At 42.1% G+C, this 57,671-nt stretch carries 38 protein-coding genes (2 of these 38 cut by a window edge); 24 read left to right on the top strand and 14 right to left on the bottom strand.

The window, feature by feature from the left end; all coding sequences use genetic code 11:
* The 11 genes from QQL36_RS31595 to QQL36_RS31645 all read left to right on the top strand — a co-directional run.
* Positions 1 to 393, top strand: partial view of a DUF2231 domain-containing protein gene (locus QQL36_RS31595; protein ID WP_321568019.1) — the 3' portion only. Its footprint begins 75 nt before the window's first position; only the last 393 of its 468 coding nucleotides appear in the window; its start codon lies off the left edge, out of view; it ends in the stop codon at positions 391 to 393.
* 34 nt (positions 394 to 427) lie between these two features.
* Positions 428 to 1,102: a response regulator transcription factor gene (locus QQL36_RS31600; protein ID WP_083730396.1), complete on the top strand. Its 675-nt coding sequence runs from the start codon at positions 428 to 430 to the stop codon at positions 1,100 to 1,102.
* A complete protein-coding gene (locus QQL36_RS31605; RefSeq protein ID WP_321568020.1) occupies positions 1,102 to 2,469 on the top strand; it encodes a sensor histidine kinase in 1,368 nt (455 codons plus the stop codon). The genes QQL36_RS31600 and QQL36_RS31605 overlap by 1 nt, the downstream gene beginning before the upstream one ends.
* 91 nt (positions 2,470 to 2,560) lie before the next feature.
* On the top strand, positions 2,561 to 3,346 hold the full coding sequence (locus QQL36_RS31610) for a rubrerythrin family protein (protein WP_321568021.1): 786 nt from the start codon (positions 2,561 to 2,563) through the stop codon (positions 3,344 to 3,346).
* An 11-nt stretch (positions 3,347 to 3,357) separates the two neighbouring features.
* Complete coding sequence (locus tag QQL36_RS31615; protein ID WP_321568022.1) at positions 3,358 to 3,840, top strand: DUF2231 domain-containing protein; 483 nt, start codon at positions 3,358 to 3,360, stop codon at positions 3,838 to 3,840.
* A gap of 89 nt (positions 3,841 to 3,929) precedes the next feature.
* Positions 3,930 to 5,039, top strand: a complete 1,110-nt coding sequence (locus QQL36_RS31620) for a VIT1/CCC1 transporter family protein (protein WP_321568023.1) — start codon at positions 3,930 to 3,932, stop codon at positions 5,037 to 5,039.
* Positions 5,040 to 5,246: 207 nt separating this feature from the next.
* Positions 5,247 to 7,742 (top strand): cation-translocating P-type ATPase, encoded by a 2,496-nt coding sequence (locus tag QQL36_RS31625; protein ID WP_321568024.1) that lies wholly within the window; start codon positions 5,247 to 5,249, stop codon positions 7,740 to 7,742.
* Positions 7,743 to 7,750: 8 nt separating this feature from the next.
* The gene (locus tag QQL36_RS31630) at positions 7,751 to 8,830 is read left to right on the top strand and encodes an AI-2E family transporter (protein WP_321568025.1); all 1,080 of its coding nucleotides are present in this window, start codon (positions 7,751 to 7,753) and stop codon (positions 8,828 to 8,830) included.
* A 273-nt stretch (positions 8,831 to 9,103) separates the two neighbouring features.
* Complete coding sequence (locus QQL36_RS31635; RefSeq protein ID WP_321568026.1) at positions 9,104 to 9,481, top strand: hypothetical protein; 378 nt, start codon at positions 9,104 to 9,106, stop codon at positions 9,479 to 9,481.
* A 716-nt stretch (positions 9,482 to 10,197) separates the two neighbouring features.
* Positions 10,198 to 10,869: a transposase gene (locus QQL36_RS31640; protein ID WP_321570569.1), complete on the top strand. Its 672-nt coding sequence runs from the start codon at positions 10,198 to 10,200 to the stop codon at positions 10,867 to 10,869.
* A 307-nt stretch (positions 10,870 to 11,176) separates the two neighbouring features.
* Positions 11,177 to 11,404 carry a helix-turn-helix transcriptional regulator gene (locus QQL36_RS31645; protein WP_321568027.1) on the top strand — a complete coding sequence of 76 codons (228 nt, stop codon included), beginning with the start codon at positions 11,177 to 11,179 and terminating at the stop codon, positions 11,402 to 11,404.
* Positions 11,405 to 11,930: 526 nt separating this feature from the next.
* Here QQL36_RS31645 and QQL36_RS31650 read toward each other — a convergent pair.
* Positions 11,931 to 12,758 carry a hypothetical protein gene (locus QQL36_RS31650; protein WP_321568028.1) on the bottom strand — a complete coding sequence of 276 codons (828 nt, stop codon included), beginning with the start codon at positions 12,756 to 12,758 and terminating at the stop codon, positions 11,931 to 11,933.
* An 866-nt stretch (positions 12,759 to 13,624) separates the two neighbouring features.
* Here QQL36_RS31650 and QQL36_RS31655 point away from each other — a divergent pair.
* Positions 13,625 to 14,407 (top strand): transposase, encoded by a 783-nt coding sequence (locus QQL36_RS31655; protein ID WP_321570570.1) that lies wholly within the window; start codon positions 13,625 to 13,627, stop codon positions 14,405 to 14,407.
* Here QQL36_RS31655 and QQL36_RS35830 read toward each other — a convergent pair.
* From QQL36_RS35830 to QQL36_RS31670, 4 genes are all read right to left on the bottom strand, one after another.
* Positions 14,373 to 14,654 carry an AAA family ATPase gene (locus tag QQL36_RS35830; protein ID WP_415751042.1) on the bottom strand — a complete coding sequence of 94 codons (282 nt, stop codon included), beginning with the start codon at positions 14,652 to 14,654 and terminating at the stop codon, positions 14,373 to 14,375. The genes QQL36_RS31655 and QQL36_RS35830 overlap by 35 nt on opposite strands.
* A gap of 472 nt (positions 14,655 to 15,126) precedes the next feature.
* Positions 15,127 to 16,041: a sulfatase/phosphatase domain-containing protein gene (locus QQL36_RS31660; protein WP_321568029.1), complete on the bottom strand. Its 915-nt coding sequence runs from the start codon at positions 16,039 to 16,041 to the stop codon at positions 15,127 to 15,129.
* 2 nt (positions 16,042 to 16,043) lie between these two features.
* Entirely contained in the window at positions 16,044 to 17,063 is a 1,020-nt protein-coding gene (locus QQL36_RS31665) for a transposase (protein ID WP_321568030.1), read from the bottom strand.
* Between the two features lie 704 nt (positions 17,064 to 17,767).
* Entirely contained in the window at positions 17,768 to 28,060 is a 10,293-nt protein-coding gene (locus QQL36_RS31670) for a T9SS type B sorting domain-containing protein (protein ID WP_321568031.1), read from the bottom strand.
* Between the two features lie 1,047 nt (positions 28,061 to 29,107).
* Between QQL36_RS31670 and QQL36_RS31675 the strand changes: the two genes are divergently transcribed.
* From QQL36_RS31675 to QQL36_RS31690, 4 genes are all read left to right on the top strand, one after another.
* Entirely contained in the window at positions 29,108 to 30,337 is a 1,230-nt protein-coding gene (locus tag QQL36_RS31675) for a transposase (RefSeq protein WP_321568032.1), read from the top strand.
* 1,402 nt (positions 30,338 to 31,739) lie between these two features.
* Positions 31,740 to 32,444, top strand: coding sequence for an ABC transporter ATP-binding protein (locus QQL36_RS31680; protein ID WP_083723559.1), 705 nt, complete (start codon positions 31,740 to 31,742; stop codon positions 32,442 to 32,444).
* A 6-nt stretch (positions 32,445 to 32,450) separates the two neighbouring features.
* Complete coding sequence (locus QQL36_RS31685; protein WP_083723561.1) at positions 32,451 to 33,116, top strand: ABC transporter permease subunit; 666 nt, start codon at positions 32,451 to 32,453, stop codon at positions 33,114 to 33,116.
* Positions 33,117 to 33,130: 14 nt separating this feature from the next.
* Positions 33,131 to 33,694, top strand: coding sequence for a DUF3526 domain-containing protein (locus QQL36_RS31690; RefSeq protein ID WP_083723563.1), 564 nt, complete (start codon positions 33,131 to 33,133; stop codon positions 33,692 to 33,694).
* Positions 33,695 to 33,743: 49 nt separating this feature from the next.
* On the opposite strand, the gene QQL36_RS31695 is transcribed toward QQL36_RS31690, so the two are convergent.
* From QQL36_RS31695 to QQL36_RS31705, 3 genes are read right to left on the bottom strand one after another with little or no spacing between them, the layout of a single operon-like run.
* Positions 33,744 to 35,942 (bottom strand): TonB-dependent siderophore receptor, encoded by a 2,199-nt coding sequence (locus QQL36_RS31695; protein ID WP_083723565.1) that lies wholly within the window; start codon positions 35,940 to 35,942, stop codon positions 33,744 to 33,746.
* The gene (locus tag QQL36_RS31700) at positions 35,939 to 37,357 is read right to left on the bottom strand and encodes a DUF3526 domain-containing protein (RefSeq protein ID WP_321568033.1); all 1,419 of its coding nucleotides are present in this window, start codon (positions 37,355 to 37,357) and stop codon (positions 35,939 to 35,941) included. Before QQL36_RS31700 ends, QQL36_RS31695 begins: the two co-directional genes overlap by 4 nt.
* Before the next feature lies 1 nt (position 37,358).
* A complete protein-coding gene (locus tag QQL36_RS31705; RefSeq protein WP_220388767.1) occupies positions 37,359 to 38,693 on the bottom strand; it encodes a DUF3526 domain-containing protein in 1,335 nt (444 codons plus the stop codon).
* Positions 38,694 to 38,812: 119 nt separating this feature from the next.
* On the opposite strand from QQL36_RS31705, the gene QQL36_RS31710 reads away from it, so the two are divergent.
* Genes QQL36_RS31710 through QQL36_RS31725 form a run of 4 tightly spaced genes read left to right on the top strand, consistent with a single transcriptional unit; the run spans position 38,813 to position 46,247 of the window.
* Entirely contained in the window at positions 38,813 to 41,002 is a 2,190-nt protein-coding gene (locus QQL36_RS31710) for a peptidase domain-containing ABC transporter (protein WP_083723571.1), read from the top strand.
* A gap of 8 nt (positions 41,003 to 41,010) precedes the next feature.
* Positions 41,011 to 43,584, top strand: coding sequence for a lantibiotic dehydratase (locus QQL36_RS31715; protein WP_321568034.1), 2,574 nt, complete (start codon positions 41,011 to 41,013; stop codon positions 43,582 to 43,584).
* Position 43,585: 1 nt separating this feature from the next.
* Positions 43,586 to 44,419 carry a thiopeptide-type bacteriocin biosynthesis protein gene (locus QQL36_RS31720; RefSeq protein WP_321568035.1) on the top strand — a complete coding sequence of 278 codons (834 nt, stop codon included), beginning with the start codon at positions 43,586 to 43,588 and terminating at the stop codon, positions 44,417 to 44,419.
* Between the two features lies 1 nt (position 44,420).
* The gene (locus QQL36_RS31725) at positions 44,421 to 46,247 is read left to right on the top strand and encodes a lanthionine synthetase LanC family protein (RefSeq protein ID WP_321568036.1); all 1,827 of its coding nucleotides are present in this window, start codon (positions 44,421 to 44,423) and stop codon (positions 46,245 to 46,247) included.
* Between the two features lie 28 nt (positions 46,248 to 46,275).
* Here QQL36_RS31725 and QQL36_RS31730 read toward each other — a convergent pair whose 3' ends face one another.
* From QQL36_RS31730 to QQL36_RS31740, 3 genes are all read right to left on the bottom strand, one after another.
* Positions 46,276 to 46,467 (bottom strand): pinensin family lanthipeptide, encoded by a 192-nt coding sequence (locus QQL36_RS31730; RefSeq protein WP_321568037.1) that lies wholly within the window; start codon positions 46,465 to 46,467, stop codon positions 46,276 to 46,278.
* Positions 46,468 to 46,536: 69 nt separating this feature from the next.
* The gene (locus tag QQL36_RS31735; RefSeq protein ID WP_321568038.1) at positions 46,537 to 48,507 is read right to left on the bottom strand and encodes an outer membrane beta-barrel protein; all 1,971 of its coding nucleotides are present in this window, start codon (positions 48,505 to 48,507) and stop codon (positions 46,537 to 46,539) included.
* A gap of 515 nt (positions 48,508 to 49,022) precedes the next feature.
* Complete coding sequence (locus QQL36_RS31740) at positions 49,023 to 50,546, bottom strand: sulfatase-like hydrolase/transferase (protein WP_321568039.1); 1,524 nt, start codon at positions 50,544 to 50,546, stop codon at positions 49,023 to 49,025.
* A gap of 474 nt (positions 50,547 to 51,020) precedes the next feature.
* On the opposite strand from QQL36_RS31740, the gene QQL36_RS31745 reads away from it, so the two are divergent.
* The 3 genes from QQL36_RS31745 to QQL36_RS31755 all read left to right on the top strand — a co-directional run bounded on the left by QQL36_RS31745 (position 51,021) and on the right by QQL36_RS31755 (position 54,016).
* Entirely contained in the window at positions 51,021 to 52,793 is a 1,773-nt protein-coding gene (locus QQL36_RS31745; protein WP_321568040.1) for a gliding motility-associated C-terminal domain-containing protein, read from the top strand.
* Positions 52,794 to 53,159: 366 nt separating this feature from the next.
* Positions 53,160 to 53,519 carry a VOC family protein gene (locus tag QQL36_RS31750; RefSeq protein WP_083723587.1) on the top strand — a complete coding sequence of 120 codons (360 nt, stop codon included), beginning with the start codon at positions 53,160 to 53,162 and terminating at the stop codon, positions 53,517 to 53,519.
* Positions 53,520 to 53,554: 35 nt separating this feature from the next.
* On the top strand, positions 53,555 to 54,016 hold the full coding sequence (locus QQL36_RS31755; protein WP_083723588.1) for a MarR family winged helix-turn-helix transcriptional regulator: 462 nt from the start codon (positions 53,555 to 53,557) through the stop codon (positions 54,014 to 54,016).
* Positions 54,017 to 54,225: 209 nt separating this feature from the next.
* Here QQL36_RS31755 and QQL36_RS31760 read toward each other — a convergent pair whose 3' ends face one another.
* From QQL36_RS31760 to QQL36_RS31770, 3 genes are all read right to left on the bottom strand, one after another.
* Positions 54,226 to 54,993 (bottom strand): helix-hairpin-helix domain-containing protein, encoded by a 768-nt coding sequence (locus QQL36_RS31760; protein ID WP_321568041.1) that lies wholly within the window; start codon positions 54,991 to 54,993, stop codon positions 54,226 to 54,228.
* Positions 54,994 to 55,060: 67 nt separating this feature from the next.
* Positions 55,061 to 55,525, bottom strand: coding sequence for a VOC family protein (locus tag QQL36_RS31765; RefSeq protein WP_321568042.1), 465 nt, complete (start codon positions 55,523 to 55,525; stop codon positions 55,061 to 55,063).
* A gap of 358 nt (positions 55,526 to 55,883) precedes the next feature.
* Complete coding sequence (locus tag QQL36_RS31770) at positions 55,884 to 56,237, bottom strand: hypothetical protein (RefSeq protein ID WP_083723594.1); 354 nt, start codon at positions 56,235 to 56,237, stop codon at positions 55,884 to 55,886.
* Positions 56,238 to 56,962: 725 nt separating this feature from the next.
* Here QQL36_RS31770 and QQL36_RS31775 point away from each other — a divergent pair.
* Positions 56,963 to 57,671, top strand: the 5' portion of a protein-coding gene (locus QQL36_RS31775; RefSeq protein ID WP_321568043.1) for a hypothetical protein. 458 nt of this gene lie beyond the right edge of the window; 709 of the gene's 1,167 nt are visible here — the first part of the coding sequence; the start codon lies at positions 56,963 to 56,965; its stop codon lies beyond the right edge, outside the window.

The raw sequence follows: 57,671 nt of genomic DNA on the forward strand, positions 1-57,671 counted from the left end.
GAAGTGATTGGTTTTTTTTATAAAAAAGTATTCTTTCGGCAATCTGCTTTTTACCTTCTGATATTAGGGACGCTTGGTACTGTGGTTTCTTATCTTGCAGGCAATGCCGCTGGAGAAGGACTGGAAGAAGGACCATTAAACAAAGCAATGGAACTACATGAACAGGCAGCGACAATTGCTTTATGGCTAACTATTATCACCTCTGCAGTTTACTTGTGCATTCATTTTTTTAAATACTATAAAAGTTGGGCAAGAATTATAAGTGTTATTCTATTCGCCTGTGTAATTGCCGCTATTTCCAGAACAGGATATTTGGGGGGGGAATTGGTATATAAACATGGAGCTGGAGTAGAACTTGCCTTACCAGATTTTTCAAATCCTGATGCGAAATAAGCGAAATCCATATTTTTCTCTTTATCTTAACAATATGAGAATATTTTTGGCAGAAGACGAAATAGCTATTGCTGGCTTTTTAAAGGAAGGATTGGAGGAGGAAGGGTTTTCCGTAGATGTTGCCAATAGTGGCAGAGTAGCTCTTGAAATGGTAATAGCTAATTTGAATGAATATGATATCATTTTATTAGACTGGATGATGCCAGGTGTTAGTGGAATAGAAATTTGTAGGAGTATCCGTAAAGAAAACAAAGTTGTCCCAGTCATTTTTTTAACTGCAAAAGATACCGTAGATGATACGGTATTTGGCTTGGAAGCCGGTGCCAATGATTATTTAAAAAAGCCTTTTGCTTTTGAAGAATTATTGGCCCGTATCAGGGTGCTGCTTCGGAACAAAACAGGGGAACAGAATGTTTTTGAAACTGCAGACCTTGTATTGAATACAGATGCCCACCTGGTTACCAAAAATGGTAAGCCCATTGAGCTCACTCAAAAAGAATTTGCATTATTAGAATATCTGCTTCGTAATAAAGGTAAGGTTTGTAGACGGTCAAGAATTATTGAAAAAATTTGGGATATACATTTTGATAAAGATACTTCGGTAATAGACGTTTTTATCAATGCCCTGCGAAAGAAAATAGATACAAAAGACAAAGAATCATTCATTCAAACCATAAGAGGTGTTGGTTACCGTATAAATGATAATTAATGAAATTGAGTTTTAAAAAACGAATTGCTCTTTTTAACACCCTTGCTGTTGCTATAACAACGGCCATTGTATTTGTTATTATTTATGCAGTTGTTTATTTAAGTTCATACCGTCATCTTGATACCGATATTTTACTGGAAAAAGAGGAAATAATAAATTCACTTGACTGGAAAGAGGACAGTATAATCGTCATCAAAATGCCTGAATGGGAAGAAGCCGAACATAAAAAAGTAGAAGTCAATCCTACTTTTATTCAAATTGTAAATAACAAGGACAAGATGATTTTCAGATCGGAAAACCTGCGGTCGAATCACTTTTTATTTAACCCTTTGATTGCGAAAGAATATTTTTATAACACCACTATAGATAATCAACGGCTCAGGCTTGGACAATTTCCAGTTCAAAATGACGAAGGAAAAATTATCGGTCAACTGACAATCGGAGTTTCACAGCAGGAATCTTATTATGTATTACACAACCTTTTCATTACTCTTTGCATTTCATTCCTTATTCTTTTACTGGTACTATATTGTGTTATTTACTTTGCGGCTTCCAAAGCTATTGCTCCTGTACATCGGTTAATTCAGGCAGCTTCGGGCATTAATGATGTTAATATAAATACCCGCTTGCCATTGCCCGAGAATGAAGATGAAATTTACAAACTGGCAACTACTATAAATGAATTACTAAATAGAATAGATAGTAGCATTCAACAACAAAAACAATTTACTGCCGATGCTTCTCATGAAATAAGGACACCGCTTGCCGCCATCAAGGGCACCCTGGAAGTATTGCTTCGAAAAAAACGAGAACCGGAACAATACGAGGAAAAAATAAAAGAAGTGCTCACTCAAACAGACAGACTAAATCATTTGCTTGACCAACTATTGCAATTAGCTCGTCTTGAATCAGGTTCGATAAAAAAAGAAACAGTTGATCTAAATAATATTTTAAAAGAGGCAGAATTAAAATTTGGCAAACAAATACAGGAAAAGAAAATATGCGTTACATCAACCATTGCAGAATCCGTTTCAGTATATGCAAATAGCATTTTCTTATCTGTGATAGTAGACAATCTTTTTAGCAATGCTGTGAAATACGCAGCCACAAATGGAACAATAAATTGTAGTTGGAATATTGATACCAAAACATTCTCAATAACAAACGATGGTACAGTAATTACGCAACAACAAATACCGCTATTATTTAACCGGTTTTATCGTGCCGATGATTCAAGAAACTCTCTAATTCCAGGAAATGGCCTGGGACTGTCCATTGTTAAAAAATTGTCAGATATACAGCACATTGAAATAATTGTGTCCTCTTCTAAATCCAATACGATATTCTCTTTAAAATTCCCTGCATAATCTTTAGCCAATCTTAAGAAACTACAAAGGTGTGGTAAATGGCTGCAATAGCATCTTTGCTTTATCATTTTATTCACAACAAATAAAAAAAATGAAAAAGCTATTAATTATTCCATTTACGGTATTAACAACAATAAGTTTCTTTCTTATCTCCTGCGGCAACACTAATACGGATGCCGCTATGAAAGCTCCTTTACAAAATAAGGCGGATAATGCCTCCCAGAAATCAAATAAAGAAAGTGGTGAAAACGAAGTAAAGGAAAATGAGAAAGATGATAAGACATCTACCGAAAAATCTGCAAGCGATGTATCAACTGCTGATGCCAAAATAAAAACATTAGAAAATATACAGGCTGCTTTTAAAGGCGAAACAACTGCCAGTGCAAAGTACGCCGCCTATTCCAAAAAGGCAGAGCACGATGGCTACCATCAGATTGCTTTGCTTTTTAAAGCTGCATCCATAGCAGAAAATATTCATGCAAATAATCATAAGGCAGTTCTACAGGAATCAGGTGTTGCTACGCCAACGATTAAACCGGAATTTTCTGTAAAGACAACCAAAGAAAATTTGCAGGATGCCATAACGGGCGAAACGTATGAAGCTACTACTATGTATCCTGAGTTTTTAACCGTAGCGAATACAGCAGGTAATCAGTTGGCAATAATAAGTTTAAATTATGCTTACAAAACAGAAAAGAAACACAAAGTGATGTATGAAAATGCATTGGTGGCTTTGCAGAATAATACAGTCAAATCATTGCCAACAGTATTTTATGTTTGTCCTACTTGTGGTAATACTTATGAAACAACCGCCCCTAAACGTTGCGGCATTTCAATGACCAGCGGAGAAAAATTTCTTACAATTACTTCACTGTAAAATATGTTGATATGAACCAGGTACATTTGCATTTATTAATCACACATTTGCCGATTTTTGGGTCCATATTGGGTGGATTAGTTTTGGGGTATGGACTTTGGACAAAGAGCAATCAAACAAAAAATGCGGCCTATTTTATTTTTATCATCTCTGCCATTAGTGCATGTATAGCCTACTCAACAGGCGAGGGTGCCGAAGAAGCAGTTGAAAACATAAAAGGCGTATCAGAAACTATCATAAAGCAACATGAAGACTCGGCAAAGTATGCTTTGATAAGCCTGATTATATTAGGTATAATGTCGGTAATAGTCTTAGTAATGAGCCGTTTCGAAAATTTACTGATAAAACCCTCATCTATTATCGTTCTTATTCTTTCGGTTATAAGTTTTGTGCTGGTTGCCAGAACAGGCTACCTTGGCGGACAGATAAGACATACGGAAATTTCTACTGGTGTTGTTCAATATAATAATGAAGGAGAAAATGATAGTGATTAATTAAACTCATTTTTAATATTCAAATATCATTACAGGAGTCCTTCAGTTATTGAGGGATTCCATTTTCCATCTTAAAGCCACATCAAATAATGACTACATCTCCAAACAAAAATATTCAAACAGAAGTGGATGCTTCTTTTTTGTACAGCAAATTAGCAGATGCAGAATCTGATACAACGATTGCCAATGTATTCCGGCAAATGAGTGCTATAGAAAAAAATCATGCAGAGGCTTTTTTGAAAAAGTTGAATCCGGCATCAACTGGAATATTTCCACCACCATCTTTCAGAGCAAAGGCACTTATTACCATTGGTAAAATTTTTGGTTACGATTATGTGTTGGGGGTATTGATGGATACTGAAAAAAGTATTTCTACTGCTGTTATAAATGCCAAGAACAAAAATAAGTTACCCATTAACGGCAGCGAAACCAACCATGTAAAAATACTAAGGTCGCTTTTAGAAAATGAATCTAAGGTTACAGGAAGCAATGTAGCCAAATTTGAACGCAGGCACCGTTCTGTTGGAGGCAATGCTTTAAGGGCTGCAGTATTAGGCGGCAATGATGGTTTGGTTTCCAACTTTAGTTTAGTGATGGGTATTGCCGGGGCAACGGCAGGAGGTTCAGGTGTTTTGTTGGCTGGAGTGGCAGGATTATTAGCCGGTGCATTATCAATGGCATTAGGAGAATGGATTTCAGTTAAAAGTTCGCAGGAGTTGCATGAAAACCAAATGCAATTGGAGATGGATGAACTGGAAACAAATCCTGAAGGAGAACAAAAAGAGCTTGCATTAATCTATATTGCCAAAGGCATACCTGAAGATCAGGCAAATACCATGGCAGCAGAAATTATGCTGGATAAGAATCATGCATATGAAGTATTAGTGAAAGAAGAATTGGGCATCAACACAGAAGAACTGAAAGGCTCAGCTATGGAGGCTGCTGTTTATTCCTTTATACTTTTTGCCATTGGAGCTGTGATACCAGTTATTCCTTTTATGTTCACATCAGGTATAACAGCCATTAGCATTAGTGTTATTGGTAGTGCGGCTGGCTTATTTTTAATTGGTGCTGCCATTACGCTATTTACAGGTAAAAGTATTTGGTTCTCTGGTTTCAGGCAGGTATTATTTGGTTTGATTGCGGCGGCTATTACTTTTGGTATCGGAAAATTGATAGGCGTTTCTTTGGCGGGATAAAGCATTGAAGCTTTATCGCTTTACAAACTAACAACATGTGAATCATATAACTATTTAAAGGAATTATGTAACCTCTTATTTTCCATAAAAGCTGATCTTTAGATAAATTAAGAATCACAATCCGCGATGACTTTCGTCATTTCCTATCTGAGCGGGCTTTTATATATTCATCAGGTCTGCCATCAAAGACCAATAAAATTAGCCGGTATGGAAATCGTAAGTTTAGAACCCAGTTTTTCAGGCTTGAAAGACCTGGACGTACCAGCACTCGTCAGGCAATATGGTAAAAATCAATTCAAAGCAGCCCGGGAACATGGGTTTATCAGAATGGTCTGGGAGATCATAAAGGAACCCATGTTTCTGATGCTTCTCCTTGCCTGCCTGTTATATTTCATCCTGGGAGAGGTAAAAGAAGGACTGCTGATGCTGGCTGCAATGGTCTTTGTAGGAGCTATTTCTTTTTTCCAGGGGGTCAAAAGCTCCAAAGCCTTGGCGGCGCTCAAAAAATTCACGCAGCCAAAGGTTACGGTAGTGAGAGATGGGAAAGAGCAGATCATATTCTCGGAGGACCTGCTACCTGGCGATGTATTGTCGCTGGAAGAAGGCAACAGCGTTCCCGCCGATTGTACAATTTTTCGTTCCAACGATCTGAGCATCAATGAATCAATTATTACCGGAGAATCTCAGCCGGTGGATAAAAATGCATCGGAGGGGTATAACCAGCTCTTCCAGGGAACAACCATAAATTCGGGAAAATGTTACTCAACCGTCACCGCCATTGGTAACAGCACTGTTTTAGGAAAGTTGGGAAAATCCATCACCGCTATTTCAACTTCCAGAACGCTGTTACAGAATCAGATTGGGCGATTCGTGAAAATTATGGCGGCCATTGGCTTTGTCACCTTTGCTTTGATCTGGTTAGTCAATTATCTTCATTCTGGAAGTATTATTCAAAGCCTCCTATTAGGCCTTACTATCGCGATGGCCGTTGTGCCGGAGGAAATTCCCGTGGCGTTTTCCTCTTTTATGGCGCTCGGGGCATTCCATATGTCAAAACTGGGTATCATAACACGGCAACCGCTCACTATAGAAAATCTTGGGGCTGTAAGCGTCATTTGCCTTGATAAAACGGGCACCATCACCGAAAATAGAATGGAAGTCAACAGTATCTATGATTTTGAAAAAGACATGACCGAAGTTATTATGCCGGAAAGTGCTATTAAGAGCAGTAAAGTGCTCAGATACGCAAGGTTGGCCAGTGAACAAGCGGCTTTTGATGCTATGGAAAAAGCTATCATAGCAGCTTATGAACGAGTTCCCCAGGCACAGGACCAAAAGGAAGAAATGATCCGGGAATACCCGTTAAATGGCACGCCACCCATGATGACCCATGTTTACAGGATGAACGGCAACATCGTTGTTGCAGGAAAGGGAGCGCCTGAGAGAATAATGAATGTGTGTAAAATGCCCCCTGCAGCTATCGTAAAAATAAATGCAGTGATCAACGCTATGGCGGCCAAAGGGCTTCGCTTACTAGGGATTTGTTCTGCTACTTTCAGCGAAAAGGAATTCCCGGAACTGCAGGAGAGCTTTAACTGGCAGTTCGAGGGCCTGCTCGCTTTGTATGATCCTCCTAAACAGGGAATAAAAAAGGAATTTGACCAATGGTATGCCGCAGGCATAAAAGTAAAGCTCATAACAGGCGATAATAAAGAGACTGCTATGCATATTGCTAAGCAGGTCGGCATGCAATTGAATGGTGCCGCTATCACGGGCGAACAATTAATGACCATGACGTCAGCCGAAATTGGCAAAATAGCGGGGGAAGTAGTTGTTTTTGCCAGGATGTTTCCAGAGGCCAAGCTGAAGATCATTGAAGCATTGAAAGAAAACGGCGAGACCGTTGCCATGATGGGAGACGGTGTGAACGATGGCCCGGCCCTGAAATCAGCCAATATCGGCATAGCGATGGGCGGCAGGGGCACGGAGATTGCCAGGGAAGCCTCAGACCTTATTCTTACTGATGACCGCCTGGAAAAAGTAACTGAAGCAATAAAACAGGGAAGAAAGATCTACTATAACCTCAAAAAAGCCGTTCGCTACATCATTTCCATTCATATACCGATTATACTTACGGCCTCCCTTCCTTTATTACTGGGTTGGAGGTTCCCCAATATCTTCACCCCTATTCATGTGATATTTCTTGAACTGATCATGGGCCCAACCTGCTCCATCTTTTTTGAAAGAGAGCCTGTGGAAAGCTCGATTATGATCCAGCCGCCCAGAAAGACATCTCATAACATGTTCACCGGAAAGGAACTGCTCACCAGTCTTATCCAAGGGTTGGTAATCGCACTCGGAATTCTTTCCCTGTACTATGGTTTTATGCAAAGCGGTTATGCGATCGAATATGTCAGGACAGTTATATTCCTTACGCTTGTAATCAGTAATGTATTTCTCACCTTCGTCAATCGGTCCTTCCAGGAAAATATTTTTAAAACCATTCGGTTCAAAAATAATTTGGTACCTTTTGTCCTGTTTGCCTCGCTGCTATTTATCGCAGGAATAGCCTTTATTCCCTTTGTACAGAGTGTGTTTCAATTAACCCGGATAAGCGCGAGAGATTTTATGCTCTGCGCGGCAGTAAGCCTGTTTATAACAGGATGGTTTGAAGTTTACAAAACGCTTTTAAAAAAGAAATAACTCCTGATATGAAAGAAATCCCTGTTAGTGTAAGGCGGGCGCTGGAATTGCTTGGGCTGTTCCTGACTGGCGCGGTCATAGTGATGGGAAAGATCGTAGTCATGCCGCTCCTGATGGCCTTTTTTGTAAGCCTGCTATTGCTTCCCGTATTTCGATTTTTCAGAAAATTGAAGGTGCCGGTAGCGATTGCAATTTTTTTGCCGATTGCAGGATTGACCATCAGTGTGTTACTTATCGGATGGTTGTTTTCCAATCAGGTAGGCATTCTTCTGACGGACTTTCCGCGAATAGCGCACAACGTTACAAAACACCTGGATACGTTGAGTATATGGATCGGCCATGTTTTCGGATTTTCTCCAACGGAACAGTTGAAATTTATCAACGAACAAAGCAACAAGCTTTTCGGGTTGGCAGGCAGCCTGGTGAGCGGAGCTGTTGTCTCAGCCACTGGTATTTTTCTATTTTTCGGATTATTACCGGTATATATCTACCTGATCATTTTATACAAAAGCCTCTTTGTAAAATTTGTATTACTATGGTTCGAGCAGGACAAATACGAAAATGTAGAAATTACGATGCGGCAGATCGAAAGCATGGTTAAAAGTTACCTTGTCGGGTTGCTTATACAGATCGCCTATATTACCCTGCTTTTGGGAGGTGCGCTGGCCTTGTTCGGAATAAAAAATTCCTTATTAATAGGGCTAATGTTCGCTTTCCTGAACCTCATCCCTTACCTGGGTGCATTGATCGGCAATATTCTGGGCGTATTGATCACGCTGGTCTCATCTGATCGTATTGTAGATATCCTGATCGTGTTGGGCACTATTGCGGTCGTTCAGTTTTTTGATAACAACATATTAATGCCGCGTATTGTTGGTGGTAAGGTTAAGCTAAACGCATTTATTTCCCTGGTGGGTATCATCATCGGAGGAGCGATGACGGGCATATCGGGCATGTTCCTGGCACTGCCTGTTATAGCAGTACTAAAAATAGTATTCGACCATTCCGAAAAATTTAAGAAATGGGGCATTCTATTCGGAGATGATACACCAGCAACAAAGTCAGCGTTAATAAAATTTAAAAAATGACATTATGGAAAAAATACAGGAAACCTTATTACACATTCCCTCGTGCCTGTTATCGCAGTGCCACATAAGTATAAAGTAAAAAAAATAACCAATCTACTTTACGCTGCAGATCTGCTTAATCTTGAAAAGGAATTGAAAAAAGTAGTGTCCTTCGCCCGACAGGTAAAAGCAAAAGTCGAATTACTTCATTTGTCGAATTACTTCATTTTATTTCTCCACGGGAAACACTCATTGATTCAAAAGTGATCGAAACGGCAGTGAAACTATTTTCAAATGCTAGCAACCGTTTCGGAGTATATCACAAACATCTATGAGTGGGATGATTTAGACGCACATATGACCGATCTGTCTTTTCTTGCCTCTCCCAATTTCCTGATCCCTGCCTATCTGATTCTTGTTATTTGGTACAGTTGGATCAAAAGAAAAGCCCTAAGACACGGGAAACAACCCAAAATGAGGAAGAGAATAATTCCTGGAATAAGAAAATTGGGAAACGGGGAATGTTCTAAAATGGATAAAGGTAATCCGCCCAGTAATTTACCAGATGGTGAAATGATTAAAAAGAAACCACCGCACATTGCACTTAACCCAAGAAATAATAACAATGAGATGAGGGCATTTCTTGCTGTTATTGACCTCATAATCATTTAGTTATAATTATAAAAATTAGCCCTGCGATTATAATGTTAATTTTATTTTGCATGATTTCAAATGTTACGCACAAACCAATCAACAGGTCGCCGAAGTGAAACAGGTAGCGGATAATTTGTTACATAGCCAGTCCGCAAAATAAATTGTACGTTATCGCTAATGCCGATAGATGAATGTAGTATTTGTCGGGTTGCTGGTTCTTCCAAAATTTGTGTCATAGGTTGAATGGCAATGTTTCTTTCCCGTATTTTTAAAAGTAATCGCTGAAGCCGTTTACCTGTCTCCAGCAATGTTGCTACCGAATTATCTTTGCTTGTAATGAACAGCCATCCTGCCGACTTATCAACTTGCTTTTTCGCGCTGTGGAACTGCTACATCTTGATTCCAGTAGAAGGAATTAGTAGAGAAAGCCGCTTTCACTGTCTGATAATGCACTCCACACTCTTCTCTCTCTGACAATTTTACCAGGGTGATGCCGTGGTTATCAAGCCGTTTTTAAGCTTTTCCTTTGCTTTTTTGATACCGGATTTTTCCGGTTTTACTGTTATTCGTACTTCTACTTTCCCATTTTTCAGTATTTTTAAGCGCTTATATATTGAAGTTGTTTACACTTTTTGAAGGACAAAAAGGAAGTCCCAGGAATTAAGGATTTTTGTTTTGGCAAATAAAAACGAATAATTCTGGGACTCATAGACGAAGATAAGGTACGAGATTGGATTTTACCACATTTAAGCAAAGGCAAAAGAGGCTTTAAGGCCAGGATAGATTTAGTAAAAGTGGTTCTGTTGATTTTAAAGCGAATGAAAACAGGCTGCCAGTGGCGAGAGTTGTGTATTTGCGAATATTTTGATAAAGGGGCGACCTCTTGGCAAAATATTCACAGGTATTTTTTAAAATGGAGTAAAGACGGTTCATTCAAGAGGGCTTGGATCAATCTTTTATCTTGTAATAAGAAACTGCTGGATCTGTCAAGCGCCCAGTTAGATGGTAGCCATACACCAGTCAAACGTGGTGGCCAGGCGGTAGGTTATCAAGGCAGAAAAGCTTCAAAGACCAGTAATAGTTTGTTCTTATGTGACAACAGAGGTCAGATGCTGACCGTATCAACGGCGCAAAGTGGAGAGCATAATGACTTATACGATATAGTGAAGCTCTTTAAAGAAATGATCGGGGTTCTGGAACAATCCGATATCAATTGCAATGGAATATTTGTAAATGCCGATCCTGGATTTGACAGCGAAGATTTAAAACAAGTATGCATTGACTACGAGATTGAATTAAATGTAAAACCCAACTTGCGAAATCAAAAGAAGCAAAGTGATGAATACCGATATTTTGATGATCAACTTTACAAAAGACGAACAAAAATTGAACATGCCAATGCCTGAATGGATGCTTTTAAAGCATTGCTTGTCAGATATGAAAAACTTGTTGAAACATGGATGGCATTGCAATGGCTGGCTCTTATAACCCTTTTTTGTAGAAAATTAAAAGTATAAACAACTTCATTATATATAGTACAGTACTTTGCGTCGATAAGTCAAAAATTATGAGATAATGTTGAGAAAATATAGAGAAAGTGAGATTTAGAACATTTACTCCCTACTATATCTCGTTAAAATTTATCAGATAGAAATTGGATTTTTCGTCAGATTTTAAAAAAAAACGGGAACATTCCAAGCTTTCTCAGCAGGAATGGCTGAATTACTTGGCGTTTCAAAGAGAACCGTAAGTAGTTGGGAGACCGGAGAGAATGAACCTCAGCCGAAAATGCGTAGAAGAATAGATGAGATTTTTAAATCAAGAGGAGAAAGGCCTATTGAAGAGCCGGTATTAGCAATTGACCGTACTATTATTATTGAAGCTCTTCATTCAATTTCAAAAATTGAATGCTATCTTCTGAATAATATTGTATTGTTATAGTCTCTGTATGAGCAAAATACCGATAGTGCTGAATGTTGATCAGACTTAATTTTTTTGCAGGCAGCCTACATCAACCCTGCAAAGGTATAAAGGCCAGTACCCGGTACAGGTTACTGGCCTTTATATTTGTTGGGCTTACTATCGCGGAGTCCGGACGGTTCAGGTTAGTAGGTTGTAGCTATTGCTTATTTGTATTCTGCACTAAACCACTACCACATCATTTATTGAAATCACTGTTCCATCAGTCATCGTGATAGTGCCCACAATAATCCAGCCTTCCATAACATTACTTTTATAAGTCAGTGAAAAACTAGCAGGGCTAACCACTACACCGTTATATTTCATTTCCAGGCGGTCGACGTAACCGAATTCAAAAGTAGGACCAAAGAAAGATATCAGATAACCATTCTTTTCAATCTCGCCAAACCACCAGGGCTTAGTCGGCAGATTAGATCCCGGGCCTCTGTAAACATAGGTATCCGAAACTACTGTTATTAATGTGGGGGACGTGTGATCACGGCAACGATTATACTACCAGTTCATCATTCACTAAAATCACCGTGCCGTCTGGCATTTTAATATTGCCTTTAATTGTCCAGCCACCAGTAGTACGATTAATCAGATACGTTAGTGAAAAGCTTGTAGGGACAACGTCTGCACCGTTATATTTTATAATTACTTTGCTAACGGTACCGCTAATTGACGTAGGTCCGTAAAAAGAGATAATATAACCGTCCCTTACCAGATCACCATAATATGAATCACCTTTGCCGGGAGTGTTCGGATCAACATAGACATAAGTATCAGGCATTACAGACATAAATGTAGGTGAGGTGTGATCGCGGACAAGTATGCCCCTTACTTCCTTGACGCCACCTGCGCCGGTGGTGCTGCCAAGAGGCGCAGGATAGGCAATGGAATCGGGGTATTTGTAATAATTCTGTAAGCTCTTGAAATACTTCGATAATTGATCTACAGTAACAGCGCCGGGGGAAGTAGATTCCAGAATGCTGAAATATCCGCCGTTGATGGTTGAATATAGTGAGCCCGAAGAGCTTGACTGCCAGCCAACATAATTAACGGATATGGGCTGACCATCGTAGATACCGGAAGGATCAGGCGTGGTAGGATGTGGTTGGCTGTTGCCAAACGAAATACCTCCACCATAGGCGGAAATATACACTCCGTTCCCTGAGTCAAAAGTTACGGGAGTTTTGCTTACCGGTACGCTGGCTGTTGCCGCAATGTTTTGCAGTGACAGATCTGGTTTGTTTACGGATTCTTTGGAGCAGGCAATTGTGATAAATACCATAGCGATGATGGCTATGGCAAACGGACTTAACATTCTTTTCATTAATCTTGATTTACTTGTGATAATAATGGTTAAATATTATTGCTTTACCTGAGTGTGTCAATACATTTGCAAATGTCCTTTGCAGCATTATTAAAGAAAGGTGCTGTGGAATAAATATGCAGTATAACAGTACAATAGAGCATAACACATTTTTTCAAGTTAACATATAATGTATTTAATTTATAATGTAAAGTTACAATACTACTACGCAATGTATATGGTAAGTAAAACATTCTTTTTAATGGGTCTGATACTGAAGTTCTTATAGTTATAGTTGATGATCATCAGGCTCCTTTTTCAAGCCGGGAAAAGCAGATGCCTATCTGAAAAAACCTGTAATCAGTCTTAGCATCTCCCTGGAGCTGAAGAATGTCGGAAAGGTAACAGGAACTATTTCGTCCTTTTATGGTATCAATTGCTTTGGATGTTCCGACGATGTGGGGTCATACTTCTTATAACCTTATAGCCAGTACATAACAAAATAGTCGTGGGTAGTCGCGACTATTTTATTCTGACTATGATTAGGCTGCCGTGGAAAGAAGGTTGCATTTGAAAAGCTATAATTTTTTTTGTAAAACGGACTTATGAAAAAAGGGCTTATAATCTTTGTATTGATAGTTTGGGCAATGGACGCAACGGCCTAACAAGTCAATGACGAAAAATTGGTAAACGATCTCAAGCAGGTTCGTGACATAGGGCAGAAGGAAATATGCCAAGACATTCATTGCCCGGTTTATTTATTATACCGAAGTTGTTTACACTTTTTGAAGGAAAAAAAGGAAGTCCCAGGAATTAAGGATTTTTGTTTTAGCAAATAAAAACGAATAATTCTGGGACTCATAGACGAAGATAAGGTACGAGATTGGATTTTACCACATTTAAGCAAAGGCAAAAGAGGCTTTAAGGCCAGGATAGATTTAGTAAAAGTGGTTCAGTTGATTTTAAAGCGAATGAAAACAGGCTGCCAGTGGCGAGAGTTGAGTATTTGCGAATATTTTGATAAAGGGGCGACCTCGTGGCAAAATATTCACAGGTATTTTTTAAAATGGAGTAAAGACGGTTCATTCAAGAGGGCTTGGATCAATCTTTTATCTTGTAATAAGAAACTGCTGGATCTGTCAAGCGCCCAGTTAGATGGTAGCCATACACCAGTCAAACGTGGTGGCCAGGCGGTAAGTTATCAAGGCAGAAAAGCTTCAAAGACCTGTAATAGTTTGTTCTTATGTGACAACAGAGGTCAGATGCTGACGGTATCAACAGCGCAAAGTGGAGAGCATAATGACTTATACGATATAGTGAAGCTCTTTAAAGAAATGATCGGGGTTCTGGAACAATCCGATATCAATTGCAATGGAATATTTGTAAATGCCGATCCTGGATTTGACAGCGAAGATTTAAAACAAGTATGCATTGACTACGAGATTGAATTAAATGTAAAACCCAACTTGCGAAATCAAAAGAAGCAAAGTGATGAATACCGATATTTTGATGATCAACTTTACAAAAGACGAACAAAAATTGAACATGCCAATGCCTGGATGGATGCTTTTAAAGCATTGCTTGTCAGATATGAAAAAATTGTTGAAACATGGATGGCATTGCAATGGCTGGCTCTTATAACCCTTTTTTGTAGAAAATTAAAAGTATAAACAACTTCACCATTAAAAACTGGACTACCAATATTTTTGTATCTAAAAGATCTGTCTTTTCAGCGAAATAAAACTGATCTCTCATGCAGTCTCGATCCATAAGGTTTGTATCATGGCTGGTAAAGAGCAGCTGAGCATTGGCTTTACTAACTTTAGGATTTTGGAATAAGGATATTAATTTTTTTAAGAGTGATGGATGAAAATTATTATCAATTTCGTCGGAAACTAACAATCCCCCCTTGTGCAAACTTATTGCACAACAATCCTATAAATCTGTAATATTTCCTTGTTCCTTGTGACTCGTCATTTTCTAAGCTCATCGAAACAAAGCCAGTCTTCTCCTTATTACTGTCAACTAAAAATTTATAAAACCTTACCCGACTGCTTTTGACTGGGGAGTCCGGTCTTTCCAATTGGACATCATCATAATACATCCCTATATCACGCAGCCATTCCAGTACCACCTCTTTGTGCCCATTTTCAATCAAAAGATCAGTAGCCCTTTCATTTTGCCTCCTGGTGCGATCTGTCAGGTAGGTCGGATATCGCGAATCCCCTTCAAAATTTACTCCTATCTTAAAATAATCCCGAATCTCACGCGATGTAGCGCCTTTCCCCAAAATCATAACCTAACAGGCACATCCACCCTAATCTGATTCATCACCGGTGTATATATCAATCTCATTCAAATTCTCCGGCGTCTCAAATGTTTATCCAATTCAAACAACGCTTTGAGATTGTTGAGGGCTATGCACTCTTAGCTTATCTACTTCAAGTTTATGCAACTGTGTTTCCAGATCCATTCTAACCTCGTTGTATGCCGGATCATAGGCAAGGTTGGTATATTCTGATGGATCGTTTACCAAATCGTATAGTTCATATTCGTTGTAATAAGCTCCCGAAGCATCAAAATAATAGCTATACTTCCATTTCTCTGTACGGATACATCGGATTCGATTTGCAGCATTTACCACAGACCATTGGCTATTGGAACCTGCTTTTGTATCATCGTATGTAAACAATATACTATTCTGTACTGGTGTACCATCCGCCATAATTGGTAACAAGCTTGTGCCTGCAAGTCCGGCAGGAGCGTTTGATACATTAGCTATCTCCATAAACGTAGGCATGATGTCGACCAGCGTGGCCAGGGCCATAGATTGTTGAATGGGGTGGTCTGAAAATAAAACAGGATTGGATATAACCAGTGGAACACGCAATGCTTCTTCGTAAGCTACAAAGGTTTTCTGACGCAGTCCCCCATGTGCAAGTCCCATTTCTCCATGGTCAGAGGTGTAGGTCACGATAGCTGTATCAGCCAGACTTATTCCATCCCCATATTTAGCATACAATTCTTTGATCAGGTTACCAATCTCTTTGTCGACCAGGGTTAACAGGTACCCGTAAAAATTTATATAATCTAACTTTTGTTCTACTGTTGCTAAAGGCCCTAAAGATGCATCCATGCCCAATAGGATCTGTTCCTGTGCCATCGGTTTTTTATTGGCCAGTAAATGTTCGTTTACGGTATCAGGCAATCCAATTTCCCTTGTTGACCAGGCGTCAGCGTAATATCCGGAGGTCCCTGCTGTTTTGGGATAAGCCAGTACGTCGTGCGGGTTCACCAGCGACACGATCAGGCAATAAGGTTTAACTCACCTGCAGCTCTTTTCACTTTTACCTCCTGAAGGTATTTGATGGCTTCGGCCACATACCTGGCATCATGGTTGGCAAATCCTCCTCCAAAATTTAAAGGATTTACATCTTCTCCTGCATCCGGGGCTATCCATCCCATTGCACCAAATAGAGAAATATCGGCAGATGTAAGGTTATCATAATTCGTGGTTGCTCCATTACCGGCAACGCCCTTACTCATGTGCCATTTACCACGGTACTGCACATCATAACCGTCATTCCAGAGTACATTCATGATGCTTGGTAAAGAAGCACTGATGGTTGGTTCCGAAGGAGATAATGGGCCGCCAATAGTCAGTGTTTGAGAAACCTTATGCTTAGCCGGATAAATTCCTGTAAATAATGTGGTACGGCTGGGAGAACACATGCAGGTATTACAGAAAGCTCTGTCGAAACTGAAACCGTTCCTTTTTAGAAAGGTCAGCGTTGGAAGATTTGTCTCTTCCCATCCCGGAGGGAAATCAAAGTGGGTGCCCAGTTCCAATTGATATCTCACAATGTCTACCGCCAGTTCTACTTTGGTTTTATGTTTGTACCGCTCTTTGGGTACGCCGGCTGCTTTACAACGTTTACGATTAGCGGTCCAGCTTTCCGGAAGATATAAGGCTGTATCTATTAAACCATAATAATGCTCTGCACTTAATCCTCCATAAACTGCCACCTGGCAATTATCTACCTTCCCTATTGTGCCACAGTACTGACGAGATACCCCTACAGAATAATCTCCTTTCTTAAGGTCAGAACTTTCATCTATGAGCAGTGCCACCTGATCAAAACTCTTAAAAACCTCATTAGTATCAAGGGCAACCGTATCAAAACCTGTACGCGCATCCCACGGAGATTCGCTGATGAAATGTTGCATGCTGTAGTACTCACTATCTGCCACATGTTCAACCATCCGTTCTATATTCCCCTTCCTGCTCTGGAATAAACCTTTCACATATTGAATTGATAAGGGCATTTTATTGTGGGTACGGGTTTTAAAAACATGACCTCGTAGCAACATATATTTTTCCAGCCGCTTTGGTTCGGCTGGTTGTCGCGGCTGTTGACCATGTCTTATATTTATACGTTTGATTTACATGATACTAAGGTCTTATTTTTTATCCATTTTCCACAATTCATAACTTGTCAAAGTAGTATTAAGCATATGAAAATATTATCCCGTTGCTGCTCTCTTTACAAATATTTATAATCGCAAAGGCCCAGGTAAATATTTATGCTTCTCCAGCAGGTAACGATCTGAATAAGGGAACCGTTGCAAGCCCTTTTAAAACATTGACAACTGCCATACAAAAATCACTTCAGTATAAAGGTAAAGACGACTTCATACTGTTGAGGGCAGGAACATATTAACTCTCAAAAACAATAGAAGTAGACGAAATAGTTAAAACATCAAAGTATGCCCTAGATCTAGACAGATCGGGGCGGTATTTTTGGTCTAGATTAGAGGATAGGTACCAGATAATTGGGACAATAAAATTTCCTGGCCCTTTTCCCCCTTTACATATTTATATAATACTTTTTCAAACTAAATTTTTAATTATTCTATCCAGTTCTTTAAAATGCCCCCAACCTGAAAAGATCGGGGGAGGGAATTCCTATGCTTAAGGACAACATCACTCTGGTAAACCAGAGGTGTCTAGGGTTTGATGACTAAGAACTTTATTTAATTACATTGACCACACCTCTATTAAGGATTTCAATCCCACCGATACTCTTTTTATATGTCAATAACCATACGTAAGTACCTTCATCCACTAAAATACCTTTAAAACGACCATCCCATCCCCTGGAAGCTTCTTTACTTTGGTAAATCAATTCTCCCCAACGATTATAAATAGTAAGATTATAGTCATACATCGGGCCGGTTACGTGTGGTCTAAATGTATCGTTTTTACCATCTCCGTTTGGTGTGAAAGCATTCGGGAAGGTAGGCTCATCTTCACATTGTTTGTAACTAACTGCAATGTCATCGCTCACTGCGCCACAATCATTGTAAACTGTTACCTTATAATATCCGGTCGCTGTCACTACATACGTTGAAGTAGTAGCGCCATCCTGCCACTTGATGCTGTTGCCGGTACCGGCATCCACACTCAGTGTCAGTGTCTGACCGATACAGATGGTGGTATCATTACCCAGAGAAATATTTCCGATACCAGCCACTGTTACCTTCACGCTATCTGTTGTAGTCAGGTTACAGAACCTGTCAAGCACTGTTACGGTGTAAGTACCTGGTGTGCTTACTTCCTTGATCGGATCGGTTGTACCATCATTCCAGAGGTAAGAGATCACGTCAGCGTTAGTCGCATCCAGTACCACGAGGCCACCGGCACAGATATCCTTGTCAGGACCGAGGTCGAAGCTGATGTTTGCTTTGTTGGTCACAGTTACAGTATCAGTTACAACGCAACCACCCTTCGTTACAGTCACCCAGTAATCACCAGGTTTAGATACGATAATGGAGTTTGTCAATGAACCGTCTAACCATGTTACACTGCCACCATCTGGTTCAACCTGCAGCATCACTGTCTGATCAGGACAAATAGCAGTATCAGGAGTCAGGGTCACGTTCGGCGGAGTAGACACCGTTACGGTCGCCTGGTCAGTTACGGTACAACCTTTCAGTGATACATCTACGGTGTAGGTACCAGCGGTACTTACAGTGATAGATGGTCCGGTATCACCAGTGCTCCATGTGTAAGAAGCACCCTGTACATAAGCATTCAGTTTTACAGTCATGCCATCACAGATAGTGGTATCGCGGATATCAACCGTTGGAGGTGTATTCACCGTTACTTTAATAGAGTCTGTAGCGGAACAACCATTGTTGGTCACCGTTGCGTAGTAAGTACCGGCAGCAGATATGGTGATCTGTTGGGTAGTTGCACCTGTGTTCCATTTAATTGTATAACCAGCACTTGCATTTGCCGCACCTGCATCCAGGGTGACTGAGTTGCCTTCGCAGATCGCAGTATCGTTACCCAGGTTGACAGTTGGTTTCTGTACATATTGCAGGGTATAAGTCACTGGGTCAGATACGCAACCGGTTACGCCATCAGTTACGATGAAGGTAGCCTGAGTCGCACCATTCAGGTCGAACACATTGCTGGTCTGACTCTTCGGTGTGGTTACGGTACCTGCAGGATATACGCTCTGCAGTGTAAATGTTGGTTTGCTCACTTTGGTCAGCAGCTGCAATGCAAACTTCGTATTGTCAGAACAGTTAGCTGGCAGCGCTGTATCCAGTTGTGGTTTAGGACACGCTACTACAGTAATGATCTGTACCCTTTCGATCGCAGCATTACCACATGCGTCAGATACGTTCCATCTTCTGGTGATGGTGTAACCGTTACAAGCATCCACAGTATATGGATCGGTGGTCATGGTCGCTTTCTTAGGGAAGTTGCCATCGCAGTTATCAGTTGCATACAGGGTAGCAGCAGCTGGTATAGTACCTCCACATGATACAGTGACAGCAGCCGGAGCCGGATCGATCACTGGTTTGGTGGTATCTACTACTGTGATCACCTGACGAACAGTGTTGGTATTACCACATTCATCTTTCGCTGTCCAGACTCTGATCAGCTGGTAGTTGCTTGCACAAGCACCGGTGATAGACTGACGGGTCTGGGTGTAGCTGATCTTCACATTACTGGTTGCACTACAGTTGTCAGTAGCAGACAGGTTGCTTGGCGGTGTTGGCACTGCACTACAACTTACGGTAGTATCGCTTGGCGGTGTGATGGTGAATGATGGTCTGGTAGTATCCTGTACAGTAATTACCTGTTTCATTGTAGCCACGTTTCCGCAATCGTCGGTAGCGGTCCAGGTACGGGTCAGACGATAGTTATTGGAGCAGGTAGTGCTCAGGAATACCTTGGTTTGGGCAACCGTTACTTTCACACTTGCAGAACAATTGTCTGTAGCAGTGATCGTTGGCTGTGCAGGTACGCCGTCGCAGTTTACAGTAGTATCAGCAACCAGGATTGTATTGAATACTGGTCGGGTAGTATCTACTACTGTGATGATCTGTTTTAGTACAGTACTGTTACCACAATCATCGGTCGCAGTCCATGTACGGGTGATCTGGTAAGTATTGCTACAAGTGCTGCCGGAGATTGACTGTCTGGTATCCACTGGTGTTACAGTGATGGTACCTGTTGTACAGTTATCAGTAGCAGTCAGGGTAGTTCCGGCAGGTACCTTATCACAATCAACGGTTACGTTGGCAGGAGCAGTACCAGAGAACACAGGACCGGTGGTATCTTTCACAGTTACGGTCTGTCTCAGGGTGTCGCTTACATTACCACAGTTATCAACCGCTACCCATTTACGGATCAGGTAATAATTGTTTGTACACTGACCTGCGATGTCTACACGGGTTTCAATCGGTGTGATGGTCAGGGTACCGGAACAATCGTCGGTAGCAGTCAGGTTTACAGCAGCTGGTACGTTGTCACAACTTGCTGTCACGTTAGCCGGAGCGGCGGTGGTGAACTTAGGTGCAGTGGTATCAACAACCGTGATGGTCTGCTGAGCGGAAGTCGTGAGACCACAACGATCTACGGCTGTCCAGGTACGCATGATGAGGGTAGTACATGCATCAGGCGTTTGAGTATTGTCGGTATAAGTTACAGTCAGGGCTTCATTGCTGAAAGGCTGGTGACTGAATACTGGTGTACCGAACAGTGTAGTATAGTCTTTACCAGCTACGCAATTAGTCGTTACGGAAGCAGGAACAGATACAACTACAGGAGATGTAGTGATTCTTCTCAGTTTCACCACGTTGCTGATGGTATTGGAGCAGGAACCGGAAGTTACGATCCTTCTGAACCATACGGTATCAGCGGTGAGTGTAGCAGGGGTATAAGTAGCGGCAGTGCCACCTGTACCTGTTGTTACATTGGAGAAACCGGTGGTTGCACTGGTCGTGCTGATCTGCCACTGGTAAGTATAAGTACCGTCGCCACCACTCAATGCCACCGTACCCGTGAGGGCAGCAGGTGTTTCAGAAGCACAAAGTGTCTGATCGGCAGAGATGGTATTGTTCAGTACTGGTCCCAGGTTAGTCAGTGTTACAGTAGCTGGCGTACCAGTACATGTACCATTGCTCAGGGTCCACTGCAGCGTAGCGGATGTACCTGCGAACACAATCACACTGGCAGTTGGGTTATTCAGGTCAGTCGCTGCAATAGTTGCAGTACCGCTGATCACAGTCCATTTACCGGTAGATGTAGTGATTGCTCCAGGCGTAGCCGCCATGTGGAAGAGCGAATCGTTACAATGCGTCTGGTCAGGACCCGCAATTGCAGCTTCCGGCATCATATCATTCTTCAGAAGGACAGTGCTGGTAGAAGCACATATGCCGTTGGAGATTGTCCAGATAGCAGTAGCAGTATCGCCAGCCGGTACGAAGATCGTTGCTGTGGGATTATTTACATCTGTAGTGGCAATCGTTGCAGTAGTACCTGTGTAGAAGGACCATGCACCGGTACCTGCGGTAGCAGTATTTGCAGCCATCGTGAAGGCGCTGTCGTTACAATGTGTCTGAGCAGGACCAGCATTTGCCGTACCAGGCATTGCATCGTCTATCAGTTTCACGCTGTCCATAGAAGAACAAACACCGTTTGTGATTGTCCAGTAAGCTACTACGCTGTCGCCTACAGGAACAGTGATCACTGCAGTTGGTTTGCTGATATCAGCAGCTCCGATGGTCGCACGGGTATTGGAGAGTGTCCATCTACCGGTAGCACCTGTTACATCAGGAGTGTTAGCCGCCATAGTAAAGGCTGTGGTAGCACACTGGCGTTGGTCAGGACCTGCCTCGGCAGCGGTTGGCTGTGCATAGTTCACCAGTTTCACGCTGTCGATAGTAGAACATGCACCGTTTGTAATTGTCCAGTAAGCTTTTACGCTATCACCTACAGGAACGGTGATCACCGCAGTTGGGTTGCTGGTATCAGCAGCTGCGATGGTTGCACGGGTATTGGAGAGTGTCCATTTACCGGTAGCACCTGTTACAGTTGGCGTGTTTGCTGCCACGGTGAAGGTCGTGTTATTACACTGACGGATGGAGTCTACACCGGCATTCGCCTGGTCTGGCATTGCGCTGTTAATGAGCAGTACTTTGTCAGAAGAAGAGCAGACACCGTTTGTCACTGTCCAGGTTGCGGTAGCGCTATCACCGGCAGGCAGTGTAAATACAGCAGCTGGATTGGTAGAATCAGCAGCGCTGAAGCTGGCCGCGCTACCAGGATACAGTGACCATTTACCTACAGCGGTAGCAGGAGATGCTGCCGTAGCCTGCATGGTAAAGGTAGCATTGTTACACTGGCGGATAGAATCCGGACCGGCGTTCGCAGTTACAGGTTGCTGATAGTTGTATAACTTAATTGTATCTACGCTCTGGCACAAACCGTTTGTAATGGTCCATGTCACATAAGCGCTATCACCATTTGGCACAGTGAAAGTAGTAGATGTGCTGTTTAAGTCAGCAGCAGGGAAGGTAGCGTTACCTTTTACTACTGTCCAGTGGCCCACTGCATTAGGTACATCAGGCGCGTTCGCCGTAACAGGGAACGTGGTGGTCATACACTGTTGCATGTCAGCTGGTAAAGCAGCGGCGGTTGGTGACATGTAGTTTACCAGTTTCACCGTATCGCTCGTAGAACATGTGCCGTTACCAATACTCCAGATAGCGCGTACGCTATCGCCGGCTGGCACAATGATCGTTGCGAGCGGATCGTTGGCATCAGTTACAGTAGCAGCGGTGGTACCTGCGAATGTCCATTCACCGACAGCTCCCGTTACATCAGGGGCGTTGGCTTTCATCACGAATGCACTGTCAGCACAATGTTTCACGCAGTCTGCACCGGCATCAGCTTTTACAGGTGTCTGGTAGTTGGTCAGGATCACAGCCGCGGAGTCAGCGCAGACACCATTTGCGACTACCCAGTGTAATTCTGCAGTAGCATCATTTGGTAATGTTATGTGTGCCTTTGGATCATGCTCTTCACCGGTGTGGATCGTAGCGCTGCCGTTACGTACATACCATGTACCGGTGGCACCGGTTACATTAGGCACAGAACCATCCAGTACAAAATCAGGACCTGCACACCTGGTCTGGTTAGTCCCTGCAGTGACAGCAGTCGGCTGTTCGTAGTTGATCAGCACAATGTTGTCAGCAGTGCTACAACCCAGGTTGGTAATCGTCCATCTCAGTACGACCGTAGTACCAGCTGTGATTGTGAAGGTCGCTGTCGGGTTGTTGACATCAGCAGCCGGGATGATATAAGATGCAGGAGAAACCACACTCCAGATACCCCAGATACCGGTAGCACCAGCTACATAAGGCGCATTCGCGGCCATGGTGAATGCATCAGTGTTACACTGTTTCATGGTATCAACACCCGCATCTGCAGGAGCAGGCGGATTGTTGTTGAAAATCCAGACAGTGTCCACATCCACACAAACGCCGTTTGTAATGGTCCAGAACAACATACTGCTATCACCCACAGGAATGGTCACCGTCGTGGCCGGATTATTAATATTTGCGATTGTTGCGGTAGAACCGGCAGGTTTGGTCCAGGTACCTGCTGCAGTTGTTTCAGAAGGTGCATTGGCTGCCATTGTGAAGGTCGCTGTATTACACTGGTGCTGGTCAGGACCTGCGTTCGCGTCAGCTGGTTTCACATAGTTGACCAGTTTTACATTATCTGAAGTAGCACATATGCCATTTACAATGGTCCAGGTAGCAATTACGCTATCGCCGGCTGGTACTGTAATGGTAGCAGCAGGACTATTGGGATTAGTAATCGTCGCTGTTGCTTTGGACACGGTCCAGGTACCTACACCTACAGATGGTGTAGAACCAGACATCATAAAGGTATTGGTACCACACTGCAGGATCTGTGCAGAACCTGCATCAGCAATGGCCGGCGCCTGGTAATTCTTCAGGAAGATATAATCAGTGCTGGAACAAACACCATTTGTTACCGTCCAGATGGCAGTAGCGGTATCACCTGCAGCCAGGGTAATCACCGGGTTGACCTTATGAATGTCAGCTGCAACAATACCTGCCTTGCTACCGGTGAACAGCGACCAGGTACCTGCTGCGGTAGCAGGATTAGGTGCAGTAGCTGCCATAGTGAAGGTGGCCGTGTTACATTGTACCAGTGAATCCGGACCTGCGTTGGCAGGATCTGGGCGCTGGTAGTTCACAAGGATGATATCATCTTTTGAAGAACAGGTACCATTAGTGATGGTCCAAGTCAGTACCACAGTTATACCATTGGCAACTGTGATCACCGCATTTACCTTGCTGCTGTCTGTAGCAGGAATAGTAGCAGTACCACTCTTCACAGACCACTTACCGGTACCAATGACCGGTGTATTGGCGGCCATGGTAAAGGCCGGCGTCATACACTGCTTCAGGGAGTCAAGACCCGCATCGGCAGTCGTTGGTGTCGCGTAGTTATACAGTTTTACATAGTCAGCTGAAGTACAAAGACCATTGGTCACAGTCCAGATCAGCGTAGCGGTATCGCCGGCTGCCATTGTCACTGTTGCAGCAGGATTGTTGAACTGACCTGCAGTGATGGTCGCTTTGGAAGCCGCAAAGGTAAACCAGGTACCTACTGCGGTAGATGGAGAAGGAGCGGTCGCGTTCATCGTGAAAGATGTCGTGTTACACTGCTCGATAGAATCCGGACCAGCTTCAGCCTTCACAGGTTGCATATAATTCGTCAGTACTACACTAGAAGAAGTCGTACAGGCGCCGTTGGTAATCGTCCATGTCAGCGTTGCAGTTTTACCTGCCGGTACGAATACAGTAGTAGTAGGACTTGTTGTATTAGTAATGGTAGCGGTACCTGTGTAAGTCCATTCACCCGCACCTACGGTAGCAGCATTGGCAGCCATGGTGAACAGGGAGTCATTACAATGTGTTTGAGCAGGACCTGCATTAGAAGTTGCAGGTGCAGTATAAACAGTGACAGTACCACTTGCACAGGCGGTAGCACCACATTGACCATTGCTTTCTACTCTTACATAATAAGTAGTGGTGGCAGTAACCGGAACAGTGATCGTAGTGCCGGTGCCGATTGCAGTACCAGTACCACAACCACCCGCATACCATACATATCTGCCGGCATTGGTACCATCAGCATTTTTACCCAGAGAACCACCGACAGCAGTCAGGGTCGTTGTACCGCTTGTACAGATATTTGGTGTACCCACAGTCACGCCTGTAGGTGCCGTGCCCGGAGATTCCACATTCACCCAAATCGTAGTGGAGTTGGTACAACCACCATTCTCACTTCTGAAGTTGACAGTAAATTTATACACGCCATTCGCTACACCTGTTGGAATAGGTACAGTGATCGGCCAAGAGGAGATCTGCGTTTCAGGTACGGCGGTGAAACCAGGCATTGTACCCATTACACTATAATAAGTAGGAGTACCTGTCGTCGCAACAGTATCCATCTCGAAATACCTCAAGGTGTTACAAACAGTATCCGGCTTAAGGGTCAGGGTTGGCGGCGGCGTATAATGTAATACAACGGTATCCGTATTGATACCACAGTTTAACACATTATTAATCGTCCATGCCAGCTGTACATCCTGATAAGCACCGCTCGTCACTCTTACAGTAGTATTATAGGCGTGAATATCGTCGATGGCTACGCCGGTAGACGTACCAATGACAGACCATGTACCTGTTTCAGCAAAATCATCTGTCAGGGCAACGTTTGGTTCGTTAGCCTGCATGATAAATACGTTGTTGGAAGCACAAAGTGTCGTATCCGGACCAGCATAAGCCCTGGTAGCACCCGTGATGAGTGTCAAGGTATCATAAGCATACCCCACACAATCAGTGTTGCCGGTAGCTGTCACAGTCCATTGCAGGTAAACAGTCAATCCCGGGTTGTTCAGTGTAATCACTGAAGTGGGGCTGTTCCTGCTTGTCGTAAAAGTAACATAGTTACTGAAGTCAATGGTAGAACTGGTGTTGCCAGACAAACCCGGACCGGATATACCTGTGACGGTCCATGTACCTCTTGTTCCTGGAATAGCGGAACGGAGCATGGTGAAAGAGTTGTTATCAGACGTACCATCCTCTGCACAATGTGTCACGTGTTTACCTGCAGGAGGCGCCGGCACTTGAGTTAGTTTTATTTTAAACGGAGCGGAAGTAACCGTACATGTACCATTTACAACAACGACAAAGAAAGATGTATCTGCAAGTGTCTGGGTCGTATAGTTAGCTATTGCAGTCAGGTTATCGTAGTCAGTCAGGTGCTGACCCGTAGCCAAATCCGTCCCCCTATACCAGGTAATACTCTTGGTTGGATCACCCGCCGGATCAAGCGCATCGGCCACGCTCAGGGTAAGTCTACTACCCAGACACAAAGAGGTATCAGAGGCTGCGATCTGCACAATTGGCTTATCATCTTTCTTAATACTAGCCCTATTGGAGTCCACACAGGTTTTGCCACCATCAATACCATAGGTAACATAACCATATACTTTGATGGTCGTATCACTGAAGACAGTTACATGCCGGTCGGGGCCTACATAACTGGTATCGCTCCATTTGAAGAAATCATAACCACCGGAGGCTTGCAGTTCCACAGTGCCTCCCTCACAGATCTGGGATTTCGTAAGATTTAATACCGGCATCGGCAGGATAGTAATCTTGACCGATGATGAGGGGGCCGCACAGGTGGCGGCGGAACTTCCCGCTTCAAAGACCCTGACGCGGAAAAGGTAATCTGCCGCCACATCCTTTGTACCTTTTAGTTCACCTTCGTGAATGACGAGGGTATCTTTGTTGGCAGTACCATAAGGTACATTGAACCAGGTTACACCACCATCATCAGACATCTCCCATTGATAAGCCGGATTGGTAAAATAGTTAGTAGGTGTATAAGAAGAAACAAGTGTCGTAGCGACACCCTCGCACAATACTTCTCTCAGATTACTCACCGCTCCATGTATGGATGCATCGATACCAGGACTACAATAGGATAGCTGGATATCATCCACGGCAATATCATTACCACAACCACCAGGAAAATTATTGATAATTCGTACAATTACACTGCTCACACCAGAAGGTACAGTGAAGGACCCCCCGAACCTTTGCCAAGTAGGTTTGGTGAAGGTGGGAGAAACGGCGTAGGTTCTGAAGCTGGCTAATACCTGACTGGTATCTGCTGCATTTAATATCTGGAAAGTTACTCCTGCATAAATAAACCCCCACACACAGGCACTATTCATTACACTGGTACTATCAATATTTAAGAACCATGCACTGAAGTTATATACAGAACCACGGCACAGACCATCTACCTTTTTCTGAAAGAATATTGATTGAGTATAACCGGAGTTTGCTACCAACATAGCTCCTCGGTCTGTACCTGTGTGATCTCCGGAGAAGACAAAGTTAATTCTGAGATGAGTTGTATTAGAAATAGCATAATAATTATCTTCAAGACCACCTGATGGGGAGTAAATATAAGTAATAGCAGAACTGGGTGAATATTCCATTCGGCCGGTATTGACGGGTAGTGTACCAAAGTTCTCAGTAAAACCAGGCATTTCCGCATCACCACCGCTACAGGTAGATATCGTACAGTCAACTACAACAAGACTCTGTGTTCTCGTCACCGTCGAGTAAACAGTTTTACCACCACTTGTACTTGCATAGGTCATCGCAACTTTAAAGGTATACTTACCAGGAACGAGGAACTGTAACGTCAGCATATTCGTCTGGTTCAGTAAAGTATCTTTAATGGAAGATGTCCTTTCGGAATATAGGATGTTATAATCTGCATTCGTACCATTAGGTGAAGTAATTGTCCAGTTGGCCTTAGAAGCAGCACCACTAGCCAGCTGCGCATTCATACTGGTAAACTTGAGCTGGTCTGCAGTGCTATTATTAGTAGACATACATACTGTATCTGGCACATTAAGAAACAAGATTTGGCCCCTCGCTAACCCAAATAGGAGAACCATACAACTGATTATTAAAATAGTTGATTTAATCATCGTTAAAGGTAGTTGTACTGTTATAGGTGCTATTTTACTACGATGACAAGAGTAATTGTGAAACTACAGCACACAATAAAATCTCAATTAATTCTTCGCAGAAATAAAAAATTGGCAATATTAATATTATCGTCAGCCAGGCTTATAATATCAACACAATATTACATACAATTATTTTTAAATTTAAATTCTATTCAACATTTAATCAGTATTTAATATTTTAAAAAATCAATTTAATGATCGGTAAATATTAAGATGTATAAAAAACTCCTAAATAATATTATAACAGAATCAGCAATCGAAACACTAAACTAAAGCTGTTGCAACGTATATACATCACATTTACACGCAATTATTAAGACTCAGCAATCGAAACATTAAATAAATGTCGTTACACCGTATATTCATTACGTTAACACGCAACTATTTATTGATAAATAAATATTAAACAATTTGTATAACAAATGACTTTATGATATTTGTTAAATCCATTTAAATTATTCAATACATGCAACACTCAAAGGAAGAATGTGTTTCGGAGGTTGAATTAGATTTGAACGACTGAGGGATATAATTCTTGCATCAGATACAACGCCAGTATTTGAAGGCATGATTATCAGACAGACAAGTTTCTCCATTTATAGTCAACGAATCCGGGGTAGAAGCTGGCCAAAAATAGTTGCAGCTGGGGCGGCTAATGCATATGTTACAACTACTACATGTAGCATTATACGGAATTTGTGTAGACAGTAATTGTATAGAAGAAGCAATTAAAAAATTTGATGAGTCAATTACAAAGTATCATGCAGAAATAGCGAATAATTTATTATATATGCCATCATTCAATAGTCCGGTAAGTTTTCCACAGCTTCGCTGTGAAAAATAGATGTAGATAAATAAAAGAGCTTTCCAGCTGATACCAAAATAAAAAAAAGGCAATGAGGAAGTATGACTAGTACCAATCTCAAAGCCTTTGGCAAGGTGAAACACCTTGTTAGTGCAATTTTAAATGAATTGCCCCTAATAACCAAACCTCAATACAAATTTATGATTTCGCTATTTGAGGTCTGGCTATGTTTGCCTGTTCGATATACCATCTCCAATCTTAGCCGTTTTGGTACTTATTGTGAGAAAAGCATCCGATTGCAAATAGAAAAGGAATTTGATTTCGGAGGCTTTAATAGTTCTTTGATTAAGGATAACTGTGGTAAGCGTCTCATTGCTGCTTATGACCCAACCTATTTGCCAAAGTCTGGAAAGCATACTCCTGGTCTGGGTAAATTTTGGAGTGGTAAAGATCAAAAAGCTGTTAAAGGTCTTGAGATAGGATGTCTGGCAATAATAGATGTCGATGCCAGAACTGCTTTCCCATTAAAAGTAGTTCAAACTCCTGATAAGACTACACTTGATGAGAAGGGAATGAGTAGGGTTGATCACTACGTGGATGTTATAAAATCAGAAGTGCTGACCTTAAAAAGTATGGTCGATTATTTAGCAGTCGATTCATATTTCATGAAACAAGAGTTTATTTTACCAATATTGAAGGAAGGATTGCATATTGTAACAAAGATGAGATCCGATGCCAATCTGATTTATGTATACAATGGGCCAAGGTCTACAGGACCTGGACGTCCCAGGATACATGGAGATAAAGTTAGTTGTGGCAGTATTGATAAGCGAAAAATCAGGGAATTTGCTGTAGATAATGACGCTGTTTATTATAGTAGTGTAGTTTGGTCTGCTATTCTTAAATGCAAGGTTAGAATTGTATACATAGAAGAAAAGGTCACGGGTAAATATGAAATACTTCTTTGTACGGATATCGAACTAAAACCAGAGTTGATACTCAACTATTATCAACTGCGCTTCCAGATTGAATTTCTTATCCGTGATGCAAAGCAACATGGGGGCTTGGAGGAATGCCAGGCAAGAAGTGAGAAAAAGTTACACTTCCATTTCAATATGGCATTTGCTACTGTGGGTCTGGCCAAAGTGTTATTTTGGATGAAACTACCAGATCAACATAGAGGTGCTTTTTCTATGAGAAATATTAAAATGGCATGGTACAACAGATTTTTAACTGACCGAATTTTCTCAAACTTGCCACTGGACTTGAATTGTAATAAAATAAAAAAGCTATATCAAAAGTGCCTGGATATAGGAAATTTGGCCGCTTAAAACTACCTAACTATTGATCATTAATAATCAATCGAATTTATAAATTCTAGAAAAATAAGTGCCCTGAAAATGCATTTCGAATCCAATCCGGTTCGCCAAAGCGCAACACAAGTTGCGCTTTTTTTATGCATATAACCTCACAGGTCGAGGATTTCAGCGGATTTTCAACATTAAGGTATATCAATCTATATCAAGGTATTCGGGCCCCTTTTCGGGACACTATCTTCGTGGGGCACCAGCCAAAATAATGCGAATTGTAACATTTAGAAAGAGCGATTCTTCACCGCTTAAGTTCTTTTCATGACAACTAAACAAAATTTAGCCATTCTTTTTTCCTCAAAAGGGGCAAAAGCACCAATCTATTTTCGAATCACAATTGACGGGTTTAAAAGAATAAATTTTATCCCCCACTGATGTCCCCCACATCCTCGCTGTCCTTGACGCCATCGGCTACTCTTTTCAACACAGACGCTCCGTTCCCCTCCCGTAATCCTATTTGAACCAACTTAACCGCGTACACATATCTAATTCGTCCTCCGCTCCGCTCCAGCCGCATAAAACCACCCGCCGCAAACATTTGACTAAATCAATCAACTCCTGTATTTTCTCGTACTATGTGCGTTACGATTAAAATATCTCTCCGTACCTCCCCTCATTATATATACCCCCAAACACCATCCTCTAACTACCAAATCCTGTCGTACTGGTATTCTTGATATAACTCCTCACCACCACCTGAGAATGCAGGAATTTCATCACTACAACGCCGACTTTCATACCTTTGCGATATCAGCTGATATAACCTTATTACCTCCAGCTACCATACAATGTGGCCAATGCCAGCATCATACATTTACGAAACCGGATCCTGGCAACTCCCCAACTCTAGCACAGCATGTAACCATAATACTCCCCATCCCTGAAATATCAATACTTCCATCCTCCTACATACACCCAATATCCAAATTTAACCCTTACATTTGCAACAATGATTCATTTATAAGTGAAAGTGTTACCTAAATATCACCGCCTCACTGCCGCTATCATCCTGGTGCTTTACGGCTTTATTATAACGCCCGCAACGTTATGGCATAACCATGCTCACCCGCAGGAATTACTGCCATCCCAAACAGGTAAAAACCAATCAAAATTTACCCATTCCTGTATCATATGCGGACATGCCTACACACCATACATCGACATTCATCAACACCATTCCCCCCTCCTCACCATTAACACTTTTGAATATCAACCATCAGATATAACCAATTCTTCGACAAACAGCATCCTCAATTATAACAACCGGGGCTCTCCGGTTGCCTGAGTTATTTAGCAGCTAAATCTTTTGTCCGCACCCAGATGTCGGAGCGGAAAACTATTGCGTAAAAATAAATCACACTATATGTCAGTCATATTAGAAGCCGTAAACCTTACCAAAGAATACCAACAATATACAGCCCTTAGGCAACTGTCCCTGACCATCAATGCTGGCGAAGTATTCTGTCTCCTCGGACAAAACGGAGCAGGAAAAACTACCACCATTAATCTTTTCCTTGGCTTCCTCGCTCCATCATCCGGTAAAGCTATCATCAAAGGGGTGGAAGTCAGGCCTAATAATGCAGCTACTAAAAAGATGGTGGCATATATCCCTGAAGTGGTACAATTATATAGCAACCTCACAGGACTGGAAAATCTTGATTTCTTTAGCAGACTCGCCGGTTTCTCTTATTCAAAAGACGCTTTGACAGCCTTTCTACTAAAAGCAGGCCTTCAACAGGAAGTACATAAAAAACACCTAAGTACCTATAGCAAAGGTATGCGTCAGAAAGTAGGTATCGCAATCGCCCTGTCAAAAAATGCAGATGCAATCTTTATGGATGAACCTACAAGCGGACTGGATCCTAAAGCCACCAATGAATTTACTGCTGTTTGTAAGGAACTGGCCGCAGAGGGCAGAACCATCTTCATGGCCACACACGACATCTTCAATGCTGTTAATGTAGGCTCCCGTATCGGCATCATGAAACAAGGCAGTCTCGTCCACACCGTAAGTTGCAGTGGAATATCTGCCGAAGAATTACAAAAACTATATCTCGAAACTATATAACCATCAATGAATCAGATAAAAGTCATTGCCAGTCAATTTCTGAAGGTAACACTCCGGAGTAATGCACTGGCCGCTATATATATCTTGTCGCTGGTGTTCATCACTTTCGCTGCATTCACAGGCTACAAAACTTATACAGCCCAGCACACAATGCTTACAAACTTTCAGCACCAAGCCCGCGAAAGCTGGAAAGCCAATCCAGATAAGCACCCGCATCGTATGGCACACTCTGGCTCATTCGCATTTCGGCTTAAACATCCTTTAAGCATGTTTGATCAGGGAATGGAAAGCTATACAGGCAACACTGTGTTCCTCGAAGCACACAGGCAAAATACAGTCAACTTCAGCGAAGCTGGCTTCAGTACCGGGCTATTACGCTTTGGTCAAATCAGCCTGGCAATGCTGCTTCAGCTCATATTACCACTTATTCTGTTCTTCCTGGGCTTCCATGCTATCTCACAACAAAAAGAAAACGGTACACTAAAAATACTGCTAAACCAGGGACCGGGATTTCGCACTTTGATATGGGGCAATAGCGTGGGCCTGTTTACTGTATCCCTCATTTTCCTTCTACCAGTGACCATCGCAGTCTGTATAGAGCTCAGCTTAACTGATGTAACTAAAGACAGCACGGTTGGTATCAGAAGTATCGGCTCACGCCAGCTATCATAAACAATTACCTGACGATGCGCTATCCTGTTTATGAAGCATATGAAACGCTGCTCAAACAACGGGATGGATATCATACCAAATGGGATAAAGATCCGAAGACAACCATACAGGCCTTCCTGAAACATTATCCGCAATACAGCAATCATAGCTGGAAGGACTCTACTTACCTGAGATATTATGCAATGCTGCAACTTGGAGACGACGAAGCAGCCACCACAAGTAGAGCCATGTTTAAAAAATTAGAACAGCGCCAGCAATCTGCCAACTACGCTGCACGTTTCTTCCCCCCTATGCACGCACAATTGCTGTTCACCGACTTAGCAGGTACCGGCCTCAAAAGGCAATTGCAGTACCTTGATAGTACAGCCGTTTTCCATGAAAGCAAACGACTGCAGTTCTATCCTCAGATATTTGATAATGCAAACGCAAACAGCGTGAACTGGTCCAGATATAAACCGGAATATTTCCTGGCACCGAACCCGGTCAACTGGCTTGCAATATTTACACCCTTCATATTGTTCATAACCACTTTAGGTGTAATCGCATCATTTGTCTTCAAAAGGAATAACATTCAATAAACCAAATACTCAGGATGCAATAAAGATTGACATCCTGAGTATTCTTCCATTAAAGCCTGACCCCCACTGTCACCCGGAAATTAATGGGGTCTCCCTCTACCATAAAGTAGTTCCTGGTATCAGGAATCGGGTAATCAGATCCTATATCTCCGGAACTGATATATCGCCTGTTTAGCAAATTATCAACTATCAACCGTACATAATAGGAAGGCGTAGTAAAATTTATACCCGCATCCAGTTTGGTAAAATCAGGCAGATAGTCCCCTTTGGAATAAGTTGCGCGTTTCACCTGCGTCACCTGTCCCAGGCTAAATCCAATACTTTGAAGTTTTTTCAGCGGGCAACTATATTGTACCCATGTATTAATAATCTGTTTCGGCGTACCGGGCAACTTATTGCCGATCAGCGGAGAACCAACAGTGTCCTTTGTAATACGTGCATCAACATATGTATAGTTAGCCGCAACCGAAAAACGGGATGTCACCTGCCCCAGGATGTCAACCTCAATCCCATCACTGGCGTACTCGCCTATCTGTCTCTTATACCCATATGCAGCGTTCACCACGTCCGTCATCAATACATTCTGCTTCACCGTATGGAATCCATTTATCGTCGTGAGCAGCCGATTTCTAAACCATTGCTTCTTCACACCCAGCTCTATGTCATTATTACGCTGCGGATCTACAGGCACCCCTTCAGGTTTCCCGGTTTGAGGATCTTTGTTCCGCCCTGCTTTCAACCCACTTTGTGGCACAAAAGACTGATCATATAAAAAGTAAACTGTCATAGAAGAATCAACCAGGTAAGACAGCGCAGCCCTTGGTGAAAATGCCCGTTGTGAATAGTCGTTCTTTTTCAAGGCCAGGCTAGGTCTGGCTTGTTGATTAATTTTGTTATTATACCACGTATATCGTCCCCCAAAAGAAAGCTGCCAGTGATTCAATTTTATGTTATCATAAACGTAGGCACACTCATACCTGGTATCATTCCCAAAATTACTTTTTGTTTCAGGCGCCATGTCCCTCACGGAATCAGCATTTACAATATAATTGATATGATCACGATAAAAGTCAAATTTATACTTGCCAAACTGGTTAGACAAATGATCTTTCCCAACCGTTATGTCTCCGCCTGCAAGTAATAAATGCTTCAGTCGTCCCGTCCTGAATTTTCCAGTTACATACAGCTGCGAAACAAATGTCTTACCTGTCACATCTGTATTCATAGCCAGTCGCCTGGTACGTCCATTTTCATCAAAAGAGACGCCTGTATAAGTTTCAGAAGAAAGCATATTCCAGGTACTGTAAGGAGCCTGGTTTAACTGGGATTGTAAAGTGAGCTGCCAGTCAGGATTAAACTGATGTACAAACAACAACCTTGCTGTACTGCTTTGGTAATAAGTTACAGGCAATCCTTTTGCGGCATTAAAGTTCAAAGCAATATCATCATGCAATGCATCTGCCTCCGATCTTATTTTGGTAATACTACTTCCATTCCTGGATTCCCCCCTGATAAAATCATATTCACCAAGGATGTAAGTACGCGGACTAAAGTTATACTTAACGACCGGCGCAATTACATACTTATCCGTATGCAACAGATCAAGATAAGTGTCAGAATGCTGGTAAACACCATTTAAACGGAACGAAAACCCTTTTTCTTTCGCCTGCGTACCGGCATCAATGGTAACACGGCGATGATCGAAACTACCCGCCGACAACTCAATATTCAGCAATCGCCTTGTCGGTGACTTTGTATTGATATTGATTGTACCACTTGCCTCTCCTACTGAGTTAATAAATCCGGCAGGACCTTTTACGAACTCCACGCTCTCAAACAATGCTTGATCATCCAACACCGCACCATAGCTAATACGCCTGGGCATACCATTCAAAATAGTATATCCACTGAATCCCCTGATCTGAACAGAAGCCGAGTAATCAAATGCGCTGCTGTTGTACCCAAAATACACACCACTGGAGTTACGCGCTACATCCTTTAATTGTAAAGCGCCCTGTTGCTGCATCAAGTAGGCATTCACCGATACAATATTCTGCGGAATTTCCATTAGTGGCTGTACCAGCTTCAATGCCCCCCCCAGACTATCGTTTTTTATCTGCCGGTCTCTTGTTCCATAGATATCCACTGAATTAAGATGCCGTAGGGAATCCTTATTATTCAGATGCTGTGCCTGCAAAGAAGCAGTACAAAATAGCCCGGCTACTGCCAGAGAGTAAAAATATTTCATTGCAATTGTCGTGTAAATTGTGCTATAAGAATGATTAAGCCTGATATAATTACCAGGTAAAAAAGGTTACATATATATCCCCTGTCAGGGGGAGGCTGATATAAAAAACGTGGTAAATGTTTTAAATCTTCTTCACTGAACATTTTCTGGTTGATCAGATAGCTGGTCATTAATGACTGCCACCTCTTCCGGAACCGCTGCACCTGCAAATGATAATCATCAAAATCCGATAACTCCGTGCCGGCCAGTGCATGTAAATAATATTGGGTGTAGGATACCGGGTTTACATATAATGACAAATGCAGTAAATGGGAACGCTTTTGCAATTGCATGTCAAACACCCGCTCAAGCCTTTCATTTCTCCTCCCCAGCAAATCATTGTACGCAAGGAAACGGGGATTCCCATAAGCAGCAGTATCAGTAATTTTCCTAAGATGTTGATATTGGGGATTATAATAGTAGAAGCTGTCAAGCAGGACAGGTACCGGAAGCTCCCAGGTTGCTTCTTTCAACCTGCGTTGCGCTGCCACCAGGCCTGATCGTAAGGGAACAGGTGCCCTCAGATTCGTATAACTATTGATCGTAGCCGGTAAGATCCAAACGAAAAAAAGCCAGATAAAGCCAAGACAAGTAATATTCCATGTAGAAGACCTCTCAAATCTTATCACCAACCAGCAAACCGCAAACCAGTAAAAAAAATACCCACCCAGAAATAATAACCACAGAACACTGTTCAGGAAAGGAAAGCTACCACCTGCGGGCGTCATGATCAACCCGGCAGCTAACAGCAGAGCACCCAACAGAAAAACAACCGTAAACCTGAATACAAAACGCCAGAAAAATAAACGCTGAAGTCCCCCGGTATGTAATATCAATAATGGTATAGTCTGTGCTTCCCGCTCCCCGGAAAGACAGTTGTAATTGTAAAAAATGATCAGCAGGGGAAAAAGGTATATATAGACAAAAGCCACATCAAAAGTCCCTGCCGCCAGCTTTTCTGCATTGGAAAATTCAGTAGCCTGATCTCCCGTTTTACTTTCCTTAGAACCGATAATATCATAAAAAGGATGGAGATCCCTAAGACCAATTGCCATCAAAGAAAGACCTGCGGGCGGGAACGTTGTATACGGCGGGTCCCTGAATTCTACTACCTGTGGAATGCCCGCCTGTGCCCTCAGCTGTTTGCCCGTTCTAGTAGTCGTATCCTCATGAAAACGCTCCACCATTGCAGTATAATGCTGCCTTTGTACCGTCTGAATGCTGTCAATAGCTGCCTGTTGGAGCCCAATCAAAGCCCGGCCATTTATAAGGCCATACATACCTGAAAAAAAAATAAAGGCACACAAGAACAATAATAATCTGCTCCGGGTCAACTGCCTGCTTTCAAATGCGAAAATGGTGAATACGAATGCCATATCAATATCCGGATAATCTTTTTGAAATAATATGAACGCTTGCCACCGCTATCAATATCCACACCCCAATCGCAGCAAAGGCTGACCAGCTGAGTGATAATATCTGCCTGGGAGGTAACTCCCTGTATTTGAAAGAATAAAGACTTGTGAAAAATGAGGTGTCCGCCTTATAATCCTGCCCATGCGCCGCCAGCTCCAGATTTAACTTCCTGATAAGCGTGTTCCTGTATACCCGGGCCTGTTGGTAAAAACTATCGTGGTGATAAAAATCGGTGGCAGAAAGTGCCATGGAAACCCGTTTTAATGCGATAAACGGATCGATCCAGCCTATCCTGGAAAGAAATACCTGTTGTTGCGCAAAAGAGGCGGAAATCCCCTTGTAATAGTGATCAAACACTTTATTCTGGTAATCCTCATGATACTGCAATAACAACCCGTCAGGATTTACAGGCAATTGAGAAACACTATCCACATGATACCGTTTCAACAGTGCATGCATAAATGAATCTCCCCGCTCATAATAAGGAGAATTCCCGTCGAACCCTTTTAAATACCCCTGCCTTACATTATCTTCGAAGACCGCTCTACTCTTCACCGGATATAATATAATAGACTGGTTAACAGCCACTTTAGGCATTATCACGAACAACACAACCCATACTATTACAGCACTGATATTTGACGCCCTGCTACTACTGCTTACCTGCGATATAAATACGGCAACCAGTGTCAACCAAAAATAGAAAAGCAGATAGGCAATCACCCACAAATACATCATTACCCCCGTAAACAGGAAAAACAGCAAAAATGGAAACAGGATGGCCGAAAACAGCATATAGTAAGCCCATACCTTACCCCAGGTAATGATAGAAAGGTTCCCCGCCTGCACCCTTATTAGCCGTAATGTTCCTCTTTCACGCTCCTCTGTCAGGGAACGGGAGCCTGTAATAAGAATCAAAAATGGAACAACAAGTTGCAATACCACGGCAACACTAAACTGCCCCAACCTCGCTACTACATTGCCATTTTGAGCATGACTGTAGTCCATTTCATGCTGCACATGCGCCTCAACACGGTAGGTGGTGCCGGAAAAATCATTGAGGCCAGGATCAAGTATTGCTTTTATCGTGAGTGGTGTAAATAAGTACGTCCCAAAATGCGCCGCATCATGGGGATTTCTATGCTGCGTATTCCATTCCCGTCTAAAAAGGTCTGCCGCCGCAAGCCGTTCTGCCTTCCCTTTTCCATATTGGATGCCAGATACTATCAAGGCAAGCCCCATGCTTATCCAGATGAACAGCAGCAGCAATATTGCCACGCCGCTTCTTTTTAACAATAGCCATTCATTTAAAATAGGTTTGCTAAGGCAGTACATAAAAAGAGGAATTTATATTGCAACAAAGTTGCAGATTTAATATTAATTATGCAACTTTGTTGTAATTATTATTTAACGGCATGATAAGAACGAAACAATTCCCCTTCTTCAAACAGCCGGATTCCATGGATTGTGGCCCAACCTGTTTAAAAATGATTACTGCGTGGCATGGTAAACATTTTCCACTAACCTATCTGCGAAAGATCTGTTATATCGGTAAAGAAGGAACCACTATTGCCTCGCTGAGCAATGCAGCCTCCCTACTTGGATTCAAAACCCTTGCAGCAGAGATCCCGGTAGACGTACTTGCTCAAAAAGTTCCCCTTCCCTGCATTCTTCATTGGGAAAAAGCACACTTTGTTGTATTGACAGAATTAAATGACCGTTATGCTGTCATTGCAGATCCTTCCCTGGAGCGTATGCTCAGGTTACCACACCCACAGTTCGTCCGCTCCTGGTGTACTACCGACAAAACTGTTGGCAGAGCCTTGTTACTGGAACCCACAACTGAATTCTTCGGACATGAAACACCTGCCGAAGAGAACACATCATTATGGTGGCTATTACCATACACCAATAAACACCGTCGCCTGTTTATTCCACTTCTAATGAGCGTGTTGCTCGCCAGTGGATTTGCGCTGATCATCCCCCTGCTTACCCAGCAGATTGTAGATAAAGGAATCAGGCAACAAAACCCTCAACTATTAATGTTGATCTGTCTAGGACAATTGATGCTTTTTACCGGAAGGACCATAATGGATTTTATCCGGGCAAGATGGTTATTCCGTATCGGGGCACAAACAGGTATCTCATTGTTACGTAACTATCTCTCCCGCCTGATGCAACTAAAATTTGCATTCTTCGACAACAGGCAAGCAGGAGACAATATGCAAAGGGTGACAGATAACCAGCGCATTGAAGATTTCCTGACCAATAATGTCATCAGCTTCGTCATGTCAGCTCTTACATTACTTGTATTCGGCATAGTACTTCTTATTTATAACTGGCGAATGTTCCTGGTCTTTCTTATTGGCGCACTACTTAGCATCGCCTGGGCAAAAGCCTTCACACAAAAAAGGCGATTACTCGACCAGCAAAAATTCAAAGTACTATCTGCCAATCAGCAATTATTACTTGAAATCTTCTACGCCATGCAGGAAATAAAGCTCACCGGCAGTGAGCAGGAAAAGCAGGATAAGTGGGAATCACTTCAGGTGCGATCTTATGAGCTCAAAATGCAAAGCCTGCAACTGGACCAGCAGATGCAGGGTATCGGGAACTTTCTGAATGAAGTAAAGAACATATTACTCACTTTCATGGCCGCATGGTTGGTCATAAAAGGTAGCCTAAGTCTGGGTGAAATGCTGGCCGTTACCTATATATGCGGACAACTAAATACCCCCGTGGTCATGTTACTGGAGTTTATGCGTGCCGCTCAGAATACACGCTTCAGCCTTTCAAGGATGTCTGAGGTATTTAACGAACCGGAAGAAGATGCGGAAATTTCACGTCGCCATCTTCCCGAAATCCCCAAAGACATAAATATCTCCAATCTTAGTTTTAGATACGGACAACTAAGCAATCCCCTGGTGCTTAAAAACATCTACGCTTTTTTGCCCGCAGGAAAGGTCACAGCTATTGTAGGAATGAGCGGCAGCGGGAAAAGCACGCTGATAAAACTACTGCTAAAATTCTATGCACCTGTAACTGGTACTATCCTTGTAAACGACATAGACCTGAAAAATATCCATGCTGCCGACTGGCGCAGTGGCTGCGGCGTTGTCATGCAGGATGGCTACATTTTCAGTGACACGATTGCAAATAATATCTATGCAGGTTCCACGATCAAAGACCAGGAAAAATTATACTACGCCGCTGCCATGGCAAACATGCACGACTTCTTCCAGTCAATGCCCTATGGATACGAAACTGTCATAGGTAAAGACGGCCACGGATTAAGTGAAGGACAAAAACAACGCCTGCTCATTGCACGCATGATCTATCGCGATCCTGCTTATATCTTCCTTGATGAAGCAACCAATGCACTCGATGCAAACAATGAACGAACCATCGTCAATAACCTGCAAAATTTCTTCGTCAACAAAACGGTTATCATCGTTGCCCATCGCCTGAGTACAGTCAGACACGCGGATCAGATTATCGTAATGGACAAAGGTGAAATCAGGGAAACCGGCACACATGAAGACCTCATAAAAAGGCAGGGCAACTATTATCACCTCATAAAAAATCAACTGGAGTTAGGTAAATAAAATCCACCATGAAAACGACAATATTCCCTTATTCAATGGTCCGACATGCCTCACTGGACCACCATCTACTTGACTGTTGGACCCATCCTCACCTGACTGATGAAATACAAATCCAGCAGGAAGAGCAGCAACTGGTATCCCGGTTGAAGGAACAGGTCTGTGAAGAACTCTTTCAAAAAATTCCACTGGTTAAAAATGACAAGGACAGGAAAAAGTTGATCACCTGTAAAAGACAAATATTCAACGGAAAACAACTTTCTATTGAATTGATCGAGCAAATCCAGACAATTACGAAAATCCCCACTCTTTCACAGTATTTCAATAATGTACAGGCAATACACGAAAGGCATCAACAGAACAACCTACAATATGACCAATTCCTGGCAAACTGTAGAGCGCATTTGCAACAAATTGCAAAGCATGAGAATTTGTTAAATGGGGTTCTCCTGTCAAGCCCCCTGCTCTTTGAACAGCTACCTGCATACATCAATAAACATCCATCGCAGCATAAACACAAAGAATCAAAACTGGAATTCAGCCTGCTGCGATACATTACCCGGATGTGTTATAAAACATCCCCATTCAGTACATTCACCTATACAGGGACTATGCAATTGACTGAATCTCATAAATCAAGTAATCAACTGAACCAGGTAAAAAGCCAGCTAAGATTAAACAATCACCTCTTCGGTTACCTTATAAATATACTGAAATGGCATCCGGAACTGAATGAATACCTGTTAGTGAATATGAACAGTACAGCAGTTGAAAATGCAGGAAGAATAAAATTCCTGATCAACTTCAACAACATAGAATCCTTTCAGCAAATAAATAACAGTACAGTCATTCAGTCAATAGCCACCTACTTAACAAACAAAAAGGAGCGAACGGTACTCAGGGAACTCATTCATTTTATAGCAAGCCAAACTGATGTCCCTAATCATGCGACTATAAAACAATTTCTATTAACCCTATGCACTGTAGGCTACCTGGAGCTAACAGCCGGCATCTCGGGGATTGAAGAAAACTGGAGTAACGCATTGGTGCAATATTTTAGCCCGTACAGATCACTGTCAACAAAAATTGATCACCTTCTGCAGATGTTGGAACATTTGCACAATTGCAGGCTGGAATACCCCGCATTAACCCCTGCCGAGCGGCACAGGACATTAAAGCTCGCGGCGCAGATTGTAAATAATACATTACAGGCTATTGAACAACAGGCATCCTTCCCTGACACCAGCTCAAATCCTCAACAGCAAGCTTTTCAGGCTGCATGGTTCAGACATCATGACTTCAGCGCAAGAGAAATCTTCTATGAAGATGCCTATACTTCCGATCAGGAATCCCTTCCCGGTGATCCTGTGAAAAACATTATCGAAAAGACAGAATTGCTAATGAAACTACTCGCTCCTGCCAACACTAAAAGAACAGAAAAAGAAAAAATGCGTACCTTCTTTCTCTCCCATTATGGTCGGCACAAACATATACCAGTATTAACATTCTACCACGATTACTACCGGGAAATCAAAAAGCCAGAAAAAGAATCCACACCAACACCAGTGGGAGAAGATCCATGGACCCGGCAAATTCAGGCCATGCTCCGTACTATCATTTCCAGGAATGAACCCGTCATTCGCCTGACAGCACGCGATTTTCCGCCAACAGACATTGACAGCACGCAGCAGTCCAGAGGTATGTTCATACAATTTTTCAACTCTCCAGGCACCAATAAAATTAAAGGAGTAATCAATGCTTTACTGCCCGGCCTCGGGAAAGTCAACGGACGGTTTCTTTCACTATTTGACCCGGAACAACATTATTCGTTTCAAAGTCATAATGAGGCGCTCTACCCGGATTATATAAAAGCAGAAATTTCCGATGGTTCTATCTTCAATGCAAACATCCATCCTCCTTTACTACCATTTCAGATTGTACTACCCGGCGGCCACAGCGCCTTCCATGAAGATAACAGGATACAGGTAAAAGATATTGAAGTGGGATTCGACGTTGAAAAGAACGTTCTTTCCCTCTTTACTAAAGGAAAAAGGTTATATGCATTTGACCTTTGCCTGGAAACCATATCGAATCGCTCCAACCTATACCAGCTGCTATCCCATTTTAATCCGGATAATAAACCTTCGCTGCAATTCATCTACAAATTAGCAGATGATAATATCGAAATGAAGGAAAATATTACGCTGTATCCCCGGATCACGTTCGAAGAAGATATTGTGCTGAGAAGAAAAACCTGGGCAATCCGAAAAGAGTTTATACCCTTGCAAATTCAGTCTGAATCAGATTATGACTATTCCCTACGATTGAATAACTGGCGTAAGCAGCAGCAAATACCCGCGTATGTATTCCTTTTTCTTAGAAAACGATCAAAAAAAGGGACCGGCGGATCCAATGATGATTATAAACCACAGCTCATACATTTTCAGCAACCTCTGCTCATAGAGCTATGGAAAAAGTTGCTGCAAAGAGCCGGAGAATACATTTATGTAGAAGAAGCACTTCCGGACCCTTTCAACACCAAAGTTGGAGTAAAAGAATATTTGCTACAATGGTATAACTACTAATATGAAACCTTACTGGATATCTGCCCACTTGTTTTATAATGGTCAACTTGATCTCTTACTGAATGAACTGGTATACCCATTTCTACAAAAAAATCAGTACCTGATGACATCACCAGCTCCCTTCTTTTTTATCCGGTACCCTGAGGAAGGAGATCATATCCGGCTAAGATTGAATACCAATTTCCCGGATCTTGTCACCAGGGCACTCAATAACAGCGCAGCCACCTTCTACACTCAACATACAACACCAGGGAATTGCCTGAGATACATCAACTATGAGCCAGAAACAGATAGGTATGGTAACGATAAAAGCATCGTATGGGCCGAAGAACATTTTTTCCATTCATCACGCATTATACTAGACTGGATAAAGACAAAACCAGAGACAGCCTCCCTTCAGATGAAAGCCATAGAACTGCATATGCAAATGTTATCCGCGACCGGATGGTCACTTACAGACATGATCGATCTCTGTAATTATTTTGTAAAGGAATGGCTCACCATCTTCCATCCGAAACAGAACGCCGGCCAAATACCAGATAACATGTGGCTACAATCTTTTCAAAAGGCACTCGCCCCACAACAACAAAAACTCTTCCCCACACTCCATGCATACTGGCAACAGTTACAGATTTCGCCAACAGCGTATGAATATCTGCGGGCTAATCTAAGTATCATGAAAGCCTATAACAATACCGGCTTTTCAAAAACGAAATTGAACAGCATTATTTCAAGTATGCTACACATGACTCACAATAGAATAGGTATAAAAAATCAGGAAGAAGCCTACATCTTGTATTGCCTGAGTACTTTTTTATCACAAACAAATCTGTAACATGGAAATTATATTCTATCAGGAGATGCTCGCCCGCGTCAAAGCAGACATTCATGAAATGATCAACTATGACCAGTTCGGCCCCTACTGGCTATCTCCTTACTACGACCGCACCTCCCAAACTTACACCTACCACGACAACCCGGAAATTTTTAATGGTAACGCAGGCATTTGCCTGTTTTACCTGAGCCTATACCAGCTGAATAGAGAAACAAGCGATTTGAGAATTTCAACATCTATTCTTGACAGGATCCTTCTCTCGTCATATATCAAACAACCACGCTCCTATAGCTTTTATACCGGCATTTCCGGCATTATCTATACCTGCATCAAAATATACAATGCCACCGGGAAGCAGCACTATCTGGATAAGGCACTCGAAATTGCCCGGATGCACAGACCGGCGTTCACAGTTATCCGGGAGATGGACCTCCTCACAGGAGCGGCAGGCATACTGCTGGTCATGACACTGCTCTTCCACCATTCAAACGAAGCAGATATACAGGAAATAGTTCACCAGATCATCCAGCTGCTGATAGCAGATGCGCGCATCTCGAAAAAGGGATTAAAATGGGACCATCATAAACTGGCATTTGATAGTCTCACGGGATTATCGCACGGAGCAGCAGGCATCGCGTATGCATTGATGCAAACCGGTCATTACTTTAAGTACGATGGCCTGGTATTTATGGCTGAAAAAGCCCTGGAATATGAAATGCAATATTACTTACCTGACCGGAAAAACTGGCTGGATATTCGGGTAGGTGCCAGAAGATATAATCTGCATGATGCACAAAACTGGCGCCTGGAAGTATTCTTCCCGGAATTGAAACTGGTCAACAGCTGGGCCCATGGCGCTGCGGGAATTTCTTTGTCCAGGATGTATGCATACAATATTACAGGTAAACATGAATATAATCAACAGGCACAGTCAGGCATCCAATATTGCCTGGCGGACCTGGCAAACACAAGAGCTGATTACACGCTATGCAGTGGCAGCGTCGGCCTGGTGCCACTGCTACTCAGATCCGGGCAGCAACATTACGACGTCATCCATAATATCTTCCTGGCTGCCAATGAACTTTATTTCACCACCGGAGGATTCAATCAGTTCATCGAAACATCACCACAGGATGCGGGCCTCTTCTCCGGAAAGGCAGGAGTAGGATACATGCTGATTCAATTGCTTTCCGGTCAGCTGGCAGATGATATCATCCTTCCTCAACTCCCATATAGTTCGCATACAAAAAACAATTTGTTTACCAGGGCATATGTGAGCACGAGTATATATTCAAAATACTACCAGCAATCGCTCACCCGGATTAAACTAAAACAGGAAGAACTGAATGATATTGAAGACATGGAAGACATCATCAGCCAAAAAATCCCTGATATTGACAAGTCAACATTCACACTGGAAAAAATAAAGGCAAGAATATGGCAACAACACAAAGGTGCTTTGTGTTACCATAAAAAGATCTCGTTCCTTAAGAAAACGGTGAAGGATATTTTATCCCGGGATGATATATCATTGATGGATTCTACATATTACCTGCCTGATCACATTATATTATCTCAGGATAATAATGTCATTGAAATCAGCAGTAACGATATCAAAGTACTGGAAACAGGAAAATTTGTAACATTCATTTTATCTATTTTGAAAGAACCGGCTACCGGCCACCAGCTGTTTCAACAAATCCTCCGTGCCTTTCCTTCCAGGAAAGAAGATGATCAGGTGTTAAAACAATTCTTTCTCTTGCAGTTAAAAAGTTTGCTACATGCATGCATTATCGCAATATCTATAAAAAAGGGGGGTCATCTCTGACCCCCTTTTCCTGTGAACCCCATACCCATTAACACACGATAGTAGTACACTGTGCATGCGGCGTATCTTCAGTATCTGTCGGCTCGGTATGCGTCGGATGTTCCAGTGCGCCGAGACCACCTGAGAGGCGGGCCGCCATTTCGCTGTCAATACTTGTTACAAAGCTTTCAAGCTGTAAATCGTCCAGGCTTAATTTGAGGTTCTCTGAATTTGTTTTCATAATAAATAGTATAAAAATTGAGGCCCGCACTTATCTACAGGGGGCAGGCATACCCTGGTTGCAACGATGTTAATTACTTAGGCTTTTGCTCTTTATTTCTAAATCCTCGTTCTTAATATTCCGCTGAGCTTTTCTTACATTACCTGACAAATGCCCGAAATTCCAGCTGGCAGAAACTGCGAATGTCCTGTAGTATCGCTGTATCCTGTTCTGCTGATGGAACTGGTCTGTATTGATTGCTGAAATGATATAACGATACCTTCCATATGGATTACTCACAGAACCCGAAACAGATAAATGATTATGCAGGAAAGTTTTCGTTAGCCGCGTCACATGAATGACTGAACCATTACTCAATCCCTGGTAAGTAATAACCGGAGTAGCCCCATACACGGTAGAAGTCAACCGCCACTGCTCACTGATCCTGTAAGCAAGATTCACAAAACCGGAGGCAGACCAACCACTGTTTTCATTAAAAACCTGGTATCCTGCATCCAGATTTGCAATCAGTCTTAACTTCCCGCTGATCTGAAAGTTAACCCCGGTACTCAACCGCACACTGCTATTTCTTCCAATGTTCTGATAACTACTCACTGATACTGAATCATGCACAGCAACCACCTGCTGAATATCATTAGATGAAACGTTATAAGTCAGCATACTATGAAAGCCGGCCTTTGTATTCAAAGTATATGAAAGATCCACCTTATGCTGTTTTACAGGCAATAAAAATGGATTGCCCGATACATAGACATATGGATTATTCTCGTCAGTAAAAGGATTCAACTGGGTCAGTGATGGGCGTTCTACCTTTTGCGAATAAGTGATGCCTGCACTTGCATGCGGAAAGGCATGCAATATGGCAATAACAGGCAGTAAACTCGTATAATAAGTTCCACGCTGCAGCACCGCATATTCCAATCTCACCCCAGCCCTCACATCAAGCAATCTGGAAGAAAACTGCCAGGAATTATATGCAGACCAGATTTGCTGGTTATATCTAAACCGATTCTTGCTAACCGTATCATAAGTAGCACCTCCTACCCTGTCTATCCATTTCACACCGGCTTCCATCAGCCATCTGGTAAAAGGATGAGAATAGTCTGCCTGCAATGTATGTTCTTCCATCAGACTGCTGTTATACTGATTATTAGTCGTCAGTTCCTCCGGCATATGATGATACTGATACCCTATAGTAAACAGTTCCTTCTTGTGTCTCTTAAACCCCTTTTCCAAACTGACATTTATATCAAGTGCCCCTGAATGCAAGTATTTACTATTATAATTGTCAGTTGTAATACTATCCAGAACCGTAGTCCTTTGGCTATTATAATGATCATGACTATTATAGTAACTCATACTTCCAGAGAACAACAACAGTGAATCCATCTCATAACTCACTTCAGCAGTACCAGCTCCAAACCTGCTATAGTAAGTATTATCAGCATTCTGACTCAGTACTGATGTAACGCTGTTTCGCGTTGTCCGTTCATTTGTCTTCATCTTCAGATCCTGGTATAAGTAACCATATACATTCACACCAAATTTACCTTGCTTCAGTGTTAGGGATCCATGCTGGCCTGTGCCCACATATCTGTTGAAATTAGCTCCCAAACTACCGTTATAGCCATTTTGACGCTGCTTCACAGTGATGATATTGATGATTCCAGCCAGGCCCTCACCATCATATTTTGCAGGTGGAGTAGTGATCACTTCTATTTTACTGATGATCAAAGCAGGCATACTCTTCAATGCTTCTTTAGGATTGCGGGTCATTAAAGAAGAGGGTTTCCCGTTAATAAAAATCCTATACTTCCCACTACCATTCAGTCTGATATTACCATCGCCATCAACAGCCAGCAAAGGTACTTTGGCTAGCATCTCGATTGCAGATTCAACCTTATTATCGGGATCCGATTGCACATCATAAATAACCCGGTCTATTTCTTTCCTGACTAACTGTGGTTGAGCTTTTACCGTAATCTCCTTTAGCTGCCGGGGCTGTTCCTGCCCATAAACGACTTCCAACGGGAAAAGCATAAGAAGGATAACTGCCTTATAAGAGAACATCAAGGATTAATTGTGAATAGGCTAAACAAAGATTTATCATCTGGAAAGTTTTTCGTGGTAAATATGCCAAACAGAATATTGAAGTACAATTGCAACACAGTTGCGAATATAAGGCAATTATCTTTAGAAAAACAAGTTCATAAGCAAAATTTTGCAACAATGTTTTAAATAAAAACAACCTTCCCATAACCTGCCGCGAACGGGGACATCCTCCCCTACCTCAAACTAAAAATAACCCTGGCGACCCGTCGCTCATGGAGAATGGCTCTTCCAGTGCAGTTAGAAGGTTCGAAAAATACGCTGTCCTATACCTATTGGGTTATCAGCATTTTTAACTTGCAAAGAGCCCTTAAATGTTCATAAACCAGTTCGGGATTGGGAATTGTCCTAACGGGTTCCCCATAAAAGCATCAAGCAGAAAAAAGCCGCATAAATCAAATGATTTACGCGGCTTTCCCGTTTTCTGGCTATAATGTTTACCCAATTCAAACAACGCTTTGAGATTGTTGAGGGCTATGCACTCTTAGCTTATCTACTTCAAGTTTATGCAACTGTGTTTCCAGATCCATTCTAACCTCGTTGTATGCCGGATCATAGGCAAGGTTGGTATATTCTGATGGATCGTTTACCAAATCGTATAGTTCATATTCGTTGTAATAAGCTCCCGAAGCATCAAAATAATAGCTATACTTCCATTTCTCTGTACGGATACATCGGATACGATTTGCAGCATTTACCACAGACCATTGGCTATTGGAACCTGCTTTTGTATCATCGTATGTAAACAATATACTATTCTGTACAGGTGTACCATCCGCCATAATGGGTAACAAACTTGTGCCTGCAAGTCCGGCAGGAGAGTTAGATACATTAGCTATCTCCATAAACGTAGGCATGATGTCGACCAGCGTGGCCAGGGCCATAGATTGTTGAATGGGGTGGTCTGAAAATAAAACAGGATTGGATATAACCAGTGGAACACGCAATGCTTCTTCGTAAGCTACAAAGGTTTTCTGACGCAGTCCCCCATGTGCAAGTCCCATTTCTCCATGGTCCGAGGTGTAGGTCACGATAGCTGTATCAGCCAGACTTATTCCATCCCCATATTTAGCATACAATTCTTTGATCAGGTTACCAATCTCTTTGTCGACCAGGGTTAACAGGTACCCGTAAAAATTTATATAATCTAACTTTTGTTCTACTGTTGTTAAAGGCCCTAAAGATGCATCCATGCCCAATAGGATCTGTTCCTGCGCCATCGGTTTTTTATTGGCCAGTAAATGTTCGTTTACGGTATCAGGCAATCCAATTTCCCTTGTTGACCAGGCGTCAGCGTAATATCCGGAGGTCCCTGCTGTTTTGGGATAAGCCAGTACGTCGTGCGGGTTCACCAGCGACACGATCAGGCAATAAGGTTTATACTCACCTGCAGCTCTTTTCACTTTTACCTCCTGAAGGTATTTGATGGCTTCGGCCACATACCTGGCATCATGGTTGGCAAATCCTCCTCCAAAATTTAAAGGATTTACATCTTCTCCTGCATCCGGGGCTATCCATCCCATTGCACCAAATAGAGAAATATCGGCAGATGTAAGGTTATCATAATTCGTGGTTGCTCCATTACCGGCAACGCCCTTACTCATGTGCCATTTACCACGGTACTGCACATCATAACCGTCATTCCAGAGTACATTCATGATGTTTGGTAAGGAAGTACTGATGGTTGGTTCCGAAGGAGATAAAGGGCCGCCAATAGTCAGTGTTTGAGAAACCTTATGCTTAGCCGGATAAATTCCTGTAAATAATGTGGTACGGCTGGGAGAACACATGCAGGTATTACAGAAAGCTCTGTCGAAACTGAAACCGTTCCTTTTTAGAAAGGTCAGCGTTGGAAGATTTGTCTCCTCCCATCCCGGAGGGAAATGCTGTGTAGCACGCTGTTCGTCTGTAATAATGAGGATCATGTCTGGCTGCTTGCCAAGTTGTGCTAACTTTGTTTTGAAGTTCATGGTTTAGAGTGTTTTTTTGAAAGGGATCGGGGCAAGTTCGGGGTAGATTTAAAAGTTAAATGTATTGTTAAGATTGTGTCAATGTCAAGACCAACATATTTCTCAATATATGATAGTATTCAGTAAGGGTTATAATATTTTAATTTTTCCAGAATAGCTTTCAATTCCGGCATGAATCAATTAAACATCTTGTTACAGTCATCACATATCTTTAACTAATCAAAGTCGCTTTTGTTCAAAAATATTCCATTGTTTCTTAATAGGGTACAAATCACTTAGTTCTACCTCAAGGGCCTCGGCGATCTGAACAAGCCTGGTGAACCCTGCTCTATTTGCGACATATTAGAGTCAGAAATACCACACTTGACTTCCAAACAAATAAAATTGTACCTTCCCTCCCATCAGACAGGCCCCAGTTCATAAGTAGCCATACCTTACTGTAAGCAATTCATTAACCATTTAAGTCCCACAATTATGAAGCTAATACTACTCATGCTAGTAGTTGTCGCCCACTCTGTATCCGCGGCTGACTATTACGTAGCCATCACTAACCATGCGAACACCAATGAAAGTCTTCCCGGAGGTAGTTACACCATCACCGTTACCGGCACTGCCAGCGGCACAGATACCCTTACGGTCAACTTTACAATCAGCGGAACCGCTGTACCGGGTGTTCATTACCAGGCTTTCCCACAGCAAATCAAGATCCCCGTCACTGATGGTAATGGCAGCTTTACCTTCCCGGTCATTCCTGTACAAAATAGAATTGTTGAAGATTATGCCGAAGTTCTACTCTCTATTCAAAGTGCAACTGCTACTTCCTCAGCAAGCGTGGATGTCGATGCCACTCCTACTACCCTCAGGATTTACGATGATGACTGGATAAATACAATAATTTCTTTTACCGGTTCAACAAATGGAACAGAAGGCGGCCCCAATGCGACCATTACTGCCAGCTTGTCCAGCGATTATATAGCAGGTCAGGTCATATGGATCAATGCTAATTTTGGTGCCGGTACAACAGCTGGTTTTACTGATATTGACGGGCCAACATTAAGGATTGATTCAGGTCAACATAATGTTATTGCCGATATCAACGTACTTGACGATAAAGTGAAGGAAGACACTGAATTGATATACTTTGAAATCACCAATATTACCGGCGGTGATTTTGAGCTCAGGTATGATGCTACAACCTATGGTCCTATTTATGTATTTGATAATAATGATACTATTGAACCTGTAAGAAGTGCGAATGTCTTCATTAACTATGTCGGAAGTCCAAGGGAGGCAAGTCCTCAGGTAGACGGTTATATTTCCCTCTATTCAATTCCTTCGGGAGATGAATTTCTTAGACAACCCATCACTGTAAAAGTCAGGATGGAGGGAAATGCCATTGAAGGAGTGGATTATCTTCCCTTGGATAGTTTTGTCATCCCTGTATCAAAGTATACCGACGGTACCGTAACTGTGCTGATTCACCCTATTGATGATAACATCATAGAAGGTAACGAATATATTCACGCCATCCTCGTAAGTGCAAGCACACCAACAGGTGATCCCATCACCGTATATAATAATAACCCAATGGCCACGGTTCCGTTCTATGATGATGATTTTGAAAAAAGATCTGTTGGTATTTCCGCCGTGACTAATGGCAGAGAAGGCGGCCCGGGGGCGAGCCTTACATTATCCTACCCGGATAGCCTTGTATCTGCAGAAGATTTGTATGTGAATTACCATGTTATTCCAGCCGGTACTACTGCCACCGTAGACGTCGATTATATAATGCCGCCTCTGCTTATTCCTGCAGGACTGCATAGTGCTACCCTTCCAATCAACATTATAGATGATCGCAAGGTGGAGTCAACAGAATATTTAAACCTCCAGATTGACGGAGGATATGGAGATAGTACAATTTATCCTGTTAATTCGGATAGTGTGGCAGTGATTACAATTGAAGATAATGATTCCAGTTACACCCGGCTTTGCATTCCTAATGTGTTTACACCAAATGGCGATGGCAGGAATGATTTGTTCGTGATCCGGGGATTAGAGAATTATCCCGGTTCAAGACTTTCTGTCTATAATTTGCTGCGTGGTGGCGCGCTTGTTTACAGGTCGGAGAATTATGATAATAGCTGGGATGGACGTGGTGCCAGTCCGGGATTATATAGTTATATCCTGGAGGTGAATGAGAGCGGACGAAGAAAGATCTATAGGGGAAAACTAGTTATTATTAAATAAAAGAAGGGTCGGCAGAATGCTGACCCTTCTTTTAAGAATGAGATCCTGATGCTATTCCAGTTCATTTAAAGTTGAAAAATGGCCACCTCATCTGATGGGTTACGTGGAGCCTCCATGCTTTATAAAAGACACTTATAAAGCATGGAGAAAAAACCATAATGCATCTTTTGACTTTTCTACGTAAGCAATGGGGGAGCTCCTCATGAAATTGCAACCAGATATTTTAAGCCTGGATGCCTTGTAGTCAAGGCATCCAGGGATATTTTACCCCCGATTTACCCGGACAATCATGAAAAAAAAGTAAAATTACTTGGATACTGTTGTCATGCATACTATATTTGCGACAACAATATAAATTATTAGAAAATGATACAATTAACATTTGCCTCACTACAAGTGAAAAATCTGGAAGCATCAAAAGAATTCTACACCCAAAAATTAGGATTTGAAATTGACAATTCTAATCCGCAAGCCTGCATATTTAAATATAATCAAGGACAAGCAAGTTTTGCCATTCGCACACCGCTTGAGCCAATCGAGGAAAAAGAATTGGGTATTGGTGTAGCACTTTGGTTTGCTGTTAACGAAAATGTAGATGAACTGAAAGAGAAACTCATTACAAATGGAATAACTACAACAGGACCAATTATTGAAACACCTTTTGGCAGGGCATTCCACGTAAAAGACCTTGACGGCTATAAACTTACTTTTTTAAATACAATATAAATTTAGCGTTTCATCACAAATGCTTCAATAAGAGTATGCAAAAAAAAATAGAATTTAAGTTCAAAAATCCAGGTGAAAGTCCGGGTTATTTACTTGGACAAGTAACCTTGCTGTGGCAACGTAAACACAAAAAAGTTTTAGACCCGTTGAATTTGACCCAAACACAGTTTGTTCTCTTGACCGCACTGGGCTGGCTTTCAAGAGAAAATGATACGGTAACACAAGTGGATATTGCCAATCAGGGAAACGCAGACAGAATGATGGTTTCCAAAGTTCTGCGGACATTGGAAGAAAAGAAATTTATCAGCAGACAGGAACACCCGACTGACACGAGAGCCAAAGTAATCAAATTGACAAATGAAGGTGCAAAAGTTCTGCAAAAAGCCTTGACAGCAATTGAAAATGCTGATATAGAGTTCTTTTCGGTTATAGACAACAACTTGTCGTCATTCAATTCGAATATGATAAATTTAATAGAACAAAACAAAGAAGAATAAAAACACTGCCTTTAGCAACGGCTTTGCAAAATGCGGGGAAAAACCTCTCTATAAGAAAGTCTTCGCTTAGCCCTTTCATTTTGCATCTCCAGGTAATAATATTATCTGAAAATATCCCCCCTCCTCTTTTGTGATGTATTTCAGTTCTTTCCTTAGAAATTATCGTTTGGAATGAATCCCCCCGCCGAAAGATGAAAACTTTGAACTTTTCAGGAAAGATGCTGTTTCCTGAAAACGTGCGGCGTCATCCCGAATTCTTTTTTAAAAAGCCGTATGAATGAGCTTTGGTTCCCAAAGCCACAAGAACTGCAAATCCCACTGACAGTCTGATTTGTCTTTTTGAGCAACCGGCAAGCCTTCTTCATTCTAAGACGTGTAAGGTACTGGTTCGGCGAAACTTCGTAAGTCGCTTTGAATAACCGGAGAAAGTGAAAAGTGGAAATATGAGCGGCACCGGATAATTTTGCGAGGGTAATCTCTTCATCTATATTTTCATGCATATACTTTATTGCCAATTTGAGTTTTTGGTGCAAATCAGCCTTTGTTGATTCAGCAAATGCCTTAACGCGGTTGACCGTTTTATATTGTTCCAAATCAAACCAGGGCCTTTGAGGACGATTAGCCGGATAGCCGTTTTTTTGTCTGAACGCTTTACGTTCACTCGTGAAGTCCCACCAATTCAAGGCACTGTCAGGGTGATCCGAATAATAAACAACTAAACGAAATTGATCTTCCACACAAGGGTCGATCCACACACCTGTCTGCAGTTCCAGTCTGTCAAACAGTTTTGCCGGATCTTTGCCCCTGATCTCTTTCAGGGAATAAAAGCCGAGTTGCATAAGATTCTCAGCAAACTGTTTCCCGATTGAAGGAATAGTTTGAAACTCGGATATGGCCCTGAGCTCCATCGCACGTATTTCGGAGACATTCAAAACAGCTTTTAATTCACGGATCGAACGATGATGAATTTCTTTCAACTTTATCCCATTGGCTCTCAGTATTCGCTTTTCGGAGTCCAGAATGTCTGATCTGTTCAGGAAAGGGTCATTCATATTCTGCAAATGTTAATAGATAATTATTATTGTCTACTATCGAAAACTCTGTGGCACCATAAAAAGTTTTTTCAAGGCCATGCAAAATAGTCACTTTGTCTTTTATTTTCACAAACAGCGCACTTATATTTTCCACCTTGATGTACAGTAGTAGCGAACCGCCATCATTCCGGCTGATCAGAGGCAACGTATTTCCAATGCTTTCAAATGTCTGAAACATAAATGTAACACCTCCGCAACGCATCAATACAAAAACAGGATCGCCCTTATCAGGCACCATGGTAAGGACCTCGAAACCCAGCTGCTTGTAAAAATCGACAGTCTGTTTGATATTCCTCACATAAATATTGGGCGAGACCTTTTCCATGGTGATGGCCTTACTGGTCAACGGTGTCTGAGCATCAGTGGATAAATAGCCGGCCAATAAGCCTGTTAAGATCAATACAAATTTCTTCATTTTTTTCTATCAAAAATAGAAGACAACAGCGAAAGATAATGTGCAGAAATTGCTATTCCTAATTTCTGAAGGTATCTTCGCCAGCATCAACGTGGCGGACAACATAGCGATGGGGTACAGCCATTTCTGTACGGAAGGTTCAATTTCTAACTATCCACCCGATAAGAATAACTTTAAAGGTAACATTTATGTGCTGAATCCCCCTCCCCTGTTGCAGCACAAATTACATTTTGGACACCCAAATTCAAACTTATCACACATCCCTCATGTAAATTAAAATCATCAAAAAAGGTCCCTTCCGGATACCACCCCGCAAGGGACCTTATACTTTGACATTTCTAATACAACTTCATCACTCTCATCTCACTACTACAAGCTTTGTACGGGGTAAGGATACAACCTGCCTGTCAGTAGGAAAGTGTAGGAATTTCATCTCTACAATAGCACCGTTAATCACTTTTCGATATCCACTAATGTAGCCCCATTTAAGCAGCTCCTTCATAGAACGGTAATACGTTGTCCTGGATCCAAGATTAGATTCATCCATCATTTCATATGATTTGATGAGGATAACGGGGTTATTTTCCTGTTTTTGCCATTTCAATAGCAGGCTGATATACAGCGTTACATGATGAGATTTAATGTTCTTGTCTGCCATTTGCAATTGCCAAAAGGCAGGTAGTTGTATATCTAAATTAAAGTGAGTATTCATGGAGGATACAATACATCGTTAATAAAGGGATTACTAACAATACGAAACGATTGCATCCTCGGGTCTTCGGTACACGCGCCCACGGCTGCATATGCAATCGGTCGTCACGATGTATCGAATGACTAATGGGTTAAACATAGGCTTTTTTCGAAAGGTGAAACAATAATTGAAATAACATAAAACCACTGCAACGGGAGGTTCAGTGAAAAAATATGTGCCTCTACGTAACAGGATCACAAGTACTACTTTCCAGTCAGCATACCCCCATAAAACAACTCACTCAAAACATAAAATACTGATTATTAAAACCTCGTTTAGTCATCATTAAGTATCAATACTCAATCCACTCACCCGTTTGCCCATGATTCACTATAACGACTCTCCATTGAAAAAAAATTCCATCCCATTATATTTTCTATTGAACCATCCCAAATATCACTATTCAACATCCGTTGCGACGCTCCCTTCAACCTAAAATTCTCTCTTCACCTTCCCATAAAAGATTTTACCGATCGTCCCACTTCTGATACCATCGATCGTCCCACTTCTGATACAATCGATCATCCCACTTCTGGTACCATCGATCATCCCACTTCCGGTACCATCGATCGTCCCACTTCCGGCACGCCTGTTTTTTTCATTCGCCCCTCTCTAAATTGCCAACCATATCGAACTAAACAACACACATAAACGCATCACACACCTATATCAAACCGTACCAATATATGAACCTATTATCCAACATCGCCAAAATCGTTAACACTAAAGTGCATACGATTCCTCACCTGGAATCCAACACCCAATTCGCATCCACCCTCGAAACAGAAAAAGAAAACATCATCTCCGCCCTTCAGAAAAAACTCTTCTCTCTCGATGATAAACTAGACCAATACATCCAGCTTCATCAAAAAAAACTGTCAGAACTAATGGAAACAATCTCAAACATTCTACCCGAAGAACTATTCACCACACCACCCCCTGATAACCACCTCATCCAGTTATACTACACCTTATACGACATACAGGTCTGCCTTGAAAAAGACTGTGCCCCCTACCTTGATTTTCACTGTAAAATCCCATTTATCTATTTACTCTCCGCCCGCCAGGCATTCACAAAAGAAATCCCCCTCCTACGCCAGCTACTTTCCTCATTTGGTATCATTGATTTTGTCCAGGAAATCATTATCGCCCCATTCGAAGAGGTCCTACAAACCGACAATATCAGTTACCACCGACTTTACTATATCAAAGAACTTAGCAAACATCTTCAACAACTTCCGTCGGACAGCACTTCCGAACATGTTGAGAACATCCTGATCTACATGAATTTTAATAATGAAATCTACCTGAACTACCGGCTGGATATAATCTCAGAAAATATCAAATCATTTCCTACAACCCAACAGCAACTCATCCAAACAAAATTGCTGTTAA

The organism is Chitinophaga sp. LS1 (genome assembly GCF_034274695.1).
In the GTDB taxonomy this organism is placed as follows: Bacteria; Bacteroidota; Bacteroidia; order Chitinophagales; family Chitinophagaceae; genus Chitinophaga.

Coding starts and splice junctions, on each gene's coding strand:
- QQL36_RS31675 (WP_321568032.1), top strand. CDS start 29,108: ATGACTAGTACCAATCTCAAAGCCTTTGGCAAGGTGAAACACCTTGTT.
- QQL36_RS31755 (WP_083723588.1), top strand. CDS start 53,555: ATGCAAAAAAAAATAGAATTTAAGTTCAAAAATCCAGGTGAAAGTCCG.
- QQL36_RS31625 (WP_321568024.1), top strand. CDS start 5,247: ATGGAAATCGTAAGTTTAGAACCCAGTTTTTCAGGCTTGAAAGACCTG.
- QQL36_RS31615 (WP_321568022.1), top strand. CDS start 3,358: ATGAACCAGGTACATTTGCATTTATTAATCACACATTTGCCGATTTTT.
- QQL36_RS31600 (WP_083730396.1), top strand. CDS start 428: ATGAGAATATTTTTGGCAGAAGACGAAATAGCTATTGCTGGCTTTTTA.
- QQL36_RS31670 (WP_321568031.1), bottom strand. CDS start 28,060: ATGTCTACTAATAATAGCACTGCAGACCAGCTCAAGTTTACCAGTATG.
- QQL36_RS31685 (WP_083723561.1), top strand. CDS start 32,451: ATGAATCAGATAAAAGTCATTGCCAGTCAATTTCTGAAGGTAACACTC.
- QQL36_RS31690 (WP_083723563.1), top strand. CDS start 33,131: ATGCGCTATCCTGTTTATGAAGCATATGAAACGCTGCTCAAACAACGG.
- QQL36_RS31680 (WP_083723559.1), top strand. CDS start 31,740: ATGTCAGTCATATTAGAAGCCGTAAACCTTACCAAAGAATACCAACAA.
- QQL36_RS31715 (WP_321568034.1), top strand. CDS start 41,011: ATGAAAACGACAATATTCCCTTATTCAATGGTCCGACATGCCTCACTG.
- QQL36_RS31725 (WP_321568036.1), top strand. CDS start 44,421: ATGGAAATTATATTCTATCAGGAGATGCTCGCCCGCGTCAAAGCAGAC.
- QQL36_RS31770 (WP_083723594.1), bottom strand. CDS start 56,237: ATGAATACTCACTTTAATTTAGATATACAACTACCTGCCTTTTGGCAA.
- QQL36_RS31665 (WP_321568030.1), bottom strand. CDS start 17,063: ATGCCCTTATCAATTCAATATGTGAAAGGTTTATTCCAGAGCAGGAAG.
- QQL36_RS31750 (WP_083723587.1), top strand. CDS start 53,160: ATGATACAATTAACATTTGCCTCACTACAAGTGAAAAATCTGGAAGCA.
- QQL36_RS31740 (WP_321568039.1), bottom strand. CDS start 50,546: ATGAACTTCAAAACAAAGTTAGCACAACTTGGCAAGCAGCCAGACATG.
- QQL36_RS31720 (WP_321568035.1), top strand. CDS start 43,586: ATGAAACCTTACTGGATATCTGCCCACTTGTTTTATAATGGTCAACTT.
- QQL36_RS31610 (WP_321568021.1), top strand. CDS start 2,561: ATGAAAAAGCTATTAATTATTCCATTTACGGTATTAACAACAATAAGT.
- QQL36_RS31730 (WP_321568037.1), bottom strand. CDS start 46,467: ATGAAAACAAATTCAGAGAACCTCAAATTAAGCCTGGACGATTTACAG.
- QQL36_RS31695 (WP_083723565.1), bottom strand. CDS start 35,942: ATGAAATATTTTTACTCTCTGGCAGTAGCCGGGCTATTTTGTACTGCT.
- QQL36_RS31620 (WP_321568023.1), top strand. CDS start 3,930: ATGACTACATCTCCAAACAAAAATATTCAAACAGAAGTGGATGCTTCT.
- QQL36_RS31630 (WP_321568025.1), top strand. CDS start 7,751: ATGAAAGAAATCCCTGTTAGTGTAAGGCGGGCGCTGGAATTGCTTGGG.
- QQL36_RS31645 (WP_321568027.1), top strand. CDS start 11,177: ATGGCTGAATTACTTGGCGTTTCAAAGAGAACCGTAAGTAGTTGGGAG.
- QQL36_RS31745 (WP_321568040.1), top strand. CDS start 51,021: ATGAAGCTAATACTACTCATGCTAGTAGTTGTCGCCCACTCTGTATCC.
- QQL36_RS31710 (WP_083723571.1), top strand. CDS start 38,813: ATGATAAGAACGAAACAATTCCCCTTCTTCAAACAGCCGGATTCCATG.
- QQL36_RS31765 (WP_321568042.1), bottom strand. CDS start 55,525: ATGAAGAAATTTGTATTGATCTTAACAGGCTTATTGGCCGGCTATTTA.
- QQL36_RS31735 (WP_321568038.1), bottom strand. CDS start 48,507: ATGCTTTTCCCGTTGGAAGTCGTTTATGGGCAGGAACAGCCCCGGCAG.
- QQL36_RS31635 (WP_321568026.1), top strand. CDS start 9,104: ATGCTAGCAACCGTTTCGGAGTATATCACAAACATCTATGAGTGGGAT.
- QQL36_RS31650 (WP_321568028.1), bottom strand. CDS start 12,758: ATGAAAAGAATGTTAAGTCCGTTTGCCATAGCCATCATCGCTATGGTA.
- QQL36_RS31700 (WP_321568033.1), bottom strand. CDS start 37,357: ATGGCATTCGTATTCACCATTTTCGCATTTGAAAGCAGGCAGTTGACC.
- QQL36_RS31605 (WP_321568020.1), top strand. CDS start 1,102: ATGAAATTGAGTTTTAAAAAACGAATTGCTCTTTTTAACACCCTTGCT.